Below are 55,677 nucleotides of genomic sequence, written 5' to 3' on the forward strand. Positions count from 1 at the left end.
ACCAGACACGCCCCAACAGCACCAACCAGCAGCAAACTCACCATGGCTCCTCCCTGAATCCGTTCCCCCCCCCCCCCCCCGCCGGCCCCCCCCTCCCCTCCCCCCCCCCCCCCCCCCCCCCCGGCGCCGCGACAGTCATCGCGGTGGACGTGTCGGAGGCCAAGAAGGCGCTCGCGGAGGCTGCGGGAGCGACCGACTTCGTGGTCTCCTCGGACAATCTGTCCAAGGACATCCGGTCGCGCACGGATCGGCTGGGCGCGGACCACGCCTTCGAATGCGTGGGCCGGGCGGCGACCATCCGGGCGGCGTGGCGGGCGACCCGCCGCGGCGGCCAGGTGACGGTGGTGGGCATGGGCCGCGCGGACGACATGGTGGAGCTGAGCGCGCTGGACATCTTCTCCAGCGCCCGTACGCTGCGGGCCTCGGTCTACGGCTCGTCGGACCCGGACATCGAGGTGCCGGCGCTGGCGCAGGACGTGCTCTCGGGCGCGCTGAAGCTCGACCACCTGATCACCGACCGCATCCCGCTCACCGGCGTTCCGGCGGCCTTCGATCGGATGGCCCGTGGCGAGGGTGCCCGTTCGGTCGTCGTTTTCTAGGACAGCGAGTCGCGGATCCGACGGATGGTGCCGTCCTTCTCGGTCAGGCCCTCAACCGCCGACGGGCCCTGCTGATTGCCTCGATGGCGTGCTTGCCGGAGAGTCCCGAGGTGAGCAGGTCGTCCATGATTCTTCGGAAGATCTCGGTCCTGGCCTTGTCGGTGATCAGGAAGTCGTCTGCCGCGTTTCCGAGGAAAACTACGTCGTTGACCTCGCCGGCGAACTCCAGCAATTCGAACGGTCCGTCCAGACCGCCGTGGGCGCCGAGTTCGAGCGGCACCACGGTTATCTGCACTGACTTGCGCTCGGCCACAGCGAGCAGGTGGTCCAGCTGAGCCGCCATGGTTTCCGGACCGCCGACCGGGCGAAGCAGCGCTGTTTCGTCGATCGCTATGTTGAGCGTCGGGGGCAGGCTGCCGTCGAGCCGGTCGAACAGGGTCTCTTGGCGCTTGCGGCGTACCTCGGTCAGACTCATCCCGGTCGAGTCGGCTACCGTTCCGTCGGTCGCCGCCGAGCTGAGGGCCTTCGCGTACGCCGGGGTCTGCAGCAGGCTCGGAATGAACAGGGCGTAGTAGCCGTACAGGCCGGATGCCTCCCTTTCGAAGGCGACGAAGTCCTTGAACTCCTGCGAGAGGTTCTCCTCGCGCCACCACCGGCGTTCGCGTGAGATCACGGAAAGGGACATCAGCTGCTCGACCTCGGCGGGGTCCCGGACGTCGTAGAACTCCAGGAGCGCCTTGACTTCGATCGGCTGGATCGTCACCACGCCACTTTCGATGCGGTTCAGCTTGCTCTGCGACCACCGCATCTTCTTGGCCACGGCTGACGCCGTGTGGCCTTGCGCCTCCCGGCGCTCGCGCAGATAGGTGTGCAGGCGTAGGCGTGCGGTGGCCGGGCCGATCGGCTCCGTCATGGTCAACTCCGAGGAAGTGTCAACTCCGAGGAATGGTCAACTCCGAGGAATGGTCAACTCCGAGGAGGTCGACGATCGTGTATGTCACTGAGCTAGTGCGAACGACCGGCGGATCGTTTCCGGCATGGCCCGCTGCCTTGGGCGCATGTAGCAGAGCCGGAAGGTGGCCCTCTGGGATGACGAACGGCCCCGGCCCGGTGATGGGCGGGACCGCGTGCCGGGGGCGGCGGGTGGTCATTTGGCGTTGCTGTTCTCGTTTCTGCGCAGGGACTCGTTCACCCGGAGCGCTTCTTCGAGCTGGTCCTGCAGGATGATGATCCGGCACGCCGCCTCCAGGGCCGTGCCTTCGTCCACCATCTCCTTGGCGCGGGCCGCCAGCCTCAGCTGGTAGCGGGAGTAGCGCCGGTGTCCGCCGGGGGAGCGGAACGGGTCGATCAGCTTCGCGTCGCCGAGCCTCCGCAGGAAGTCCTGGGATACGCCGACGATTTCCGCGGCTCGGCCCATCGTGTAGGCGGGGTAGTCCTCGTCACCGAACATGTCGTCGGGTTGGGCCATGTCACCTCCGTGTCGAGGGCCCCGGCGCTGATCGCGCCGGGGCCCAGGGTTATCGGGTTTTAGAACACCATCTGCCGACAGTCGCGTCGGTTTGTCTAATCCGCACCAGCCGTGTGTAACGGTTTCGGGTGCGAGGATCGCGTAAGCGTGACCGGAGACCACCTCTCGTTCGATGGAAACTGCGGTGTCCACTCGACCCGGTAGAGCGGTCGGAGCGGGCGATCCAACGGTGCGTCAACCCTCCCTTTCCTCTGCGTTCCACTTGCTCTGACGTGATGCGTACTGCGCACTTCCCCGCCGGTGGTGGAGCCCCACGCAAACTTCTTGGCCCTGCCACGTGCGACGGATCCGCAGACCCCGCCGCTTAGGCGTGGGTACTGCTTACTTCCTGGTGCTGCGCCCGTCGTGACCTCACGGCCGGGCGGGTACGTCCGCGTCTTGACGTTCTCGTTTCGACAACCAATACGTTAGCCGCCATCGCCCAAGAAATCTAGTTCTCCACGGATAGATTTTCTCGCGTGTCGCCGGGGCCTCTGGTGGCGCGAGGCTGCGGTATCCCGGGGGGACGGGGAATGGGGCGTCGGGTGAGTAGGTGTGGGGAGGTCACAGGAGGTGCGCGGAGGGCTGCGCGGGAGGCTGCGCGGAGGACCGCGCGGGAGGTCGCGGAAGGCGGCGCGGGAGGCGTGGGGAGATCGCAGGGGGTGCGCGGAGGGCCGCGCGGGAGGTGCGCGAAGGCTGCGCGGAGGGCCGCGCGGGAGGTGCGCGAAGGCTGCGCGGAGGGCCGCGCGGGAGGTGCGCGAAGGCTGCGCGGAGGACCGCGCGGGAGGTCGCGGAAGGCGGCGCGGGAGGCGTGGGGAGACCGCAGGGGGTGCGCGGAAGGGTGCGCGGAGGACCGCGCGGGAGGCCGCGGAAGGCGGCGCGGGAGGCCGTGGGGAGACCGCAGGGGGTGCGCGGAAGGGTGCGCGGAGGACCGCGCGGGAGGTCGCGGAAGGCGGCGCGGGAGGTGCGCGGAAGGCTGCGCGGAGGACCGCGCGGGAGGCTGCGGAAGGCGGCGCGGGAGGCGTGGGGGAGACCGCAGGGAGTGCGCGGAGGACCGCGCGGAAGGCTGCGCGGGAGGCGCCTGGGGGATGCGAAAGGCGACGCGGGAGGCGTGGGGAGACCGCAGGGGGTGCGCGGAAGGCTGCGCGGAGGACCGCGCGGGAGGTGCGCGGAAGGCGGCGCGGGAGGCGCGCGGAAGGCGGCGCGGGAGGCGCCTGGGGGATGCGCGGGGTGCCTGGGGGATGCGAAAGGCAGCGCGGGAGGCGCGGGGAGACCGCAGAAGGTGCGCGGAGGGCCGCGGGGAAGCCGGCGCGCAAGGCTGCGGGGGAGACGCGCGGAAGCCGGCGCCGAAGGCAGGGCAGGCCGCGCGAGGCGCGCAGAAGGCGTCGCGGTAGATGCGGGAGGCCCGGGGACGCCACGGGACGGCCGGTGGGACGCCACGGGAAGGCCCGTTGGGAGTCAAGGAAGGAGCCGGAGAACATGGGGAGCGAAGACCGGGACGCTCAGGCGGCAGGGGGAGCCCCGGGTAGGGCGGCAGGAGGTCAGCGGGAAAGCCGGAGAGCGGTCAGGGTCCGGCGATCAAAGGGGAGGGCGCTCACGGAAGGCAGTCAGGGGGCGGTCGACCAAGGGCGGTCATGAGGGCGTCAGGGGACCGACGGTCGGGGTGGCGGGTCGATAGACCGCAGTCAGGGGGCAGCGGTCAGCAGCGCCGTCACTGCGCGGGTCAGGACGAGCCTTGCCGCGTCAGGTTCGAGGCCCAGTGCATCCCGCAGTGTGCCCCAAGTCGGCCACATGCTTGTTGCCGTCAGAGCCGCCAGCAGCGTCTCGTCGCCGTCGATTTCCCGGGCGAACAGGATCTTCAGCTCGGTCCGGACCCGTTCCGTGTGGCTGCGCCGGTAGCTCTGCAGCGCCGGGGAGAACGGCTCTTTCAGCGCCGATGCCTTCGCTGCCGGGGCGATGTGTTCCAGGAGCCGGGCCCGCTGCTGGCAGTACGCCTCGATGCGCGCCGCCAGCGGCAGGTCAGTCGGCACCGCCTGGTGCGCCTCGTCGCGCTGCTCCAGAATCCGCTCGCCGCTGGCTGCGAACAGAGCCTCCATGTCCGCGAAGTGGCTCCACAGCGCCCGCAGGGACACCCCCGCTTGCTTGGCGATGCGGTCCGCGGTCGGGCGCAGATCTCCCCCGAGGATCAGCGCCACGTGAGCCTCCACGATGGCGTTGCGGGTGCGTTCCGAGCGGGCCGTACGGCCGTCGATGCGCTGGGGTGGGCGGGGTGAGGCGGCCGGCATCAGGCGCTCCGATAGCGGTTGAGTTCGCGGCGGGCCAGCGAGCGCTTGTGCACCTCGTCGGGGCCGTCCGCGAGTCGCAGGGTGCGGGACTGCGCCCACAGGCGGGCGAGGGGGGTGTCCTGGCCGACGCCCGCGGCGCCGTGGGCCTGGATGGCCTTGTCGATGATCCATTCGGTGGTGCCGGGCACGATGATTTTGATGGCCTGGATCTCGGTGTGCGCGCCCTTGTTGCCGACCGTGTCCATCAGCCACGCCGCCTTCAGGACCAGCAGCCGGGCCTGCTCGATGCGGACCCGGGATTCCGCGATCCATTCCTGTACGACGCCCTGCTCGGCCAGGGGCTTGCCGAACGGGGTCCGGGTCAGCGCCCGGCGGCACATCAGCTCCAGGGCGCGTTCGGCCATTCCGATCAGGCGCATGCAGTGGTGGATCCGGCCGGGGCCCAGCCGGGCCTGGGAGATGGCGAAGCCCGAGCCTTCTTCGCCGATCAGGTTTTCCGCCGGCACCCGGACGTTGTCGAAGACCATCTCGGCGTGGCCGCCGTGGTCGCCGTCGTCGTAGCCGAAGACCGTCATGCCGCGCTGCACGGTCAGGCCCGGCGTGTCCCGGGGGACCAGGATCATGCTCTGCTGCACGTGCCGGGCGGCCTCGGGGTCGGTCTTGCCCATCACGATGAAGATCTGGCAGTTCGGGTTCATCGCGCCGGAGATGTAGAACTTGCGGCCGTTGATCACGTAGTCGTCGCCGTCGCGGGTGATCCGGGTGCCGATGTTGGTCGCGTCCGAGGAGGCCACCTGCGGCTCGGTCATCGCGAAGGCCGACCGGATGGTGCCGTCCAGCAGCGGGCGCAGCCAGCGTTCCTGCTGGGCCGGGCGGCCGAACTGGGCCAGGACCTCCATGTTGCCGGTGTCCGGGGCGGCGCAGTTGAGCGCGGGCGGGGCGATCGCCGGGCTGCGGCCGGTGAGCTCGGCCAGCGGCGCGTACTGCAGGTTGGTCAGGCCGGCGCCGTGCTCGCCGGGCAGGAAGAGGTTCCACAGGCCGGCCTCGCGGGCCTTGGCCTGCAACCGGGCGATGACCGGCGGCGGGGACCAGTCGCCGGCGTATTCCTCGTCGAAGGTGGCCTCGGCGGGATAGACGTACTCGTCGAGGAAGGCGAGCAGGCGCTTGCGGTAGTCCTCGGTACGGGCATCGAACGCGAAGTCCATCAGTTCCCCTCCAGCGTTCCGTCGAGCGACTCATGACCTTGCGCGACCAGCGGCGCCACGAGCGCGCCGACCGTGTCGAAACCCTCGCCCACCGTCTGGCCCTGAACGTAGCGGTAGTGCACGCCTTCGAGGATGACGGCGAGCTTGAACGCGGCAAAGCCCACATACCAGTGCAGGTCGGAAACGTCCCGGCCGGAGCGTTTGGCATAGTGGTCGGCCATCTCGGCCAGGCTCGGATGCCCCGGTACGGAGATCGACGAGCGGCCACCGAGCAGCAGTGGACGGCCCGCGTAGACCAGCATCAGAGCCACGTCGCTGAGTGGATCACCGAGCGTTGACATCTCCCAGTCGAGCACCGCGTTGATCTCCATCCGCGGGCCGATCAGCACGTTGTCCAGCCGGTAGTCGCCGTGCACCACCGCGCCGGCGCCGTCCGGGATGTCCGCGGCCAGCCGGGCGTGCAGCTCCTCGATGCCCGGCACCTCGCGGCTGCGGGACGCGTCGAGCTGCTTCTTCCACCGGCGGACCTGGCGCTCGTTGAAGCCCTCCGGGCGGCCGAAGTCGGCCAGCCCGATCTCGGCCGGATCCAGGGCGTGCAGGTCGGCGAGCGTGTCCACCAGCGAGAGCACCAGCGTGTGCATCGCCGCCGGGCCCATCGCCTCGAGCGCGTCGACATCGCGGTAGATGGTGCCGTCGACGTGCTGCATCAGGTAGAACGGCGCGCCGATGACGTCCAGGTCTTCGCAGAGCAGCAGGGGGCGGGGTGCCGGGAAGCCGGCCGCCGACAACGCCTGCAGCACGCGGTGCTCCCGGACCATGTCGTGCGCGGTCGGCAGTACGTGGCCCAGCGGCGGACGGCGCAGCACCCAGCGTTCGGTGCCGTCGGTGACCGCGTAGGTGAGGTTGGACCGCCCGCCGGCGAACATCGTGGCGGTCAGCGGGCCGGAGCCGAGGTGGGCTCGGAGCCGGTCCAGGTCGAGTCCGCGGGGGCCGGTCATGCGGTGGCCGCCGTGTCGAAGCCGCGCTGGATCTTGTTCATCCCGGCCAGCCAGCGGTCGGTGTCGGTGGCGCGGCGCCGGTAGTACTCGGCGACCTCGGGGTGGGGCAGCACCAGGAAGCTGTCGCCTTCGAGGGCCTTGGCCACCACGGCAGCGACCTCGGCCGGATCCATGGCGGTCGCCGCGAGCTGGGCCCGGCTGGCACTGTCCGAGCCGCTGCCGAGCATGTCGGTGCGTACGCCCTGCGGGCAGAGTGCCTGGACGGTGATGCCGCGGTGGGCGTACGTGGCGCGCAGCCACTCGGCGAAGCCCAGCGCGGCGTGCTTGGTGACCGAGTACGGCGCACTGCCGAGCAAGGTCAGCAGCCCCGCCGCGGAGACGGTGAACAGCAGCCGCCCGCCACCGTTCTCCAGCCAGCGGGGAAGCACTGCGCGGGCCACGTACACGTGCGACATGACGTTGATCTGCCAGGCTTTCTGCCAGGCGTCGTCGGGCGCCTCGGCCGATCCGGCGGTCAGGATGCCGGCGTTGGCGCAGAACAGGTCCACGCCACCGAGCTCGGCCCACGCCGTGTCGACGAGCCGGCGCACGTCGTCCTCGCTGCCCGCGTCGCCCGGGACGGCCACACCACCGATCTCGGCCGCCACGGCCTCGGCGGCGGCCGGGTCCAGGTCGTTCACGATCACCCGGGCGCCGTCGGCCGCGAACCGGCGGGCCAGGGCCGCGCCGATGCCGCTGCCGGCGCCGGTGACCACCACGCGTCGCAGGCTCACTGCACCGCGCCCGTCAGCGTGACGCCGCCGTCGATGACCACGGTCTGGCCGGTGATCCAGGCGGCGTCGGCCGAGCAGAGGAACGCGACCGTGCCGGCCACGTCCTCGGGCACGCCGAGTCGGCCCAGCGGGTACGTGGCAGCGACCTGTTCCTCGCGCCCCTCGTACAGGGCGGTGGCGAAGCGCGTCTTGATCACGGCCGGGGCGACCGCGTTGACCCGGATCTTCGGGGCCAGCTCCACGGCCAGCTCCTCGGTGAGGTGGATCAGCGCGGCCTTGGTCACCCCGTAGAAGGCGATGCCGGGGGCCGGGCGTACGCCGGAGACCGACGAGATGTTGACGATCGAGCCGCCCTGCTCGGCGAGCCCGCCCCGCAGCGCCTCCTGCACCCAGCCGAGCGTGCCGAGCACGTTGACGTCGATCATCTTGCGGGCCGCCCCCAGGTCGAGGGAGCCCAGCGGCCCGTACGCCGGGTTGATGCCGATGTTGTTGACCAGCACGGTGACCGGCCCGAACGCGCCCAGCACGGTGTCGATGACAGCGGCCCGATGATCGGCGTCGTCGCCCTTGCCGGCGACGCCGATCGCGACGTCCGGCCCGCCGAGGTCCTTCGCCGCGTTCTCCAGGGCGCCGGCGTCGCGGCCGGTGATGCACACCTTGGCGCCCTCGGCGACGAAGCGCTGGGCGATGGCGAACCCGATTCCACGGCTGGCCCCGGTCACGACGGCCACGGCGCCGTTGAGCTTCGTCATCCGGTCAGAACCTCCTACTTATGAGTAACCTTCTCGCCGCCCACCCTGCATGGGTCGGCGGCGAGTCGCAACCGGTCCGGTACAGGCAGGCTAGGAGGCCGCCGGGATCCCGTTCGCGGGCGGGGCGGCCGGGGGTGTCGTGTACGGAGCCACCGGCCCGTCCCCCTCGTCAGTCTCCAACGGCTCGCCGAAGTAGGTCTGCTTGCCGCCTTCGACCTTGGAGAGCCGCATGCCGCCGTACCCGGAATGGTCGTCGGCCGAGAAGCGCAGCGGCGCGAGGCCCGGTCCCTGGAAGCCGTTCTTCTCGATCGCCGAGATCAGCCCCTCGCGCGTCAGGTCCTTGCCCGCGGCCTGCAGGCTCTGCACGAAGAGGTAGCCGACGGACATGCCGTAGACGACGTTGTTGTCGAACTCGGCGTTGCCGTTGTGGGCCGCGTTGACCTTCTTGTAGAGCTGGATCCACGGGTTGGCTTCGTCGTTGCTCAGCGGCAGGTAGTTGTCCGAGATCAGGCCCTCGGTCAGCGGCGCCGCCGCGCCCAGCTGCTTGCTCAGGGTGCCGAGATCGGCGCCGACCTGGGAGACCACGAACTGCGGCTTGAAGGCGATCTTGGCCGCGGTGCCGAGGCTGAGGGCGGTGAAGCCGGGCACGGTGGCCAGCATCACGACCTGGCAGCCGGCCTGCTTGAGCGCGCCCATCTGCGGGCCGACGTTCGGGTTGCTGGTCACGTACGACTGCTTGGCGGCCACCGGGCCGAGGATCTTCTCGATGCCGGCCAGCGCGTCCCGGCCGAAGTCGTCGTCCTGGCCCAGGAAGCAGACCTTCTTGCCGGCCTGGGTCGCCTTGACGTGGGTGGCCAGGATCTTGCCCTCGACGGTGTAGTCGACGTTGAAGCCGAAGGTGCCCGGATACTTGTCGGGCTGGTCCCAGCTGCGGCTGCCGGAGGCCACGAACAGGTCGGGGACCCGGTTGGTCTTGAGGAAGTCCAGCACGCCGGTGTGCGTGGGGGTGCCCAGCCCGTTCAGGATCGCGAAGACCTTGTCCTGCAGCACCAGCTCGCGGACCACCTGCTGGGTCGTCGCCGGGTTGTAGGTGTCGTCCATGATCTTGTACGTGATCTTGCGGCCGTGCACGCCGCCGCTCGCGTTCACGTAGTCGAAGTAGGCCTTGGTGGCCGGGGCGATCTTGGAATAGCCGGCCGCGGCCGGGCCGGTCAGCGGCATGTGCGTGCCGACCAGGATCTCGGTGGCGGTGACGCCGGGAACGCTGCCGCCCCCGCTGCTGCCTCCGCCCCCGTCGTCACCGCTGCAACCGGCGGCGGCGGCGACCAGGGCCGTCACGGCGAGCGCGGACCATATACGTCTCATGCCTTTCTCCTTCTGAATCGTAGTGAGGCGATACCGCCGGGTGCGGCGAGCATGACGACGATCAACGTGACGCCGAACAGCGCCAGCGGCAGGTTTCCCTCCAGCCGCTGGGCGACCGCGGGCGACACGTCGATCAGTTCGGTGAGTGAGTGGGTGAGGGCGGGCAGGGCCACCAGCAGGACCGCGCCCCAGACCGCGCCGGCCAGGCTGCCCAGGCCGCCGATCACGATCGCCATCACCAGGAACAGCGACAGCGAGATCGGGAAGGCGCCGGGGGAGACGCTCTGGGCGAGCACGGCGAACAGCCCGCCGCCGAGGCCGGCGCAGGCCGCGCTGACCACAAAAGCCAGGACCTGGGTACGGGCGACGTTCACTCCGGCGATGCGGGCGGCGGCCTCGTCATCGCGTACGGCGCGCAGCGCCCGGCCGAACCGCCCCCGGACCAGTGTCGCCAGCAGGAACACGGTGAGCAGCGCGCCGGCCCACGCCAGCCACGCCTGCCAGCGCTCGTACGGGAACGTCGCGCCCAGCGCCAGCGGCGGCGGATCGACGTACACGGACAGGCCCTGGTCGCTGTTGAAGGTCTTGTCGAAGGTGCTGGCGATCGCCGGCACCACCACAGCGACCGCGAGCGTGAGCCCGGCCAGATAGGGTCCGCGCAACCGGGCCGCGGCCAGCCCGACGATGCCGCCGGCCACCGTGGCCACGGCGATCCCGGCGAGTACGGCGATCAGCAGCGTCCACTGACCTTGGCCGGCCAGCTTCTCCTGGACCATCGCCACCGTGTAGGCGCCGGTGGCCATCAGCGCGCCGTGCCCGAGCGAGAGCTGCCCGTTGAGCCCGGTGAGAACGGTCAGCCCGGCCGTGACGCACAGGTATGCCCCGACCGTCGCGAGCTGATAGTTGCGGAACGGCGGCAGCACATAGGTCAGCGCCAGGATCAGCACGGCCGCGGCCACCGTCCACAACAGATGGCGATGCTTGCGGGGCACGGTGCGGACGCGGGTGGTCGCGTCCACCTTCGGAGCCAGCGTGACGCTCATACGGCTCTCGCCGCCGATCGGGAGAACAGTCCGCCGGGCCGGCCCAGCAGCACCACGACCAGCAGGACCAGCACGGCGATCGGGGCCACGGTGGCGCCCAGGTAGCCGCTGACGTAGGAGAGCAGCAACCCGACGATCAGCCCGCCGGCCACCGCGCCGATCGTGCTGTCCAGGCCGCCGACCACCGCCGCGGTGAAGGACGACACGAAGACGATGTCCATCGCGTTCGGGTGCAGGCCCAGCTCGGTCGGCAGCACCAGCATGCCGGCCAGCGATCCGACCGCCGCGGCCAGCGCCCAGCCCAGCGTCAGCATGCCGCCGACGTTCACCCCGAGCAGCCGGGACACGTCGGGTGCGAACGCCGAGGCGCGCATCCGCAGGCCCACGGACGTACGGGTGAACAGCAGCGCCAGCAGGGCCACCACGACCAGGACGGCGCCGAAGACGAACAGGTCGAAGCGCGACAGCAGCGCGATCCCGCCCACGGTGAAGGCCTCGCGGCTGAACGGCGCCTCGGCCGGCCGGAACTCGTTGCCGTAGATCATGCCGAGCACGCCCTGGATGACCAGCACCAGGCCGAGCGCCACGACCACCCCGTTGAGGTGCGACGAGTGGTCGACGAAGCGCATCACCACCCGCTCGGTCGCGGCACCCAGCAGCAGCCCGCCCAGCACCGCCACGACGAACCCGAGCCAGTACGAGCCGGTCGCCGCCGACACCGAATAGCCCACGTACGCCGTCGCGACCGCCATCGCGCCCTGGGCGAAGTTGACGATCCGGGTGGCTCGCCAGATCAGGACCAGGGCCAGGGCGAACGCGGCGTACACCGCACCCCGGCTCAGGCCGTCGAACGTGAGGAACACGAACCGGTCCATCGCCCTCCTGTCTTGATCAGAAACCGAGGTATGCGTGCCGCATGTCCTCGTCGTCGCGCAGGGTGGCGGCGTCCGCGTTGGCGACGACCCGGCCCAGCGACATCACGATTCCCGTGTCGGCGACCGACAGGGCACTGCGCACGTTCTGCTCGACGAGCAGCACGGTCAGCCCGGTGCGCTCCCGCAGGGTGCGCAGCAGGCCCATGATCTGGGCGGTCACCTTGGGCGCCAGCCCCAGCGACGGCTCGTCCAGCAGCAGCAGGCGCGGCCGGCCGACCAGGGCCCGGCCGAGCGCGAGCATCTGCCGCTCCCCGCCGGAGAGCTGGTGGCCGGGGAAGCGGCGGCGGCGGGCCAGCGGCTCGAACAGTTCGTACACCTCGTCCAGGGCGCGCTTGGCGTCCACCCGGTCGCGGCGCCACAGACCGCCGAGCCGCAGATTTTCGTCCACGGTCAGCTCGGTCACCACGCCGCGGCCCTCGGGCACATGGGCCACGCCCCGGCGCACCATCTGCTCGACCTTCACCCCGCGCAGGTCCTGCCCGTCGAGCACGATCCGGCCGGTGGCCGGCCGGAGCAGACCCGACAGCGTACGCAGCAGCGTCGTCTTGCCGGCGCCGTTGGCCCCGAGGACGGCGGTGATGGAACCCGCGGCCACCGTCAGGTCCACATTGTGCAGAACCGGCGCGGCGCCGTACCCGACGGTGAGCTGCTCGGCCTCCAGCAGCGCGGTCATGCCGTGCCTCCTTTGGCATGCCCTCGTGGCCCTTGCTTCGCCGCGGTGCAGTCGGTCATGCCGCAGCCCCGAGGTAGGCGTCCACGACCGCCTCGTCGGTGCGGATCTCGGCCGGCGTCCCGTGCGCGACCGGTTTGCCGAAGTCCAGCACCAGGATCTCGTCGCAGACCGCCATGACCAGGTCCATGTGGTGCTCGACCAGCAGCACCGCGCAGGACAGGCCGGTGATCAGCTCCGCCAGCTCGGCGATCTCGTCGGCGCCGAGTCCGCCGGCCGGCTCGTCCAGCAGCAGCAGGCGCGGCTGGGCGACGAGGGCGCGGGCCAGAGCGACACGCTTGCGGACCGCGTACGGCAGGCCGCCGGGGAGTGCGTGCGCCTGCGGGGCGACACCGCAGCGCTCGAGCGCTTCCCACGCGCTTTCGGGTCTCTGGCCCGCGTGTTCGGCGCCGACCATGACGTTCTCGAGGACCGTCAGGCCGGCGAAGAGGCCGACACCCTGCAGCGTGCGCGCGATGCCGAGCCGCGCCAGCCGGTGCGGGCGGGGCCGCAGCGGACGGCCGTCGAGCGAGATGGTGCCGGAGGTCGGGGCGACAAAACCGCAGACCACGTTGAAGAGAGTGGTCTTGCCCGCGCCGTTGGGCCCGATGACGCCGACCGTGCGGCCGGGTGGCACCCGCAGGGAGACGTCGTCGAGAGCGACCAGGCCGCCGAACCGGACGCCGATCTGGTGCAGGGAGAGGCCTTGGGAATCGGGGTCGGTGGCGGGCGCGGGTCGGGTCATCGTCACCTCGGCACTGAGGTTCGCCGCACCGTCCTCGATGGAGGATCATGCGGTCGGAGGTTATTACACTTGGAGTGTAAGTTCTTGAGACGCCATGTCAATGCCCTGGAAACATTACCGAAAGTCGATGTGCCGGCGACGATCCGTGGCCGGTCTGTGACTAAGCCACGTTGATCGGGCGGAACTGGACGCTGACCCGGGGACCCACCGGCTTCGCAGTCTTCGGGATCGCGTGCTCCCAGGTGCGCTGGCAGGAGCCGCCCATCACGATCAGGTCACCGTGGCCCAGCGGGAAACGCAGCGACTCCGCGCCGCCCGCACGGGGGCGCAGCATCAGGTTGCGCGGCGAGCCGAACGACACGATCGCCACCATCGTGTCCTCCCGCGAGGAGCGGCCCAGGGTGTCGCCGTGCCAGGCGACGCTGTCGCGGCCGTCGCGGTAGAGGCACATGCCCGCTGTCACGAAACCCTCGCCCAGCTCGGGCTCGTAGTGCGCGGAGAGCTGGTCGCGGGCCTGCGTCAGGAGCGGGTGCGGGAGCGTTTCGCCGCGGCCGTACCAGCGCAGGAGGCGGGGGACGTCGACCACGCCGTCGTACATCGGGCGGCGCTCGGCGCGCCAGTCGACCTCGGTCAGCAGGGTCTCGAAGACCGCGTCGGAGGCCTGCACCCAGCCGGGGAACACGTCGACCCAGGCGCCGGCGGTCAGCTTGTGCCGGACCAGCCGGCCGGGCAGGGCCCCGAGGGACGCGGACGGGCCGGCCATGAGGTCGAGCATCGACGGCTGGTAAGCGCTCACGCCGCCACTCTACCGCGAGTTCGTACGTGCGTACTAAATCGCTTCCGGGAGGTGGACAGCGCTGCCAGGCTGCGCGCCATGCCCACCTTCTCGGCGCCGGACGGCACCAGGCTCGCGTACCGCACGGCCGGGGAAGGTGACCCGCTCGTCTGCCTGCCCGGTCCGATGGCGGACGCCGCGTACCTGGGTGATCTCGGCGGCCTGGACCGGCACCGCCGGCTGGTGCTGCTCGATCCGCGCGGCACCGGGGAGTCCGCGACCCCGGCGGACGCCGGGTCGTACCGCTGCGACCGTCAGGTCGGCGACGTCGAGGCCCTGCGCGACCACCTCGGCCTGAGCGCGATGGACCTGCTCGGCCACTCCGCCGGCACCAACGTGGCAGTGCAGTACGCGACCCGCCACCCGGCCGCGGTCAGCAAGCTGGTCCTGATCACCCCCAGCCTCATCGGCGTCGGCATCCCGGTTCCCGCCGAGATGCGCCGCGCGACCGCCCAGCTCCGCAAGGACGAGCCGTGGTACCCGGCCGCCGCCGCGGCCCTGGCCGCGATCGGGGCGGGCCGGGCCACGGACGCCGACTGGGAAGCCCTCACCCCGCTGCGGTACGGCCGCTGGGACGCGGCGGCGCGGCAGCATCACGCGGAGTTGAGCAAGCGGACGAACCTGACCATCGCCGAGGCTTTCGCGGCGGACGGCGCGTTCACGCCGGAGGCGACCCGGGCGGCCCTGGCGACCTTCGCGGCACCGGTGCTGCTGCTGGCCGGCGAGGTCGACCTGAACAGCCCGCCGCCCGCGGTGGCCGAATATGCCGCGCTCTTCCCGGACGCCACCCTGGTCGTGCAGCCCGGAGCGGGCCACCAGCCGTGGCTGGACGACCCCGAGCGGTTCGCGGGGCTCGTCACGGCGTTTCTGGGGCCGCCCTCATGAGGAGATCGGCCCAAGCGGCTGCTCCCCGGTCAACGGCTGCCCATCGCCCGGCGCCGGCTCCTTGAGCGCGGACGCCCCGCAAGATCCGGTTGCCCGGCTCGACCTGACCATGGCCGGGTTCGCGCGCATCGTCCTCGAATGGGAGCCGCAACTCCGTGCGGCGCTGCGGCTGTCGCTGACCGCCCCGGCTGAGGGCGACGGGCCCGCGCTCCGGCAGGGCCGGGCCATCGGCTGGATCAAGGACGCGCTGGTCCCGCTGCGCGACACCTACCCGGGCCTGGACGTTTCCCGGCTGGCCGTCGCCATCAGGGCGGCTACCGGGATCGAGTCGCTCGTCTGGCTCACCGACGTCGCCGGGGTGCCCCGATCGGAGATTCCCGGACGGATGAGCTGGACCGCGCGGGCGTTGTTGTCGGCCGCCCTCGCCGACGCGGCGGACGAGGGTGGACAAGCAGAACGGCCCGCCGGGGAGGCGGGCCGTTCGTGACGCTGCTCAGCTCTTGCCCTGCTCCGGATGCCGGTAGGTGATGCCGTCCTCGCGCAGCGGGAACTCCTGGTCGTCGCCGAACGGCGACGGTCCGCCGGCCTGGTGCGACAACAGCTCGGCCACGTCCAGCCGGCCGTCGGCGTTCACCGCCGGTCCCTCCGGCAGGCGCGCGGCGGAGGGGCCGAGCCCGGACGCCACCCCGGTGACACCCTCGGTGTTGCTCGGTGCCATCGAGTCGCCACCAGAACTGCCCGAGCCGCCGGCACCGCGGCCGCCGCCGGCGTGGGCCGGGGTGTTCTCGAGCTGGTCCCGGCGGAAGATCTTGCGGCCCAGCCAGACGAGCGGGTCGTAGCGGTTGTCCACGACCCGTTCCTTCATCGGGATGATCGCGTTGTCCGTGATCTTGATGTGCTCCGGGCAGACCTCGGTGCAGCACTTGGTGATGTTGCAGTAGCCCAGGCCCTGGTGCTCCTGGGAGTAGTTCTTCCGGTCCGTCCGGTCGTCGAGCGGGTGCATGTCCAGCTCGGCGGCGCGGATGAAGTAGCGCGGACCCGAGAACGCCGGCTTGTTCTCCTCGTGGTCGCGGACCACGTGGCAGGTGTTCTGGCACAGGAAGCACTCGATGCACTTGCGGAACTCCTGCGAGCGTTCCACGTCGATCTGCTTCATCCGGTAGTCGCCCGGCTTGACCCCGGGCGGCGGCGCGAACGCCGGCGTCTCGCGGGCCTTCTCGTAGTTGAACGAGACGTCGGTGACCAGGTCCCGAATGATCGGGAACGTGCGCAGCGGCGTGATCGTGACGGTCTCGTCCTCCTCGAAGGTGGACATCCGTGTCATGCAGCCCAGCCGGGGCTTGCCGTTGATCTCCATCGAGCAGGACCCGCACTTGCCGGCCTTGCAGTTCCAGCGGCAGGCCAGGTCCGGCGTCTCGGTGGCCTGGAGCCGGTGGATGACGTCGAGGACGACCTCGCCCTCGTTCACCTCGACGTCGAACTCCTGGAGGTCACCGCCCGACGCGTCGCCCCGCCACACCCGAAAGTGACGCTTCATCACTCCACCTCCGTGAGCTCTTCGTCGGTCATGTACTTGCTCAGCTCGCTGCGCTCGAAGAGCTGGATCAGCTCCGTGCGCATCGCCGGCACCGGCTTGCGTTCCAGGTGCACGTCGCCTCCCTCGTCGAGGGAGCAGACCAGGTTGATGAGCCGCCACTGCGGGCTCATCTTCGGGAAGTCCTCCCGGGTGTGCCCGCCACGCGACTCCTCACGCTCCAGCGCCGCCTTCGCGGTGCACTCGGAGACGATGAGCATGTTGCGCAGGTCCAGCGCGAGGTGCCAGCCCGGGTTGTACTTGCGACCGCCGGCCGCGCTGACGTTGGCCACCCGCAGCTTCAGCTCCTGGAGCCGCTTGAGCGCGTCGGTCAGCTCACCCTCGCGGCGGATGATGCCGACCAGGTCGCCCATCACGGCCTGCAGGTCCTGCTGCAACGTGTACGGGTTCTCGCCGTTCTCCCGGCTCAGCGGGGCCAGCGCGGCGTCCACGGCCTTCTCCACGTCACCGGTGGTGACCTTGGGCCGCTTGGCCAGCGCGTCGGCGTACGCGGCCGCGTGCTCACCGGCGCGCTTGCCGAACACCAGCAGGTCGGAGAGCGAGTTGCCGCCGAGCCGGTTGGAGCCGTGCATGCCGCCGGAGACCTCACCCGCCGCGAACAGGCCCTCGACCCGGCCGAACGCCGCCGCCGAGTCGGGGTCGACCTCGACGCCACCCATCACGTAGTGACAGGTCGGTCCGACCTCCATCGGCTCCTTGGTGATGTCGACGTCCGCCAGCTCCTTGAACTGGTGGTACATCGACGGCAGCCGCCGCTGGACCTCCTCGGCGGGGAGCCGGCTGGCGATGTCGAGCAGGACGCCGCCGGCCTTCGTACCCCGGCCGGCCTTGACCTCGCTGTTGATCGCCCGGGCGACCTCGTCGCGGGGCAGCAGCTCGGGCGGGCGCCGGTTGTTGTCCGGGTCCTTGTACCAGCGGTCCGCCTCCTCCTCGGTCTCCGCGTACTGCTTGCGGAAGACGTCGGGGACGTAGTTGAACATGAACCGCTTGCCGTCGGTGTTCTTGAGCACGCCGCCGTCACCGCGGACCGACTCGGTGACCAGGATGCCCTTGACGCTGGGCGGCCACACCATGCCGGTCGGGTGGAACTGCAGGAACTCCATGTTGATCAGCGTGGCGCCGGACCGCAGGGCCAGCGCGTGCCCGTCCCCGGTGTACTCCCACGAGTTCGAGGTCACCTTGTACGAGCGGCCGACGCCGCCGGTGGCCAGCACGACCGCGGGCGCCTCGAGCAGGATGAACTCGCCGGACTCGCGGTAGTAGCCGAACGCCCCGGCGATCCGGTCGCCCTCGAGCAGCAGCTCGGTGATCGTGGTCTCGGAGAAGACCCGGATCTTGGCATCGTAGTTGCCGGTCTCCGCGAAGTCCTCCTGCTGCAGCGAGACGATCTTCTGCTGCAGGGTGCGGATCAGCTCCAGGCCGGTCCGGTCGCCGACGTGCGCGAGCCGCGGGTACTCGTGGCCGCCGAAGTTGCGCTGGGAGATCTTGCCGTCCTTGGTGCGGTCGAACAGCGCACCGTAGGTCTCCAGCTCCCAGATCCGCTCCGGCGCTTCCTTGGCGTGCAGCTCGGCCATCCGGAAGTTGTTCAGGAACTTGCCGCCGCGCATGGTGTCGCGGAAGTGCACCATCCAGTTGTCGCGGCTGTTCACGTTGCCCATGGCCGCGGCCGCGCCACCCTCGGCCATGACCGTGTGCGCCTTGCCGAACAGCGACTTGCTGATGATCGCGGTGCGCTTGCCGGCGAGCCGGGCCTCGATGGCCGCCCGCAGCCCGGCGCCGCCGGCGCCGATCACGACGACGTCGTAGTGGTGTCGTTCGATTCGGGTTGTCATGGGGGGCCCTCTAGTTGATGAAGCGCAGGTCGGGCCACCAGCCGGCCGCGAGCGCCATGATGTAGAAGTCGGTCAGGGCGAGGGTGCCCAGCGTGATCCACGCGAGCATCATGTGCCGGGCGTTGAGCTTCGACACGAAGGTCCAGAAGCGGTACCGCACCGGGTGCTTGGAGAAGTGCTTCAACCGGCCGCCGGCGATGTGCCGGCAGGAGTGACAGGACAACGTGTACGCCCACAGCATCACCACGTTGCCGACCAGGATCACGTTGCCCAGCCCGAAGCCGAACTCGTCACCGGACCGGAAGGCGATGACCGCGTCCCAGGTGTTGATGACGGAGATGATGGCGGCGGCGTAGAACGCGTACCGGTGCAGGTTCTGGAAGACCAGCGGGAACCGCGTCTCACCGGTGTACTTCTCGTGCGCGTCCGGGACGGCACAGGCCGGCGGCGACAACCAGAAGGCCCGGTAGTAGGCCTTGCGGTAGTAGTAGCAGGTGAGGCGGAAGAGCAGCAGGAACGGCAGAGTGAGCGCCGCTTCCGGCAGGAGCCAGAAGCTGGGCAGCGGGGTGCCGAACAAGGCCGACCCCTCGACGCACCGATCGGTCAGACACGGTGAGTAGAACGGGGTGAGGTAGTGGTGCTCCTCGATGAAGTACCACTTGTGCATGAACACGCGGACGGTGGCGTAGATCACCCACGCCGACAACCCCACGAAGGTGATCAGCGGTGGGAACCACCACCGGTCCGTACGCAACGTCTTCGCCGCGATCGCAGCGCGTGAGCGCCCCGGATCCGACCTCGTTGCCGTCGTCGTCATTGACGTCTCCCTGACGGTGCTGACAGTGGCCTGCATCTGCCGGCGGGCGCGCCTGTTTGGGGTGTGCGTCCGCAATGTGTGGCACACGTTACAACGAAGGTCAGCTTCCTGCCGTGTAAGGGAAGGCTTACCACGGGCTACAGGTCGGGCGCGGCAAGCCGGCGGATCGGCCCGGCGCAGGCGGCGGGCGACCACCGCGCCAGCTGATCGGTCAGCGAGACCCCGTCGCGGGGCGCGGGAGCGACAAAAAACGCGGGGGTACGGGACTTGACCTGCGCATCAAGCGCCTCGGCGAAGGCGGTACGCGCATCGAGCAGCTCCCGCCAGCTGTCCTCGACCCGCTGATCGTCCAACCGCCCGACGTAGATCCGGGTGGCGGCGTTCTCATCCCGGACCGCGACGGCCCGCGTCTGCGGGGTGGTGGTGGCGCCGGGCGGAACGAGCCGGTTGAGCCGGCCTTCGAGCTCTAGGCAGGCGCCGTCGCGGAGCCGCCGATCCTCCCGGGCATCAGCGGCATCGTCCCGGAAGCCGGAAACGGCCCGCAGCACGGCAAGGCCGCCGGCGCAGAGCACGATGACGATGACGGCGGCGGCCACGGCGATCCCGGCCACGAACAGCCGGCGCCGGCGCCGCTTCTTGGTCTCGGCCTCAGCCTTGGCCTCAGCCTCGGTCGGCTGCCCGGCGCTGAGGCGGCTGCCCGACGTCCTCGCCCGGGGCCTGGTCCCGGCGGTGGGCCGGCTGTCCCGTCCAGCCGACGCAACGCCTGGGCCGGCGTCCGCACCGGAATCGGATGGCTCGGCCCCGCTCGTCCCAGTCCCGCTCCCGGTGCCGCTTGCGCTCCCGGTGTCGCTCCTGCTCCCAGCTCCGCTCCCGGTCCCAGCTCCGCTGGCGCTGCCAGCGCGGCCCCCGGTCCCAGCTCCGCTGGCGCTGCCAGCGCGGCCCCCGGTCCCAGCTCCGCTGGCGCTGCCAGCGCCGCTCCCGGTCCCAGCTCCGCCGGCGCTGCCAGTGCCGCTCCCGGTCCCAGCTCCGCTCCCGGTCCCAGCTCCGCTCCCGGTCCCAGCGCTGCTCCCGGTCCCGGCTCCGCCGGCGCTCCCGGCTCGGGGCACGGCCTGGGTCTCCGACGTCGTGTCGGCGTCGAAGGCGGACGCGGACACAGCACCGGCGGGCGGGCCGGTGGTCGGCTCGTCGGCCGTGCGGTAGCCGTCGGACTCCTGGTCACGCGGCCCGTCACTCATCGATCCAGCGCTCACCGGCCCAGTGAAACACGCCGGTCAATGCCCCGCCCAGCAGCGCGACGTGGACCCTCGGCTCAGGGCGGGCCCGGATGGCCCGCCGACGCTCCATCCTCGAACGGCGCGGCCACCACGGCCGGGCAGCCCGGCAGGTCTTCGGCGGCGCCGAGCCGGTGGAGCTTCCGGGCGCGGGTCCATCCGCGAGCGAGACGGCGGGACTTCGCGGTGCGGCGTCCCGCCGCGGGTTCCAGCGGCGTCGGGAACCGCGCCGGAGCCCGTCGGCCGGAGCCCGTCGGCCGGAGCCCGTCGGCCGGAGCCCGTCAGCCGGAGCCCGTCGGCCGGAGCCGGTCAGCCGGAGGCGTTGCCGGTCAGGTTCCAGGACTGCAGGTGCAGGGCCGGTGCCGTGTAACGAACCCCGGACCACCGATCGGGCAGCGCCACCCCCTCGGCCCCCACTCCCAGCACCGCTCCCGGCCCCAGCGCCTGCGGATAGGACTGGGTGAACCGCATGTTCCCCACCGCCGCCGTCACCTCGCCGTCTTGCACCAGCCAGACGCCGTTGCGGGTCAGGCCGGTGATGACCAGGCTCTTCTGGTCCAGCACCCGGGTGTACCAGAAGTCGGTGATCAGCAGACCCCGCCGCATGCCGCTGACCAGGGCGCGAGCCGAAGCCGCCGTCGGGCCTTCGCCGGTCTCCGGGGAGGAGGCGGCACCGCCCGGCCCGGAGGCCAGGCGCAGGTTGGAGGCGATCGGGCCCCAGGAGCGGGATGCCGCACCGGCGTGACCGGTGGAGGTCGAACCGGCCTCGGCCGCTGACGTGCGGTCGTGGCTGACCGCCGTGGTGGTGCCCTCGTCGACCAGGATCAGGGTGTCGCGCGGCGTGCCTTCCTGGTCGAACGGCAGGGTCGCGCCCAGTGGCTCGTCGAGGATGGTCACCGCCTGGTCGAACTGCTGGGCGCCCAGCTCCGCGAAGGACTGGTGCTGCGCGAACGACTTGCCGTTGAAGCCGAAGGTGGCCAGGTTGTCGAGGATGTCGGCCACCGCGGTCGGCTCCAGGACGACCTCGTAGCGGCCCGGGGGCAGCTCGATCGGGCGGCCGCCCGCGCGGGCCTTCGCCGCTGCACGGGTGCCCAGCGCGGTGCCGTCCAGGTCGGTCAGGCGGCTGCTCGCGCGGCGGGCCACGCCGTCCGCTCCGGCGAGGCGAGCGATGCCGTCCATCGCCGCCTCGGCGGCCCGGCCCTCGACAGCTTGGCCGGCGGTGTTGGCGAAACCACCCGAGGCATACGTCGTGCGGCAGAAGCCGGCCGTCTCCAGCCCGTCAGCGGCCCGGACGAAGTCGCGGACGCGGGCGGCGCGCTCGTGCGGGCCCGCGGCGGCGGTGGCCTCGTCGAAGGCGGGAGACTCCCGCAGCGGCGTGGGCGGGGTGAGACCGGTCCAGGCCTGGTCGGGCGGGGACAGACGGGAAGCGGCGATCGTGCGTTCGACCAGCGACTGCAGGCCCTCGGCGTCGGTCACCGTCGTGGAGCCGCCGGCTGTGCGGCCGTCGAGGTGCAGGCGCAGGCGCACGGTTGTGGTGGCGTCGGCGACGTTCTGGTGGATCGCCGAGTTCGCGAAGCGGGTCAGGGCCTCGGCGGAGTGGGCCGCGACCACCTCGGCCTCGGCGCCGGGGCCGGCCAGCCGCCGGGTCAGCTCGACGACCCGGGCCGCGAGATCAAGCTCGGCACTCATCCCCGCACCCCCACGCGCACGCCGGTGAAGCGGGCCGGGGCGGCCGGGTGGCCGGTGTGCCCGATCTGACCGGGCTGGCCCTTGCCGCAGTTCGGCGTGCCCCAGGCGACCGACTCGGAGGACAGCATGTCCATCGACTGCCAGAACTTCGGGCCGATCCCCGTGTACGTCGGGTTGCGCAGCATCCGCCCGCGCTTGCCGTTCTTCACCTCGTACCCGATCTCGCAGCCGAACTGGAAGTTGAGCCGGCGGTCGTCGATCGACCAGGACCGGTTGATGTCCATCAGCACGCCGTCGTCGGTCGCCGCGATGATCTCGTCGAGGGTGTGCGGGCCCGGCTCCAGGCCGACGTTGGTCATCCGCACCATCGGCAGCCGCGCCCAGCCGTCGGAGCGGACGCTGCCGGCGTAGTCCAGCCCGGCCATCGCGGCGGAGTCGCGTCCGGCCAGCACGCCCACCCAGCGGCCGTTGCGGACGGCGTCGCGCTTGACCGCGGGTGAGCCCTCGTCGTCGTAGCCGAAGCTGCCCAGCGCGCCCGGGATCGTCGGGTCGATGGTGATGTTCATCAGGTCGGAGCCGTACCGCAGGGTGCCGAGCTGGTCCAGGTCGAGCCAGGAGGTGCCGGCGAAAGCCGCCTCCCAGCCGAGGATGCGGTCGAGCTCGATGGCGTGCCCCACCGACTCGTGGATCTGCAGGGCGAGCTGCTCGCCGCCGAGGATCAGGGTGGTCTCGCCGGACGGGCAGAGCGGGGCGGTCAGCAGCGCCCGCGCCTCATCGGCCATCCGGGCGGCGTTGTCGGTCAGGGCCAGCTCGTCGACCAGCTCCCAGCCGCGGGTGCCGTACTGCCCGCGGTGCGAGGGCCAGGACCGGCGCTGGATCTCGCCGTCGCCGTACGCGCTCGCGGTGATGCCCGCGCCGCACTCGCGGATGTGCTGGTCGATGCGGTGACCGTCGCTGGAGGCGAACCACTTGCGGGTGTCCCAGATCTGGTAGATGCCCTCAGCCAGGTCGGCGCCCGCGTCACGGGCCGCCGCGGTGGCCGCGACGAGCAGGTCACCCTTGACCGACAGCGGCACCGAGAGCGGGTCGATCTCGCACTGGCTGGCCCAGCTGGCCGTGCCGGCGCCGGTCGGGACCAGGTCGATCGCCGGGCCGGGCACCAGAGCACTGGCGGCGGCGATCTCGGCGGCCCGGCGGCCGGCCGCGCGGGCGGCGGCGTCGGACAGGTCGGGTACGGCGTAGAAGCCCCAGCTCGACCCGACCAGCGCCCGCACGCCGATGCCCGCGCTCTCGTCGGAGCTGAGGTCCTCGACGTCGCCGTCACGGGCGCTCATGGTCTCGGTGCGCCGCAGCATCACCCGTGCGTCCGCGTATCGGGCGCCGGCGTCGAGAGCGGCCTGGACCGCCGTGCCGGCCTCGTCGAAGTGATCCACGCTCATGCCCGAGACCCTAGGCGAACCCTCCGACATTCTCTGCCCGGCCCGGCGCGGACCCCTCACATCGGGGGCGGATCGGCCGACCATAGGGCCATGGGGAACGGGGAACGACGATGAACCGCCTGCCGGTGCTGGTCTCGCCGTACGGTCCCTTCGCCGGCCTCGCCCTGCACGTGCACGACCTGACCATCCGGGGCCACCACACGGAGACTTTGCTGGCCGCCGACGAGGCGGAAGCGGTCACGCTGCTGCTCGGCGACCGCCGCACCTACCGGGTCAGCCGGCTGGGCCGGATGTACGCCCTGAGCGCCCTCGGCCGCCTCGACGAGGCCCTGGCCATCGCCGAGGAGCTGGTCAGCGATCCGGCCGAGCTGAGTGGCCCGCGGGCCACCGACGCCAAGATCATGGCCGACACCGCCGAGGTGCTGATCCACGCCCGGGGCGCGGAGCTCTTCGAGCTGGCGGACCACGCCATGCGCCTGTGCGTGGAGTCGTTCGAGTCGCCGGACGACCTGTACCGGTCCGCCGCCGAGCTGACCCACGCCGAGACATGGCTGGAGTGGGCGCTGCGGCTGGAGCAGGTGGGCCGGACCGAGGAGTCGGCCGCGCTGGTCGACAAGAGCGGGGCCGTGCTGCAGTACTGGGTCGGCCAGGGCATCGACTCGCCGGTCGGGGCGGCCTTGCTCGCGGTCTGTCACGCCAAGAGCGGCCGGATCGCGGAAGCGTTCGCGCTGGTCGACGAGCTGCTGCTGGAGATGCGGGAGGCCGGGCAGCAGCACGAGGCCCGCCTGCTGCACCTCGCGCACGGGCTGGCTCTGCGGGCCACCGGTCAGTGGCGGGCCGCCCGCCGCGAGTTCCGGGCAGCCCTGGAACTGTCCGTCCTGCGATCGCAGCGATTGCTGTTCCAGTACGAGCTGGCCATCACTGCCGTGCAGGAGTTCCCCGGCGACGCGACGCAGGCGGCGCTCGAGTCGTTGCGCAGCCACGTCGAGGCGCTGTGGCAGCTGCGGCTGGACCGGCGCACGATGCTGCGGCAGGCGTACCGCCGGGTGGAGCTGGAGGCGGCGCGCACGACCGCCGACCTGGCCGCCACCTCCGATGCGCTGACCGGGCTGGGCAACCGCCGGATGTTCGACCGCCGGATCGACACGGCCGCGGACGGCGGCTCCCTGCTGCTGATCGACGTGGACCGCTTCAAGGACATCAACGACCGGTTCTCGCACGGCGTCGGTGACCGGGTGCTGGGCGAGATCGCGGCGGTGCTGCGCGCCCACTGCCGGCACGACGAGGTGGCCATCCGCTTCGGCGGGGACGAGTTCGCCATGTTCCTGACCACCGGTGAGGACGAGGCCCGGCAGATCGCCGAACGCATCCGCCGGGTGATCCTGGCCCGGGACTGGAGCACGATCGCGCCCGGCCTGACGGTGACGCTGAGCATGGGCCTGGCCGCCTGCCACAGCGGCGAACGCGGCCGCGACCTCTACGACCGCGCGGACGCCCACCTCTACACGGCCAAACGGGCCGGCCGGAACCAGCTCGCCGCCGCCTGAGCCGCCCCGGCGCCGCGGTGCCGGGTGCAGAATCGGTCCGTGCGTGCTGCCCGGCTGATCAACCTCGTGCTGCTGCTGCAGTCGCGCGGCATGCTGACCGCGGCCGAGTTGGCCGCCGAGCTGGAGGTCTCGGAGCGGACCGTGTACCGCGACGTGCTGGCGTTGTCGGCGGCCGGCGTGCCGGTCTACGCCGAGCAGGGCCGCACCGGCGGATACCGCCTGGTCGGCGGCTACCGCACCCGGCTGACCGGGCTGAGCCCGGCCGAGGCCGAGGCATTGTTCCTGGCCGGGCTTCCCGGTCCGGCGCGGGACATGGGCCTGGCCGAGCCGGTCCGGACGGTACGGCGCAAAGTGCTCGCCGCCCTGCCGCCGGTGCTGCGGGACGCCTCGCAGAGCGCCGGCCAGCGGTTCCACCTGGACGCACCGGGCTGGTTCGGCGACACCGATCCGCCGCCGCTGCTGGCCGACCTGGCCCGGGCGGTCTGGCACGACCAGGTCCTGACCCTGCGGTACCGCAGCCGTGACGAGGTGACCCGTACCGTCGCGCCGTACGGTCTGGTCCTTAAGAACGGCGTCTGGTACCTCGTCGGAAAGGTCGGCGCCGACCTGCGGGTCTACCGCGCCGACCGGGTCGTCGCGGCGGAGCCGGCCGGGGACACCTTCGAGCGGGATCCGGACTTCGACCTGCCGTCGTTCTGGGCGGACCGGGCCGCGGACTTCGTCCGGCAGATGCTGCGCGAGACCATCACGGTCCGGCTCAGCCCGCACGGCCGGCGGCTGCTGCGGTACGTGGTCGAGCCCATCGCCCGCCAGGAGGCCGAGCAGGCAGCCGGCGAGCCGGACCCGGACGGCTGGGTCAGGACCCGGTTGCCGGTCGAGTCGCCGGACGTGGCTTACACGTACGTTTTGAGCCTCGGCCCGGAGGTGGAAGTGATCGACCCGCCGGAGCTGCGCTCCCGGGTAGCCGCGGCCGCGGAGCGGACGCGCTCGCTCTACCGGTAGCCGGTCACGTCGGCGGGCTTGCCGGGATCCTGCACCTCGACCAGGTAACGCCACGCGTCCGGCCGGCTGCCGTCGAGGTCGGTGAAGCCGTACACCTGGGCCAGCTCGCCGCTGGACACCGAACGGCCGTTCCACCGGGCCCGGTCCTCGTCGGCGGCCAGCGCCACAACCGCGCGCCCGACAAAGGCCGGGGTTTCCGAGATGGCGAAGTGCGGCTCACGCTGGGTGGCCTCGTGCCAGTTCTCCTCGGTGACGCCGTAGATGTCGAGCATCATCTCCGACCGCAGCCAGCCCGGGGTCAGCGCCACCGCGGTCGCGCCGTGCTCGGCCAGCTCCTGCGACCAGGCGAAAGCGAGCCGGTTCACCGACCACTTGGCCAGGTCGTAGAAGACCGACAACCGGTAGTTCACCGTGTTGTAGGCGGTGGTGCCGTCACCCATCTCCACGACCAGGCCGCCCGGCGTACGGATCAGCAGTGGTAGCGCGAAGTGGCTGGTGATGATGTGCGTGTCGACCGCCAGCCGGAGCAGCCGCAGCCCCGGGTCCAGCGGCTGCTCCCAGACCGGCTTGTGCCAGGTGGCCAGCGGATCGCCGCCCCACACGTCGTTGACCAGCACATCCAGCCGGCCCTGCTCGGTGTCGATGCGTTGTACGAGGGCCTCGACCTGCTCCGGGACCAGATGGTCGACGGGCACCGCGATACCGGTGCCGCCGGCGGCCGTGACAAGCTCGGCGGTCTCCTCGATGGTCTCGGGCCGGTTCATCTCGGACCGCTGGGTGCGCGTACTGCGGCCGGTGGCGTAGACCGTGGCGCCGGCGGCGCCGAGCTGAACGGCGATCTGCCGCCCGGCACCCCGGGTGGCGCCGGCCACGAGAGCGACCTTTCCGGTCAGTGATTGCTTCGTCATACCGCCGAGGCTGTCGGCAAAACCTGACAACCCTTGTCCGGCTTTAAGAACGGCGGCGTGGCAGCAGATCTTCAGGCGCGATGGTCGCCACGACCGGGTCGGTCAGGTGCAGGACATCGCCGGGCTTGGTCACGGAATGTTCCCGATAGTTGCCGCCGGCCAGCTCGTAGAGGTGAAGAGCCTGCGTCTCCTGCTCGACGAGCAGGTACCAGGGAATTCCCGCAGCCGCGTAGTAGTGCATCTTCAGCACCTTGTCGGCCGAGGCGTTGGACGGCGAAACGATCTCGCAGACCAGCAGAACGTCCTCAGCGTCGACGATCAACACATCCAAGTCGACCTCGGCCGTGACGACAACGTCGGGAATTGGGATTCGACCTGGTTGCAGCCGCACATTGACCGCTTCCATCACGGTCAAGTTCGCGTCCAGGGCTCCTTGATCCAGCAGATTGGCCAGCCTGCGGGAGATCACCTGGTGCCGGGGAGTCGGGGCGGGGGTCACGAACAAGCTCCCGTCGAAGAGTTCAATGCGCTTGGATGTCTCACCGAGCGCGAAGAACTCCTCCTCTGTCACCGGCGTTCCCTGGCCCATGATGGCGGACGTCATGGCCTGAGTTTCCCACATCGGGCCCATGATCAGACCGGTCAGAGATCGAGGCCGGTGACGCGGACAAGCTGCATCACCGACTGTTCCACGTAGCCCTGGGCCGACAGCATGTTGCTGTGCAGCAGCCCGCGTTCCGGCTCGGCCACCAGGTAGCACGGGATCCGGGCCTGGGCGTACGCGTGCATCTTGAGCGTCCAGTCCACCGTCGCGCTCGCCGGGGAGGTGATCTCGCAGACCAGGCGGACCGACTGGGCCTCCACCAGCGGCTGGTCCAGGTCGATCGTGCCCGCGATGATCAGGTCCGGGACCGCGATCCGGCCCGGGCCCAGGCGCACCGGTACGCCGGAGATCACGTTCAGGTCCGTGCGGTTCGCCCGCAACGCGTTGGCCAGGGCGTTCAGGATCAGCTGGTGTCGCGGCGTGTCTCTGGGACACGTCAGCACGCCGCCGTCCCACAGCTCCGTGCGCGCCGACGTCTCGCCGAGCTGGAGGTAGTCGGACTCGGTCGTCGCCAGGGCTTCCATGGGCAGGCTGCGGCCGATCAGGGCTGACGTCATGCACACTCCCGGGTCACGAATGCGAGTTCTGCGGACAGGTCCCCGTCGGGGGAGATCAGGAGCGTCGCCGGCGGGGTGACGCTGTGGTGGTCGTAGACATCGGAGTTGTCGGTGCGGCTGCCCAGGTAGCGCTCGGCGTACGCGGGCGGCAGTGCGGTCCAGTCGGTGACCGGGTCGCGGGCGACGCCGCAGCGGAACAGGTCGGGCCGGCGGGTCAGGGCCAGCGCCGCGAGCCAGCCGCCGAGGCCGGTGCCGCGGACCGCTACCCGGGTCAGGTCGAGGTCGGGGTGTTTGCCGGTGAGGGCGTGCAGCGCGTCGATCTGGTCGGTGAGGGCCACGTCGGCGAGCCGCCGGTAGACCACCTTCTCGAAGCTGGGCGCCACTCCGGGCGTACCCCGGGAGTCGACGCTGACCACGACGAAGCCGGCGTCGGCCCACCACTGCCGGTCCTGCCAGGCGGCCGCGTCGGCCACGACGTGCTGGTGGCCCGGTCCCGCGCCCAGGTCGAGCAGGACCGGCAGGCGGGTTCCGGTGACGTGGCCGGTGGGATACAGCACCGCGGCCGGCAGCCGGCGGTCGGTCACCCGCTGCAGGAGCGGCTCCGGGTGGTACGGCAGCGGTTCGGCCAGCGACGGCAGTGTCGCCACGTCCGCGGCGCCGCGGACGACCGTCAGGTCCAGGACCAGCACGTCGCCGCCGACCGCGGCGGTGTGCCAGCCGGGGGTGGTGCTGAGCCGGCGGGCGCTCGCGCTGCCGCCGCCCAGCGCGGTGCGGACCGCGAAGACGTGCTGCTCGGAGGGCTCGCCGTCGGTGCCCTCGATGATCAGCTCGGGGCCGCCGGCGGGGCGCGGCAGCACCCCGGCGACCCGCCGGACGTAGAGGCCGGGCGGGGTGATCAGGCTGCCGTCGGCGAACAGGCAGCGGGCGTCGAAGCCGTCGTGCGCCAGCTCACCGCCGACCAGGACCCGGCCGTCGGGCAGCTGCCGGGGAGTTCCGGGTACGGGCTCCACCCACCGCGCGTCCGCCAGCTCGGCGTGCACCTGGGTCTCCCCGGTGCGCGGATCGACGGACAGCACCAGGCCGTGCTGCTGGGTTCGGCGCAGCACGGTGATCAGCGCGTTGCCGGGGCCGTGCCAGTGCACGTCGACCAGGTACGGGTACGTCTCGCGGTCCCAGTGCACGTCGACCCAGCCGCCGTACAGGTCGAGCAGGTGCAGGCTGTTCGACGGGCCGGCGCCGCGTACGGCCAGGATCCGGGTCCCGTCCGGGGCCCACCACCAGCCACGGTCGCGCCCGAACTCCTTGGCCACCGGCCCGGCCACGCCCCAGGTCACGCCGCTGCCGGGCTCCCCGGCCAGCAGTTCGTCGTTGCCGTCCGTGACCACGCGCAGGCTGCCGTCCGTCGTCACGTACCCGATGTGCTGCCCGGTCGGGTCCGGCCGCGGGTCGTGCACCGCGGCGGCGGTGGCGATCGGGCCCGCGGTGCTGGAGGACAGCTGCCCGTCGTGGGCCCAGGCCAGCATGTCGAGCGATGCCGACCCGGCGTACGAGTCGACCGGCCCCGGCGTCACCTCGGTGAGGGCGGCGGTGGCCACGTTGAGCACCCACAACGCCGGCGCGGGGTCGTACGGGCCGGCGGAGCGCAGGAAGGCCACCCGCGCGCCGTCGTCACCGACCGTCAAGGCGTGCGGGGCGCCGAAGCGGAACCGGCCGGTGCGGTCCGCGAGTTCGGGATACTCCACGCTGACCAGCATCGCTGATCACCCGCCCCTCGCGCCCGGCAAACCGCACACGCGAGGCCGCCGGGCGCTCGCGCGTAGAGTGGCGCGCGTGACGAACGCGCTGCCCGCACGCCGCCTGATGCTCGTGCATGCCCATCCCGACGACGAGGTCACCGGCACCGGCGCCACCATGGCCCGGTATGCCGCCGAGGGCGCCCAGGTGACCCTGGTGACCTGCACGCTGGGTGAGGAGGGCGAGATCCACGTGCCCGCGCTGGCGCAGCTGGAGGCGCGCCAGGCCGACCAGCTCGGTGGCTGGCGCATCGTCGAGCTGGAACGGGCCTGTGCCGCCCTCGGCGTCACCGACCACCGCTTCCTCGGCGGCGCGGGCCGCTACCGCGACTCCGGGATGATGGGGCTGGAGACCAACAACCATCCCCGGGCGTTCTGGCAGGCCGACCTGGAGGAGGCGGCCCGGCAGTGCCTGGAGGTCATGCGGGAGGTACGCCCGCAGGTGCTGATCACCTACGACGAGAACGGCTTCTACGGCCACCCGGACCACATCCAGGCCCACCGGGTCGCGATGCGGGCCGCCGAGCTGGCCGAGGCCGAAGGTTTCGCCCCGGAGAAGATCTACTGGACCGCCATGCCCCGCAGCGTGCTCGAGGGCGGCATGGAGGCGTTCAAGGGGATGGACGACAACCCGTTCGCCGACGTGGAGAACGTCGAGGACTTCCCGTTCGGCCATCCGGACGACGAGATCGCCGCCCGGATCGACGGCACCGACTTCTACGAGCAGAAGGTGGCCGCGATGCGCGCGCACGCCACCCAGATCCCGGACAACTCCTGGCTGTACGGCATCGCCGGCGACTTCGGCGGCGAGTTCATGGGCGTGGAGTACTTCACCCTGGTCAAGGGCGAGCGTGGCGAGGTGAGTGGCCCGCACAAGTGGGAGGACGACCTTTTCAGCAACGTGGTGGGGCGATGACGCTCGAAGCGCCCTCGGTCTCCCCGACAGCCGACCCGCCGCCGCCCGCTCCGCCCGGTAGGGCGCTGGAGCTGACCTTCCGGATCGCCGGAGTGCTCCTCGCTGTGCTGGCCACCGTGCTGACCGCGGCGCTGGAGATCTTCCTGTCGCCGTTGCGGCTCGGTGGGGTGCCGATCGGTGTCGCCGTCCCGGCGGCCGTGCTGGCCAATCTGGCGCTCTGCTGGTTCGCCGTGACCACGGTGGGCCGGCGCTGGGCGCTGGCGGTGCCGTGGGCGGTCTGGACACTGATCATGTTCTTCGCGGCGGGCATGCGGACCACCGAGGGCGACTATCTGATCAGTGGCGAGGACTGGGTCGCGCTGGTGATGATCCTGGTCGGCAGCCTGACCTTCGCGGTCTACACGTACCGTTTGATCTTGAAGAGGCCGCCTGTCACAAAGCAGTGACGACCACTCGTGTTGGTTGTCGGTGCCGGCCCGCGGCCTGCACACTTGCGCCGTGTTCGCCTCTGAGACCCCCACCGGTCAGGCCTCCGCGACGGTGTCCCCGCCGGCCGCGCCACCGGCGGACGGCCCGGTCAACCGCAAGCGGATCGTCGCGGTCGGCACCGTGGCCGCCGTGCTCATCGCCGCGGCCGGCGCGGCCGCCTGGGTGTACGGCGGTGACGTCCCCCGGGGCACCGAGATCCTCGGTGTCGAGCTCGGCGGCAAGTCCCGCACCGAGGCCGAACGGGCGCTGACTGACGCGGTGGCCCCGCGCATCGGTGCCCCCGTCGCGATCGACCTGGCCGGGGAGCGGTTCTCGCTGGCGGCCGCCGACCTCGCGCTGCGGCTGAACGTCGACCTGAGCGTCGGCAAGGCGATCAAGGGCAGTCCCCGGCTGACCGGCACCCGCAGCGTGCCGCCGGTGATCGAGCTGGACGAGGCGAAGCTGGAGAAGGCGCTGCGCGAGCGCCTCGACCCGAAGAAGATCACCGGAAAGAAACCCGGCATCACGTACGCGGGACTGGTCCCGAAGCCCACCTACCCGGCTGCCGGGCAGGGCCTGGACGTGGCGGCCGCCGCGGCCGCGGTCCGGCAGTCCTGGCTGGTCGGCGGCATCGCCACGATCACGCTCGTGCCCCGGCCGCCGGCGACCACCCGGGAGCAGGTCGACGCGCTGGTCGCGGACCTGGCCGTCCCGGCCGTCGCCGCGCCGGTCACCGTGACGGTGGGGGACAAGTCGCTGACGCTGAGCCCGAAGGCGATCGCCAAGGGCCTGGTCTTCCGGGCCGACGACGACGGCCGGCTGACCCCGGCGATCGACGGCCCCAAGCTGCACGCCGCGGCGGCGAAGGCGTTCGCGGCGGTCGAGCGGGAGCCGGAGCAGGCGACGATCACCGTCGCCGGCGGCAAGCCGAAGATCGTCGCTGGTACGCCCGGCGACCTGGTCGACCTGGCCAAGCTCGGGCCGGCCGTGCTCGCTGTGCTGCCCGACCCGGCGCCCCGCACTGTCGAGGCTGAGCTGTCCCGGCAGGAGGGCGCCACCACCGAGAGCGACCTGGCCCAGCTCGGCGTCAAGGAGAAGGTCTCGACCTTCACCACCTACTTCACCGGTGGCCGCAAGTCCCCGCGCAGCCAGAACATCATGACGATCGCCCGGGCCGTCGACGGCGCCGTGGTCCAGCCGGGCGAGACCTTCTCACTGAACAAGCACACCGGCGAGCGGACGTACGCGGCCGGCTACAAGGACGCACCGGTCATCGTGGGCGGCAAGCTGGAGCCCGGGGTCGGCGGCGGGGCCTCGCAGTTCACCACCACGTTGTTCAACGCCGCCTACTACGCGGGGCTCGAGGACGTCGAGCACAAGCCGCACTCGTTCTACTTCTCCCGCTATCCCGCGGTGATCGAGTCGACGATCTTCTATCCGACCCTCGATCTGAAGTTCAAGAACACCACGCCGTACGGGATCCTGATCGACACCTCGTACACCAGCAAGTCGGTGACGGTGTCGATGTGGAGCACCAAGGTCTACGACAGCGTCAAGACCGTACGCAGCCCGCGCCGCAACATCACCTCGCCGCCCACCGTCTACCGCGAGCCGGGCCCGAAGTGCATCGCTTCCAGCGGACTCCCAGGTTTCACCCAGGACGCATGGCGCGTCATCCGCAAGGATGGCCGAGAGGTCGAGCGCGAGAAGTTCACCTGGCGCTACGATCCCGAGCCTAGATTCATCTGCGGCGCGAAGCCGTAGCACGTCCGGGGAGGACGCAATGAGGCAGCGTTGGGTGCAGATCGCTTCGTTGGCCGCGGCTCTGTTCGCGATCAACGTGATCGCGCGAGTGGTGATCCGCATCGGGTTCAACGAGGACGACACGGCTCAGAACAGGGTCTCCATCGTCATGTTCGCCGTGATCGGGCTGGTGCTGGCGACCGTCACCTTCTTCCGGTCGCAGCGGGTGCCACCGAGCAGCTGGCTGCCCGAGCTGGCGGCCGCGGCGATCGGCGGCATGCTGCTGACCATCCTGGTCGGCCCGTTCGTCAGCGGCGACAGCCCGTTCTCCGGGGGCGCCGGGAACTTCTTCTCGCAGGTCTGGCTCTACAGCGGCTTCGCCATCGTGGGCACCCTGCTCGGCTACTGGCTCGCCACGATGCTGGGCCGCGACTACCGCTCGAAGTCGCTGGCGGCCTTCGCCAAGGCCAAGCTGACCAAGCCGCGCCGGGTGGTCCGCCGCTAGGAGGCACCCCCTATAGCGGAGCCTCGCGGGTCAGGTAGGTGTGGTGGGTGCTGAAGCCCAGCCCCTGATAGAGCGCCACCGCCGCCGTGTTGCGCTCCTCCACCTGGAGGTAGGCGCGCACGGCGCCGCGCTGGGTCGCCCACTGCGCCACCGCGCGCATCACGTGCCGGCCCAGGCCGCGCCGGCGGGCCGCGGGTGCCGTCTGCACCAGCGAGACGCCGAGCCAGCGGCCCGGGCCGGGACCGGTCACCGCGCCGCGCGCGACCCCGAGCAGGGTGCCGTCCTCGTCCTGCACGGAGGCGAAGACGACTTCCTCCACGGCGGTGAGAATGTGCCGGGCCGCAGCGGGTAGGCGGCCCTTGTGCGCCGAGACCATCGCCAGCCAGGCGTCCGTGGGGGAGTCGGCCAGCTCGACCGGAGGCAGGTCCCGCCGGGCCTCGACATCGCTGATCAGCGACTGCACCGCGCTCGTCTGCACCAGCACCAGCGGGCGGGAGGTCCAGCCGCGGGCGTCCAGGGCGGCGTTGACCGGGGCGGCCAGCGGCATCGGTGTGTTGATCATGGGCTGCTGGCCCTTGGCCGCGTACCACTGCTCCACCGCGTCGATGGCGGCCTCCAGCGTGCGGTCCGGGTCGCCGATCGGCAGGGCCGCGTTGGCCCGGCCGGTCCAGTTGTCCGCCGCGCGCAGGATCCAGCTGCCCAGCCGGGCCTGGGTCGGCGCCGGCCAGGCGTCGTTGGCCGCCAGCTCGAGGGCGATCACGTCGGCGGCGGGCGGCCGGCGGGCGGCGGGCACCCGCTTGGCGCGGTGCACCTCCCGCAGCGGTACGCGCAGAGTGCCCTGGGCGGTGGCCAGAGTGAGTTCCGTCTCGGTCAATTCGACCAGCTCGCCGAGCGCGTCCGTGAAAAGTGGGCGATCCTGGGAAACGCCTACAATTCGGCGGACCACCACCCGGTGTCCCACATCCTGCCGTCGGAGCACGTGCCACCTCCTCCCGGCGAGATACTAGGCTCTGCCCGTAACGCCGCGGTGTCCCGCGGCGTGGCTCTGGAAGGGAAAGATCCGTGACCTACATCATCGCTGAGCCCTGCGTCGATGTGCTCGACAAGGCATGCATCGAAGAGTGCCCGGTCGACTGCATCTACGAGGGCAATCGGATGCTCTACATCCACCCCGATGAGTGTGTCGACTGCGGAGCCTGCGAGCCGGTCTGCCCGGTGGAGGCCATCTTCTACGAGGATGACGTGCCGGAGCAGTGGAAGGACTACACGAACGCGAACTACGAGTTCTTCGAGGATCTCGGCTCGCCGGGTGGCGCCTCCAAGGTTGGCAAGATCGACAAGGACACCCCGTTCGTGACGGCGCAGCCGCCGCGCGGGGACGCGCACTGACCGTGCTGTCGGCCTCGCTGCCCGATTTCCCCTGGGACCTGCTGCAGCCCGCCAAGCAGGTTGCGGCGGGCCACCCGGACGGCATCGTGGACCTGTCGATCGGCACCCCGGTCGACCCGGTCCCGCCGCTGATCCGGGCGGCGCTGACCGAGGCCGCCGACGCGCCGGGCTACCCGCTCACGGCCGGCACCCCGGCGCTGCGCACGGCCATGGCCGACTGGCTGGCCCGCACCTGCGGCGCCACCGGCCGGCTCGGCGTGCTGCCCACGATCGGCTCCAAGGAGCTGGTGGCGTGGCTGCCGACGCTGCTCGGGATCGGCCGCGGCGACGTCGTGGTGATCCCCCAGGTCTGCTACCCGACGTACGAGGTCGGGGTGCGCCTGGCCGGCGCCGAGGTGGTCCGCTCCGACTCCACGCTCGCCCTGGGGCCCGACCCCCGGGTGAAGATGGTCTGGATCAACTCGCCGTCGAACCCGACCGGCCGCGTGCTCCCGGCCGACCACCTGCGCAAGGTGGTCGACTGGGCGCGCGAGCGCGGTGCTGTCGTGGTGAGCGACGAGTGCTACCTGACGCTGGGCTGGGACGAGCAGCCCGTGTCGGTGCTCTCGGACGAGGTCTGCGGCGGCGACTACACCGGCGTCATCTCCGTGCACTCACTGTCCAAACGGTCGAACCTGGCCGGCTACCGGGCCGGCTTCCTCGGCGGCGACCCGGCGCTGATCGCCGAGCTGCTGGCGGTCCGCAAGCACGCCGGCATGATCGTGCCCGCCCCGGTGCAGGCGGCGATGGTGGCCGCCCTCGGCGACGAGTCGCACGTGACGGCCCAGCGGGCGCTCTACGCCGCCCGCCGGGAGTCGCTACGGGAGGCGCTGCTCAAGGCGGGCTTCGAGATCGAGCACTCGGCCGCCGGGCTCTACCTCTGGTCGACCCGCGGCGAGGACTGCTGGGCGACAGTGGACTGGCTCGCCCAACGCGGCATCCTGGCGGCACCCGGCGCGTTCTACGGCCCGGCCGCGGCCCGGCACGTGCGGATCGCCCTGACCGCCACCGACGAACGTGTCGCCGCGGCCGTCACCCGCCTCACCGCCGGCTGACCCCGCGCGGGGGTTCGGGGTACCCGCGCATCGCTCGCGGTCGCTACTCTCATGGCGTTGTGACGACGGGGCTACGGGGAGGCGTCGTGGGCGATCCTGGCATCAATGTGGAGACGGGCGGGCTCACCAAGTTCGCCACCGACGTACGGGCGGACGTCGACAACATCACCGAGCCGGCGGTGGGCCGGGCGACCCTTCCGCTCGACGGCGTGCCGTTCGGCGCGCAGAACGCCAGCGGCGGCGTCCACGCCGCCAAGCAGCGGTACGCCCGCAGCCTGAGCGCGTCCACCGAAAATCTCAGCAACTTCCTGGCCGCAGCCCGCCTGCTCGCCGCCGCGGCGGAGAAGGTGGCCGCCGAGTTCGACGCCACCGACGCCCGCTCGGCCGAGGGCACCAAGCGCGTCGAGCAGGCCCTGTTCAGCGCCGCCGAGGAGGCCCGCCGCGCCCGCATCGCCGCCGAGCAGGCCGCCCATCCGCGCTACCCGAACGGCAAGGCGGTGGCGCTGTGACCGAGCCGGTGCTGAACAGCAGCTGGTGCACGGCCTGGGGGTCGTACAACACGCCCCGGCTGTGGGCGATGGTCAAGGACGAGGACGACCCGGAGGCCTGGCGCCAGGTGTCCGCCTGGGGCGAGATCTCGGGTGCCATGAAGGACCAGCGGGCTCTGCTGCTCAAGGCCCGCGAGGCACTGGTGAGCGCCTGGCCGCCGGAGCAGAACAACTCGGCGGCGGCGTTCGTGGCCGAGGTCGACAAGCTGATCGGCCGGATGGACGCGGCCAAGACCGAGGCCGACGACACGGCCACCGGGCTGGCGAACATCCTGGAGGCCCTGCGCCAGGCGAAGAAGAACATCGAGCCGCTCTGGGAGCAGTACAAGCAGAAGAGCGACGACCTGGTCCCGGCGTGGTGGGACAACGCCGAGGAGGAGCTGGACAAGCAGGCCCAGGCTCACATGATCACGGCCGAGCAGGTCGTGCAGGACAACGTGGCCCGGTTGCGCGTTCCGGACCCGTACGTGCTGGACCCGGTCGATCCCCGCTATGAGGGGGAGACGCTCCCGGACGACGATCGCTCGGGCAGCGGCTCGCCGGGCGCCGTTGGCGCGACCGGATCGTCCGGAGGACGGGGTGGTGGCGGCACGGTGAGCGTGCCGGTGCCGCATGATCCGGTGCCGCCGCTGCCCGGTCGCGATCCGATCGTCCCGGAGGGACCGGCCGGCGGCGGTAGCGGTCCTGGGCTTGCGGAGGTCATCAACCCGCCGGTGGTCAATCCGGGTCCGGTGAATCCGCCTGGAGTGCTTCCGCCCGGCGGCAGCGGCCCGGGCCTCGTGCCGCCGGTGGGTCCGATCGTCGGCCCAGGGGTCGGCGGCGTGGGGCCGCTGGGCACGGGCGGAACGCCGGGCCGTGGACCGGCCGGCGTGCGCGGTACGGGTGTGGGCGGCATCGAACCCGGCGTGCGTGCCACAGGCACCGGCACCGGCGGAGGCGCGGGCGGACTGGGCACCGGTGGATCGGGCGCCGGCGGCCTCGGCCCGGGCGGAATCGGCCGGGGAGCTCGACCGGGTGCCCGTCCGGGAGCTGCCGGGCGTCAGGCGCTGCCCTCGGGTGCGGTCATCGGCGAGACGGTGGCCGGCGAGGGCCGGGGCGCCGGCGGCGGGGCCGGGCGAGGCGGCGCGGGTCTGGGCGGCGCGGGCCTGGGCGGGACCGGGCGAGGCGGTGCGGGCCTGGGCGGGGTCGGTGGACCTGGCGGTGCTGCCCGAGGCGCGGCCGGACGTGCTCCCGGCCAGCGGCGTGGGGCCGAGCCGGTGCGGCCGCCCCGACCGTCCTGGCTGCCGGACGAGCCCGTGGGCACGGCCCGTACGACCGGGACGAGCGGCCTGCCGGGAATGCCGGGCGGCGCCCGTGGCGGTCGTCGGGCGGGCGACGGTGAGCAGCCGCCGTTCGACCCGGACAACCCGTGGGGCGTGGCCGAGGGCGTGGACCCGGTGATCGCACCCGGCTCGGACACCGCGCGGCACGACCCGGGCCCGAACGTCATCGGACGGCACGGGTGACGCTGGCCGGTGGCCGTACCGTGCAGGGCATCCTGGCCGGTCTCGCGGCTCTTGCGGTCGTGTCCGGCTCGGCGGTCCCGGCCTCGGCCGACCCGGCCCGGGCCAAGCAGTGGTTCTTCGCGCCGCTCAAGGTCGCGCAGGCCCAGCAGATCAGCAAGGGCGACGGCGTCGTCGTCGCGGTGCTCGACAGCGGGGTGGACGGCACCCATCAGGACCTCGGCGGTGCCGTACTGCCCGGCCGGCAGGTCGTGCAGAACAAGCCGGTGGGCGACCTGGACACCAACGGGCACGGCACCGGGATGGCCGGCATCATCGCCGGACGCGGGCACGGCGACGACGAGGGCGTGCTGGGCATCGCGCCGCGGGCGAAGATCATGCCGATCTCCCCGGCCAACGACACGTTCTTCGTCGGGCAGGGCATCCGCTGGGCCGCCGACCACGGCGCCAAGGTGATCGTCATGGCCTTCGACATCGCCGACGGGGAAAGCCTGCGGGCGGCGGTGAGTGAGGCCGCGGCGGCGGACGTGGTGCTGGTCGGTACGTCCGGCAACACCGGCGACAAGGGCAACGAGATGGAGTTCCCGGGCGCGTACCCGGAGGTGCTGACGGTCGGCGCGGTGGACCGGGCGAACAAGGTGGCGAAGTTCTCCAACCACGGGCCCCAGGTCGATCTGGTGGCTCCCGGCGTTGACATCCCGGCGCCTGCCCCCGACGACAAGTACGTGACCGGCACGGGCACCAGCGGCGCGGCTGCGATCGTCGCCGGTGCGGCGGCGCTGATCCGTTCGAAGTATCCCGACCTGTCGGCTGCGGACGTCGTGCAGCGCCTCACGGCAACGGCGATCGACCGGGGGGACAAGGGCCGGGACGATTACTACGGCGCTGGGCAGCTGGATCTGCTGGCTGCGTTGACGGCCTCGCAGCCTGGCGCCGCGGCCAGCACGCCGCCGGTGGCCGGGGCTCCTGTGGCGGTCTCGGATGCCGGACCGACCGATGAGGACGGTGGTATCCCGCCGTTCGTGTTCGTGGCCGCGGGGGTGGTGCTGCTTCTGGCTGCGGTGGGAGCGGGGGTCGTGTTCGCCCGATCCCGCCGGACTGCTGGGTAGGCACCGGCTGGCGGCCGATCAGGTCGGGCTCGCATCCGGCCGGGTTTGTCGGACCCGGCGGGTAGCGTCGGGGCATGGCCGAGCAACCGATGATCGTCGTCCGTGGTGAAGCGACCCGGGAGGTCCCGCCCGAGCTGGCGATCTTCTCCGTGACCGTCTCCGCGCGGGACAAGGACCGGCAGACCGCGCTGACCCGGCTCACCGAGCGGGCCGCCGAGCTGCGCACCCACCTCGACGATTTTCCCGAGGCGATCGAGCGCCGCGAGACCTCCGGCGTGCAGGTCCACCCCGAGCTCAAGCGGGGCGGCGAGCGCATCTCGGCGTACACCGGCAGCGTCACCACGACCGTGACGGTGACTGACTTCGCTGTGCTGGGTGAGCTGCTGCTGCGCCTGGCCGACCGGGATCAGACCTCGTTGTCCGGGCCCTGGTGGCAGCTGCGGCCGGGCAGCCGGGCCGGGGCGGAGGTGCGCCGGGCCGCCATCGCCGACGCGATCGGCCGCGCCCGGGAGTATGCCGAGGCGGTCGGCGCGCAGGTGGACCGGCTGGTCGAGATCGCCGATGAGAACGCCGGCGGGGGCGGGCAGCCGATGATGCGGATGGCCGCGTTCGGTGGGGCCCCGGAGGCCGACCTGGCGCTCGAGGTCGACCCGCAGGTGCAGACCGTGCACGCGTCGGTGCTGGTCCGCGTGACCATCACCGAGCCCACCGCCCTGAAGTAGCCGCCGGGGCATGACGATCCACACCGCGGCGTCGCCGCGGCTCAGCCGGGCGGTCACCGTGGTGCTGGCGGCCGCCTGTGGGCTGACCGTCGCCAACCTGTACTACTCGCAGCCGCTGCTCGACCTGATCGCGACGTCGTTCGGGGTCAGCCGCAGCGCGGCGGCGGTCGTCGTCACGCTGACCCAGGCCGGTTACGCGCTCGGCCTGCTGTTCGTGCTGCCCCTGGGCGATCTGCTGGAAAACCGGACGCTGGCCAGCCGCACCTTGCTCGGCACTGCGGCGGCCCTGCTGCTCGCCGCGTTCTCGCCGGTCTTCGCCGTGTTCCTGGTCGTGTCGGTGTTGGTCGGCGTCACCTCGGTGGTCGCTCAGGTGCTGGTGCCGCTGGCCACCCACCTCGCTCCGCCCGAGGACCGGGGCAAGGTGGTCGGCCAGGTGATGAGCGGCCTGCTGCTCGGCATCCTGCTCGCCCGCACGGTGTCCAGCCTGGTCGCCGAGCTGTGGGGCTGGCGCGCCATCTACGTCATCTCGGCAGTCCTGATGCTCGGGCTAGCCCTCGTGTTGCGCCGGGTGCTGCCGCTGCGCCGCCCTGATCATCCGGCCGGCTACCGGTCGCTGCTGGCCAGCCTCGGTGAGCTGGTCCGACACGAGCCCGTGCTGCGGCGACGGGCACTCTGCCAGGCGACGATGTTCGGGGCGTTCAGCGCCTTCTGGACCGCGATCGCCTACCAGCTCATCGCCGAGCACGGCTTCGGTCAGGGGCAGATCGCGGTCTTCGCGCTGGTCGGCGCGGGCGGCGCGGCGGCGGCCCCGATCGCGGGCCGGCTCGCCGACCGGGGGTACGGCCGCAGCGCGAGCGGCGCCGCCCTGCTGCTCGCCGCCCTGTCCTTCGGGCTGGCCCTGGCCGGGCAGCGGGGTGTTGTGCTGCTCGCGACCGCCGCCGTGCTGCTGGACTTCGCCGTGCAGTGTCACCAGGTGCTGAGCCAGCACGAGGTCTACGCGTTGCGCGCAGACGCCCGTGCCCGGCTCAACACCGTCTTCGTCAGCACGATCTTCGTCGGGGGCGCGATCTCGTCGGCGGTCACCGGCGTGCTCTACGGCGCGTACGGGTGGACCGGCGTCTGCGCTCTCGGCGTACTCCTGCCGCTTGTGGGTCTGGGCATCTGGGCCCACGGCCTGGGCCGGACCCGCCCGGCCCAGGTCCGGTCCTAGCTTTCCGGCACCCAGTTCATGGTGTCGGGGTTGGCGCCGGTGCGGCCGCGCTCGCCGCGGTCGAGCGCCGTGATGGTGCCCATCGCGCCGCCGTCGAGCTCGAAGTCGAAGATCTCGAAGTTCTCCCGGACCCGCTCGGCGGTGTTCGACTTCGGGAAGATGATGTCCCCGCGCTGGATGTGCCAGCGCAGCACCACCTGCGCCGGGGTCTTGCCGGCCTCGTTGGCGATGGTCACGATCGCCGGGTCGTCGAGCACCGCGCCCTGGGCGATCGGCGAGTACGCCTCGTTCGCGATCTCGTGGTCGGTGTTGAAGGCGCGCAGCGCGTCGTTGGTCAGGTACGGGTGGATCTCGATCTGGTTCACCGCCGGCCGCACCGTGGTCTCGGCGAACAGCCGGCCCAGGTGGTGCTGGGTGAAGTTGGAGACGCCGATCGAGCGGGCCCGCCCGTCGCGGTAGAACTCCTCCAGCGTGCGCCAGGTCTGGCTGAAGTCGCCGTCGTAGCGGCCCGGCAGCGGCCAGTGGATCAGGAAGAGGTCGACGTAGTCGGTGCCCAGCGCCTTGAGCGAGGCGTCGAACTCGCGCCGGGCGTCGTCCGGCAGGTGCGCGCCGTTGTTGAGCTTGGTGGTCACGAAGAACTCGTCGCGGCTCAGCCCGGACGCGGCGAGGGCCGCGCCGACGCCGTGCTCGTTGCCGTACATCTGGGCGGTGTCGATGTGCCGGTAGCCGATCTCGATGGCCGTCTCGACGGCCGCCTGGGTCTCGGCCTGCGGCACCTGGAAGACGCCGAAGCCCAGCTGGGGAATGGTACGGCCGTCGTTGAGAGTGATGTCTGGCACTGCGGAAGCCATGCTGCTCCTCGGGAGGGTCGGCCGTTGCGTACTACCAGGTTTACCCCCGGCCCGCCGCGATCCACCCGTTTCGGCCCGCGCGCCACTGTGATCGGCGAGACTCGGCTCTATGCGTCGTCGCTTGCTGCTCCGGATCGCCAACGTGAACCCGGACAGCGTGACGACCCATTCCGACCGGGTGCTGTACAGCTCGATCGGCGTCTTCATCGTGCTCTACTTCGTGTACGCGACCGTGGGCGGTGCCGCCTTCGTCGACGCCAGCGCGAACTACACCCATCCCTGGTGGCAGTGGCTGGTCGGGCCGCTGGTGGCGACCGGGGTGGTGGCGTACGACCGGGCGGTGGTCGGCCGGGTGGCGATCAACTATGAGCGCCTGGACTCGCCCGACCCCAAGGACCTGCTCCGCCGCCCGACCTTCGGCCTGTACGCGGGCCGGATCACGCTGGCACTGCTGTTCGCCGTGATCATCACCGAGCCGTTGATGCTGGCGCGCTATCAGGGCGAGATCGACAACCGGCTCAACGACGTGCACAACCAGCAGATCAGCGTGATCGAGGTCGGTGGGGCGATCGCCGCGTACGACGCCCGGCTGCAGGAGCTGAAGAAGCAGACGGTGGCCGAGGACCGGGCCGTGCAGGCGCTGAACACCCGGGCCGCGGAGAAGCGCCGCGATGCCCGCAAGCTCTACCAGCAGGCCATCGCCGACTCCGAGGGCGACGGCGTCTCCCGCAAGGCGGGCTGCCCGGTGGGCGGCTACTGCGACACGCTGGTCAAGCGTTCGCGCGGGCTGGACGACCAGGCCGCCCGGCTGGACGCGCAGGCCGCCCGGCTGCAGGACACCCAGAAGGCCGCCCGGACCGCGCGCGCCGCGGAACAGGCCGATCTCACGGCCAAGATCGCCGAGCAGCGTACGGTCAACGCGGAGGCGATCCGGGCCGACGCCGGCTTCGGTGCCCGCACCAAGGCGATGTGGTACCTGGTGACCAGCGACTTCTGGGGCATCGGCGTGTTCTACCTGGGCATCGCGCTGCTGCTGGTGGCCCTGGACTGCGCGGCGGTGGGGCTCAAGTTCGTCTCGCACGGCAACGCGTACGAGCGCGAGGAGGCCCGCCAGGCCCGCGGCCACGAGCACGAGGCGGCGATCGGCTACGAGCAGGGCCTCAAGGACATGCGCCGGTACGCGGAGGCCACCTCACGGGTGATGGCCGAGGGCATCGGCAAGGCCTCCCGCGACGAGCAGCTCACCGACGTGGCGATCGAACGCGCCCGCGCGCACCTCTACGACTCGGTCACCGGTAGCGCCCTGCCGCCGCTGCCCCCGGTCCCGCTGATCGAGCGGCACCCGGCGGCCCCGCGCACGCTGCGCAACGTGGACCGGCTACGGGCGTAGTGCAAGTTGCAGATCGGCGCTATTATTTCACTCCGGCGTACCGCCTGCCCACGCTCTGTTACCGGCGGCGCGCCGACCGGGCCTCGGCCCGGGTGTCATCAGGTGCGGCGGAGGCGGCGGGTTGATCGCCGCCGCCGCCGTGACACCGTGGCTTGATGCACACGGTCGAGCTCACCCTGGATCCCGCCCTCGACGGCCAGGTCCGTTCGGTCTGGCAGCGCCTGCACGCAGCGGGTCTGCCCAGCCTGGCCACCCACCGGCACCCCACCAACCGGCCGCACCTGACGCTGGCCGCGGCCGACCGGCTGACGCCCGAGGTCACCACCGCGCTCGCCGGGCTGCCGGTCGAGGCGGTGCTCGACGGCCTGATCTTCTTCGAACGCGCGGTGGTCTGGCGAGTGGCGGCGACGGACGCGCTACGTGACCTCCAGGCCGAGGTGTGGCGGGCGCTGACGGGCACGGATCGTCATCCGCAACATGCGCCGGGCGCCTGGACGCCGCACATCAGCCTGGTCCTGCGGGCCAAGGACCATTCCCGCTACGCGGCCGAGCTGCGGGACCTGCCGGTCGCCCGGGGACGCTTCGTGCAGGCCCGGGCCTACGACAGTGCGACGCGTACGGTCACCGCGCTCAGCTGACGCCAGCAACCCCGCTGACCAGCACCGGAACGGTGAAGACGGCACCTTCGCAGGCCGGGTTGGAGGTCGCGGCCATCGCCAGCCCGTCCGGCACGATGAACGCGCCGACATGGTTGCGCTCGACGTCCCAGCGCACTGCGACGGCATCCTGCGCGACCGTGACCCCGTGGTCCACGCAGCCGTTCTCCCGGTGCTCGTCGTCGGCCATGATCGTGCCGGGTGCGGGCGCGACCGAGGTGATCCGGATCGGGAAGTCGTTGTCGTTGGTCAGCGTCACCGTCAGGTTGCCGGTGCTGCCCGGGGTGAGCGGCTTGTTCAGATCGGACCGGCCCCGCAGGTTCAGCTCGACAACCGCGCCGGCGTTCGCCCGGCCCGTCTCCGACCCGGTGATCTGCCAGTAGGCCCAGACCGCGCCGGCGTTGACCAGCACGGCGGCAACCGCGGCGGCGGAGAGGATCGACCGGGTACGCGCGTCGAGCCGGCTCAGGAACCCCGGCGGCCGGGCGGCGGCGACCACGTCACCGGCGGGCTCGTCATCGAAGGCCCGCATTGCCTCGACGGCCCGCATTTCCTCGACGGTGGAGCTTTCCACCGGCACCACGTCCGGCGGCCGGACCTCGTCCTCGCGCCGGTGCAGAACCTCGCGCCTGGTCAGCCCATCACGGATCACAGCGCCACCTCGCCGGCGCCGAACCTGCGAACAGCGGCGATCGGAGCGGCGGCGAACCGTCTGCTGAGCTTGCGCATACGGAGCATCCTCCTGCGATGGTGCGAGAGCCTCAATTGCAGTTACCACGTTCCCGCAAATACCGGTGCGCTGTGATCGGTGATCCGTCCGCCGTTCCCGGCGCATAAATCGGGCAGGAGAGTCTGTCCGGCTTAACCCGCAGGGGGTACGCCGGAACGCGAAACCGCCCGCCCTCCCGATTCATGTAACGATCGGTAAACGCGCAGGTCAGGCACTATGCCCCACTAGCACCGGAAGCGCGCCACAGCAAACCGCCGACCGTCACTGTTTCCGCCGGATGCCGGAAAGCCGTTCATATCTGCCCGTCCACCATGCCGCAGAAGGCGGGCGTCGGGGAATGGGACAACTGTCCACCGCCGCAGGGGAATGGGCCTAACCCGTCCGTGTCGGGACCGGAAAACGCACGTAGCCCCCGACGCCATGGAGGACGCCGAGGGCCACGGGAACTCATGAACTACTTCCTGTCGTCCGTCGGAGTGACCGACGGGGCCGGATCGACCGGACTGCTCTCCTCCGCGGCCGGCGGCGGAGCGTCGGGTTCCTCAGGCTCAGGGTCGATGACTGCGGGTGGCTTGGCAGCGGTGGTCGTTGATGCCGGTGGCGACGTCACCGCTTTGGCGTCATCGCCGGCGGCGGTCCCGGCGGTGGGTGCACCGGGGGTCGCGGCGGGTGCGGCCGACGAGGTGGAGCTGACCAGCTCAGCGGCAGTGGGTGGCGGCCCACTAAAGGTGAGCGTGACGCTGTCAGCGCTGTGGTCACCGATCCAGGTCTCGAATACCGGCTGCACCCGCCAGGTCCAGGTGCCGCCCGGAACAAGTTTGTCTTTGCAGGAAGTGGCGGTTACTCGATCACACACCACGACCGGATTACCGGCGCCGAACCGCGTGACGACGTAGCTTTGCACCTCGACACCCGGAGCGATCTTGTTGCCAACCCACTCGATGTCCGCTCGTTTTCCGCTTTTCGCCACACTCGGCGCATGTCCCGCGGGCATCGCGACCGTTTTGACCGTGATCACACTAGGGGTGATGGCGACCGCCCAGTCCGCGAAGGCGTAGACCGACCCGCCGAACACGATTGCGGCTGCGCCGACAGCGACCAGCGTGGACTTCGCGATGGACCTCATCGGCTCACCTTCGTCGCTGTGCCGTTCAGCTGGATCGTGAAGGACGTCCTCTGGCAAGCCTGTGGTGCATCCGCGGGCATTGCGATCGGGATGGCGCCCACTTCCCTCTTGGAGCGGGCAGGGATTACCACCGGCAACTTCGCGGTGTAGGGCCGCGTCACGACGGTCCCCGGCCCTGGACGGCAGCGAGAGCGGGAGGATGAGGCGATGACGGCACGTAATTTGTTGACCTTGAGATCGAACGGATAAGGGTTGGCGAGCAGCAGCGTCATGTTCTTGGTGACGCCGGGGTAGAGTCCGCGCACTTTGCCGCCCTTGACCGAGATAGCGAAGGGCTTGTCCCCGTGACCTGCCGCGCTGCCCCGACTGGAAGTGACCACCATCTCGCCGTCGCTCGAGGTGGCGGGTCCGGCTGAGGCCGCGGCGATAGAGATGCCAGCCGCCGCTATGCCGGCCGCGACTAGGTTGCCGATCCGACGCAAAATTCTCCCCTCACGGGACGGCAGGCGGCATGTCAAGAGCCGCCTACCGTCTTTGCCGATCGCCAGGCCTCGCTCAGCCCTTTTCGACCGTGCTCGTGCCGGAGAAGGTGAAGTACATCTTGAAGGTCGTGCTCGCACACTCCAGCGGCAGCTTCTCGGAGACCGTCACCTCGATGTCGTCAAGCACGGTGTCCTGGGTGTTCGCCTTGACCGGCAGTTTGCTCACGCCCGGCTTGACGGCGAAGGGCGCCTCGCCGATCGTGCCGAGCTTGGTCAGGCATGCCGTGTTGCTGACTCCGTTCTTCGTCGCCTCGATCTTCGGCTTGCCGTTCTCGACGGTCATGGCGACCTTGTCGATGATCACTGGGAACTCGTTGTTGTTGTCGACGTAGGCCTTGGCGGTCGTCTTGAGGCCCGGGTAGGCCTTCCCGTTGAGGAAGGCATCGGCAAACATCTCCTTGACCTCGGAGGTCTCTGCCTGGGCGGTGCCCTTACCCTCCACCAGCCAGCCGCTCGCCATCGCGACGCCGCCGAGTGCTCCCACCCCCACGATCGAGGCGGTGATGATGGCAGCGGAACGCTTGGTGATCTTGCGCATGGGGAGTTCCTCCTGGAACGGCTGGTCGTGCGACTTCCGCAACGTCGCGGAAAGTCGACGTCCGGTGCACTTGTCGATTGTTTGTGGCGCCGCGGGGGCGTTCCGGCGCTGCGACAAAGATGGCCGATTCTGGGCAGCGCGGCGATAGTGCTTCCGTTTGTCCTATCCGAGACGGCGATACCGCTGGTTCGCGCCGTCCGGGCTAATCCCGACGGCTGACCGCAATGTGAAAGATCAAGCCGCTTCATGACTGCCTTCACCTGCGGCTGGGCGGCTTACCTGGGAACCTGCTGTGGCTATCAGGCGTTGCCGTTGATCACAACTCGGCCGGACGGCCGGGCCGCCGCCAAGGGGCTGTATCGGTAATTTTTCCCGGACTACTCAGGCGCCTTGGCGCAGCATTCTCGCGTGCTTTTTCACCAACGGATTAGCCTGATTGACCGGGTCGTCACCTGAAAGAGGTGTCACGTGGACGCTTCTGTTGGTGAGAGGGGCCGGGACGGTACACCGGCGGGGAGACCTGGCTCAACGATAGCGGCCGGTCCGGCGGAGCGGCCGTCCGGCGCCGGCCGCGCGCATGGTGAAAGATGTCGGCGCTGCTACGGCTCCGGCTGTCAACCGGTACCAGATCTTGACGCACGCCCAGCTCAGGGCCTGTTTACCGGCCTGATTCCGCCATGTTAAGGGCCGAAACACTCATTGCGCTCTGGTAAAACTCTCGCGTCGGCATTGACCACTGTGGGCCGACCCCTCAATCCTATGGCGGCGGTTCGGCGGTTGTGCCGTATCTCAGCCGTCGATACAGGTGGATCCGTGATCCACTGCGAGCGAGCGGCAGGAGCAGGGCACTGGAGACCTCGGCACCACAGGATTTCGACGTGGTCGTTGTCGGCGGCGGTACGGCCGGCGCGGTCGTCGCGTCGCGGCTGTCGGCCGACCCGGGGATGCGGGTGTGCCTGGTCGAGGGTGGCCCGTCGGACGTCGGTGACGACCGGGTGCTGCAGCTCAAGAACTGGCTGAGCCTGCTGGAGTCGGAGTACGACTACGACTATCCGACGGTCGAGCAGCCCCGCGGCAACTCCTACATCCGGCACTCGCGGGCCAAAGTGCTCGGCGGATGTTCCTCGCACAACACGATGATCAGTTTCCTGCCGCCACCCGAGGACTTCCGCGACTGGGTCGACGCCGGGGCGCAGGGGTGGTCGTACGAGGAGATGTTGCCGCTGTGGAAGCGGCTGCTCATCCAGGTCCAGCCGGTCGCGCCCAAGGACCGGAACGCGTTGACCGAGGCTTTTGTCGCCTCCTGTCACACCGCGCTGGGCGTGCCGGTCCACGACGATTTCAACGCCGAGCCGTTCGCCGACGGCACCGGCTTCTTTCCGGTGGCTTATTACCCCGAGACGGGGGTGCGGTCGTCCTCGTCGGTGGCTTACCTGCACCCGTACCTGGATCGCCCGAATTTGACTGTCCTCACCGACACCTGGGCCTATCACCTCGACACCGACGGCGGCCGGGTCACCGGCGTGCGGGTCCGCGACAAGGACGGCGTCGAGAGCACCCTGACGGCTGCCCACGAGTACGTGCTGTCGGCGGGCGCGATCGACACCCCGCGGCTGCTGCTGCTCTCCGGGATCGGGCCGGCCGAGCAGCTCAGCTCGCTCGGCATCGACGTCGCGCTGGACCTGCCGGGAGTGGGTGAGCACCTGCTGGACCATCCCGAGTCGCTGATCCTGTGGGAGGCCGCCCGGCCGGTGCCGCTGGAGACCGCCATGGACTCCGATGCCGGTCTCTTCGTCCGCCGCGACGAGAGCGATCCGCGGCCCGATCTGATGTTCCACCTCTACCAGATCCCGTTCACCACCAACACCGAGCGGCTCGGCTACGACGTGCCCGCGCACGGCTTCGGGATGACGCCCAACATCCCGCGCCCGCGCAGTCACGGCCGGCTGTGGCTGACCAGCGCCGATCCCCAGGTCAAGCCGGCGCTGGACTTCGGCTACTTCACCGACCCGGACGGCTACGACGAGCAGACCATCATTGCTGGATTGCGGATCGCCCGGCAGGTCGCGGCCACCGAGCCGTTCAAGTCGTGGATCGCCCGGGAGATCGCGCCGGGCCCCGAGCTGCAGACCGACGCGGAGCTCTCGGCGTACGGGCGGGCCGCGCACCACACCGTCTACCATCCGGCCGGCACGTGCCGGATGGGCGCCGCCGACGATCCGGCCGCCGTCGTGGACCCGCAGCTGCGGGTGCGCGGCCTGGCCAACGTACGGATCGCCGACGCGTCCGTCTTCCCGGCCATGACCTCGGTGAACCCGGTCGTGACCGTGCTGATGATCGGCGAACGCGCCGCCGACCTCATCGCCGAATCCTCTAGTTGAACAGCGAGGCCCGCCATGCCGCCCACCATTGCTGTCGACCACTTGTGGAAAGTCTTCGGCCCCAAGGCCGACAAGGTCGTCGGCACGCCACTGGCGGAGCTGTCCCGGGCCGAGCTGCGGGCGAAGACCGGCTGCCTGGCCGCCGTCCGGGACGTGAGCTTCGCGGTCGAGCCCGGCGAGGTCTTCGTCGTGATGGGACTGTCCGGCAGCGGCAAGTCCACGCTGGTGCGGTGCCTGACCCGGCTGATCGAGCCGACCGCCGGCGAGGTGCACATCGACGGTGAGGCGGTACGGGCGATGAGCCCCAAACGCCTGCGCGAGCTGCGCCGGCACGGGGTCGCGATGGTGTTCCAGCACTTCGGGCTGCTCCCGCACCGGCAGGTGGTCGACAACATCGCGTACGGGCTGGAGATCCAGGGTGTCGGCAAGGCGGAACGGCACCGCCGGGCCGCCGAGGTCCTGACCCTGGTGGGCCTCGACGGTCACGAGAATCAGTACCCCGACCAGCTGTCCGGCGGCATGCAGCAGCGGGTCGGCCTGGCCCGGGCGCTGGCCACGGACCCGGCGGTGCTGCTGTTCGACGAGCCGTTCAGCGCGCTGGACCCGTTGATCCGCCGGGACATGCAGGCCGAGGTGCGGCGCCTGCACGCCGAGGTCGGCAAGACGCTGGTCTTCATCACCCACGACCTGGCCGAGGCGCTGAGTCTCGGCGACCGCATCGCGGTCATGCGCGACGGCGCACTCGTGCAGGTCGGCACTCCGGAGGAGCTGGTCGGTGCGCCCGCCGACGACTACGTGGCCGACTTCGTCCGCGAGGTGCCCCGCGCCGACGTGCTGACCCTGCGCTGGATCACCCGGGCCGCCGCACCGGACGAGGTGCTCGAGGACGAGCCGTTGCCGGCCGGCACGGTCATCCGCGACACCATCGAGCGGGTGCTGCGGGCCCCCCATCCGATCCCGGTCGTCGACGGCGAGGAGCGGATCGGGGTGGTCGACGCCGAGCAGCTGCTGCCCGCGTTGATCGGGCACCGTCCGCCGGTGCCGGCATGAGCGAGCTTGCGAGCGAATCATCAACGCAGCGCCCGACGGATGTCATCACCGGAGCGCCAGCGGAGGTGATGGCATGAGCACCGTTGTCACGGACGTTCCCGTTCCGGCTGAGGCGGCCGACCCGGCACCGGACGACGCCGCCCGCGGGCCGCGACGGAAGTTGCCCGGCCGCCGGATGCTGGTTCTGCTGCTGGCCCTGGCCACCGCGGCCGTGTATCTGTTCGTGCGGACCTCGGCCCCGGCCGACGACGACAACGCCTGGGCATTCCGGTTCTTCGGCGAGCTGCGCGACTGGGTCGACGCCAACCGGGACACCAGCCCGCTGTTCCTGTACGGCTTCAACTACCTCCGCCTCGGCGTCTCCCTGCTGGTCGACACCGTGCACGCCGCGCTGTACGGGCTCGGCTGGGCCGGACTCGTGGCGGCCGCCGGTGCGCTCGCCGCGGTGGTGGCCGGTTGGCGGATCGCGCTGCTGGCCGTCGCCGGGTTCCTCAGCTTCGGTGTGCTCGGGCTGTGGGAGGAGAGCGTCGACACGTTGGTGCTGACGCTGTCCGCCGTGCTGCTGGCGGTACTGATCGGCGTACCGCTCGGGGTGCTCGCCGCCCGGGTGCCGGCGATCGGCGCGGCGCTGCGGCCGGTGCTCGACGTCATGCAGATCATGCCGACGTTCGCCTACCTGGCCCCGATGACGCTGCTCTTCCTGATCGGCTCGCCCGCGGCCACCATCGCCACCTTGATCTACGCCATCCCGCCGGCGATCCGGATCACCGCGCTGGGCATCACCGAGGTGTCGAAGTCCACCGTGGAGGCGGCGACCGCGCTCGGCTCCACCCGCTGGCAGCTGCTGGGCAAGGTGCGCCTGCCGCTGGCCCGGCCGACCATCGTGCTGGCCGTCAACCAGGCGATCATGATGGCGCTGTCGATGGTGGTGATCACCGCGCTGATCGACGCGCCCGGCCTGGGGCAGACCATCGTGCAGGCGCTGGAACGGGTCAACGTGGGCGCGGCTTTCGACGCCGGCCTGGCCATCGTCGTGCTCGCCGTCGTGCTCGACCGGATCACCACCCACGCCGCGCAGCGGGCCGTACCGACCAACCACCGGTCCGCCCGGCTGCGGGCGGCCGGGCCGCTGGTGGCCGTCGTCGCGGTCGTGGCGGTGACGGTGCTGGGCCGGATGTCGTCGTGGGGCGCTGAGTTCCCGGCCGGCTGGCGGGCCTCGTTCGCCGTCCCGGTCAACGAGGCGACGCGGTGGGTCGAGTTCCACTGGTACGACGCGACCGAAGGCCTGAAGAACGTCGTCAGCGCCGTCCTGCTCGACCCGATCGAGACCGTGCTGACCACGACGCCGTGGTGGCTGTTCCTGGTGGCCGTACTGATCTTCGGCACGCTGAGTAGCGGCCCGCGGGCTGCCGCGATCGCCGCCGTGGCCGTGGCCGGGCTGGTGGGTCTGGGTCTGTGGCAGCACGCGATGCAGACGCTGGCCACCGTCCTGGTCGCCACCGTCGCCACGATGGCGTTCGGCGTCGTCTTCGGCGTGCTCGGTGCGCGGCACGACCGTTTCGCACTGGTCATGCGTCCCGTCCTGGACGCGGCGCAGACCATGCCGTCGTTTGTCTACCTGCTGCCCGCGGTGGCGCTGTTCGGGGCCAGCCGCTTCACGGCCATCGTGGCGGCGGTGATCTACGCGGTGCCGCCGGTGGTGCGCCTGGTCGAGCGCGGCGTGCGCGACGTGCCGGCCACGGTGGTCGAGGCAGCCGTGTCGTCGGGGTCGACCCCGCGCCAGCTGCTGTGGAAGGTGCAACTGCCGATGGCCCGGCGCGGCCTGCTGCTGGCCGCGAACCAGGGCATCGTGATGGTCCTGGCGATGGTGGTCGTCGGCGGCCTGGTCGGTGCCGGCGCCCTGGGCTACGACGTCGTCGCCGGGTTCGCCCAGCGCGAGGACTTCGGCAAGGGCCTGGCCGCCGGTTTCGCGATCGTGCTGCTCGGCATCCTGCTCGACCGGCTCACCCAGGGCGCGGGCCGCCGCGCCGACGACAACCGCCTGCGCCGGCCGGCGACCTGAGTTTCTGCTCTCCCCTCTGCCGCCGTCCGGCGGTAAGCACCATCCGGAAGGAAATCCTGATGAGACACCTGAAATTGATCCGGCTCACCGCGGTGGCCGCGGCATTGAGCATGGCCGTGGCCGGATGTGGCGGTGCCAAGTCCGACGCCGGTTCCTCGGACGCGCCGGCGGCCGGTTCGAAGGGCACGGTCAAGCTCGCCATCAACCCGTGGGTGGGTTACGAGGCGAATGCCGCGGTGCTCGGTCATCTGCTGGAGAAGAAGCTGGGTTACACCGTGGACAAGAAGAACCTCAAGGAGGAGATCTCCTGGCAGGGCTTCGAGACCGGTGAGGTCGACGCGATCGTGGAGAACTGGGGCCACGACGACTTGAAGAAGACCTACATCACCGACAAGAAGGTGGCCGTCGACCTCGGGCCGACCGGCAACAAAGGCGTGATCGGCTGGTACGTGCCGCAGTGGATGGTGGACAAGTATCCGGACATCACCGACGGCGCGAATCTGAACAAGTACGCGGATCTGTTCAAGACCTCCGAGTCGGGCGACAAGGGCCAGTTCCTCGCGGGCGACCCGTCGTTCGTCACCAATGACGTCGCCCTGGTGGCGAATCTGAAGCTGAACTACAAGGTCGTCTACTCCGGCAGCGAGGCCGCCATCATCAAGGCCGCCCAGCAGGCCACGGCCCAGAAGAAGCCGCTGCTGTTCTACTTCTACGAGCCGCAGTGGCTGTTCGCCAAGGAGAAGTACGCCCGGGTGAAGCTGCCCGCGTACACCCCCGGTTGTGACGCCGACCCGAAGAAGGTCGCCTGTGACTACCCGGACTACGTCCTGGACAAGATCGTGAGCAAGAAGTTCGCCGACACCAACAGCACGGCGTTCCAGCTCATCAAGAACTTCAAGTGGACCAATGAGGACCAGAACCTGGTCTCGGACTACATCACCAACCAGGGCATGACCGCCGAAGCCGCCGGCGAGAAATGGGTCAACGAGCACGAGGCCACCTGGAAGCCGTGGATTCCGGCGACCAGCTGACAGACGCACTGTCCGACGGGGGCCGCGAGTGCTGTGCTGTGCTCACTCGCGACCCCCGAGGGGCCCCGCCGGAGTGACGATGTGGCTTTGCTTCGTGATCGAAATCTGATTGCAACCTTCCGGCAGGACCCTGATGCCCTTCATCAATGATCCGATCTACCCACCGGTCCTCAAGCTGATCTTGCGCCGGTACGAATGCGGTAATCCCGCATTCCACGGCGGTACATAGTGGACTTACGACTCAGCTCATCGCTACGGTTCCCCCCATCGCGGCAGACAGATACCGCCGCCACCCGACGAAGGAGAAATCGCGTGTCCGCACGGAGTCGTCCGGTCGTAGACCTCACCGCCGGCCGCGTTGCTCCTGGAACGGATCGTCGATGAAGATCCCCCGCCCGCGCCAGGCCCACCACGACGCCGACACTGTCGCGCCGGTGACCGGGGGAGAGGCCGGCGCTCCGGCCCCCCGGCCGGCCCGCTCCGGCGGCACGATCCGCCGCCGCGTCGTCCGTACGCTGACCCTGCCCGTCGTCGCGGTCCTCGTGCTGCTGGGCGTCATCACCGTCACCGAGGTCGACAACTACCGAACGGCTGCTGCCTCCGCGCGCGCCGTCACCCTCGTCCTCGCGGTGCAGGACCTCGTGCAGGAGCTGCAGACCGAGCGCGGTCTCACCGCCGGTCTGCTCGGTGGCAACGTCGGCTTCCGCGCCGAGCTGGCCCCGGCCCGCAAGCGCGTCGACGACCAGCGCGCCAAGGTCGAGGATCTGATCTCCGAAGGTGGCGTCGCCCAGGACCGGGTCGCCACCGCAGTCCGTGAGCTGGACGGCCTCGCGGGCGTCCGGGCCGGCACCGACGCCGGAGCCGCCGACCGCGCCCCGACGTTCACCTTCTACACAGGTCGCATCGCCGAGCTGAGCAACGTCGACTACGGCCTGGACAGCTCCGCCGACCCCGCCCTGCGCCGCGGTGTCTCCGCGCTGGAGGCCCTCGGTGACGCCAAGGAGAGCACCGCCCAGGAGCGGGCCTTCCTCAACGGTGTGTTCTCGGCCAGCGGTTTCAACCGCGGTGAGTTCCTGCAGTTCGTCACCATGCGCTCGGCCAAGGACGCGGCGCTGGCCACGTTCACCCGCTACGCGGACGACACCCAGCGCAAGGCCAAGGACTACGTGCTCGGCACCGGCGCCGCGCAGACCGCCACCTACTTCGAGCAGGTGGCGCTGAACGCCGGCGACGGCCGCAACCTCCAGGTCAACCCGCAGTCCTGGTGGTCGTCGCAGACCACCGTGCTGGACGACATGCTCCAGCTGCAGCAGCACGTCGGCTCGGTCATCCGGGCCCGGGCCGCCACGCTGCAGGACGACGCCACGCAGCGGATGGGCCTGCTGCTCGGCGCCGTGATCATCTGCTTCATCGGCTCGGTGTACCTGGCCACCATCGCGTCGCGCTCGATCGCCGCGCCGCTGGCCACCCTGGCCGACGAGGCCAACCGGCTGGCCGGTGAGCGGCTGCCCGAGGCGGTCCGCAAGGCGACCTCCGGCGATGACGACGCGCCGCCGCTGACCGTCGCGGTGCCCGCGGGCGCCAGCGACGAGGTCCGGCTCGTCGCCGACGCGCTGGACCGGGTGCAGGCCACCGCGTACTCGCTGGCCACCGAGCAGGCGATGCTGCGGCGCAGCACCACCGAGTCGCTGGCCAACCTCGGCCGCCGCAACCAGAACCTGCTGCGCCGCCAGCTGGGCTTCATCACCAGCCTGGAACGCGAGGAGTCCGACCCGACCGGACTGGCCAACCTCTTCGAGCTCGACCACCTGGCCACCCGCATGCGCCGTAACGCGGAAAGCCTGCTGGTTCTCGTCGGCGCGGCCAGCCCCCGGCAGTGGTCCGAGCCGCTGCCCATCGCCGATGTCATCCGCGCCGCCGTCTCGGAGGTCGAGGAGTACCGCCGGGTCGCCCTGCGCCGCGTCGACGACGCGCTCGTGGCCGGCGCGGTCGTCAGCGGTGTCGCCCATATGCTCGCCGAGCTGGTCGAGAACGGGCTCGCCTTCTCCCCGCCGGACGCCGACGTGGAGATCCAGGGCCGCCGGATCGGCGACAGCTACCTGATCGCCATCACCGACCAGGGCATCGGCATGAGCCGCGCCGACCTGGACCTGGCCAACCAGCGACTGCGCGGCGAGGGCGACTTCATCACCGCGCCGACCCGCTTCCTCGGCCACTACGTGGTCGGCCGGCTCGCCACCGACATGGACATCGACGTGCAGCTGGCGCCGTCCCCGGTGACCGGCGTGACGGCGCGGATCGTGCTGCCGCCGTCCATCGTGGCCGGTGTCCAGGCCGTCAGCGCCCCGGCGCCCCAGCCCCGGCTGACCCCGGAGGAGCGCCGGCCGCTGGAGGCCCCGCGGGCGCTGGAAGCGTCGGACCCGGC

Annotated in this window: 51 protein-coding genes and 1 pseudogene (1 of these 52 only partly in view); 23 read left to right on the top strand and 29 right to left on the bottom strand. The window is 71.1% G+C overall.

Going from position 1 to position 55,677, the window contains the following annotated elements:
* Positions 1–122 precede the first annotated feature (122 nt).
* Positions 123–599 (top strand): annotated as a pseudogene (locus ACZ6S4_RS13665) (zinc-binding dehydrogenase); the annotation flags it as partial.
* Positions 600–642: 43 nt separating this feature from the next.
* Here ACZ6S4_RS13665 and ACZ6S4_RS13670 read toward each other — a convergent pair.
* The 13 genes from ACZ6S4_RS13670 to ACZ6S4_RS13730 all read right to left on the bottom strand — a co-directional run bounded on the left by ACZ6S4_RS13670 (position 643) and on the right by ACZ6S4_RS13730 (position 13,691).
* Positions 643–1,512: a helix-turn-helix domain-containing protein gene (locus ACZ6S4_RS13670; RefSeq protein ID WP_465475235.1), complete on the bottom strand. Its 870-nt coding sequence runs from the start codon at positions 1,510–1,512 to the stop codon at positions 643–645.
* A 234-nt stretch (positions 1,513–1,746) separates the two neighbouring features.
* Complete coding sequence (locus ACZ6S4_RS13675; RefSeq protein ID WP_465475236.1) at positions 1,747–2,067, bottom strand: MerR family transcriptional regulator; 321 nt, start codon at positions 2,065–2,067, stop codon at positions 1,747–1,749.
* 1,724 nt (positions 2,068–3,791) lie between these two features.
* Positions 3,792–4,391: a TetR/AcrR family transcriptional regulator gene (locus tag ACZ6S4_RS13680; protein WP_465475237.1), complete on the bottom strand. Its 600-nt coding sequence runs from the start codon at positions 4,389–4,391 to the stop codon at positions 3,792–3,794.
* On the bottom strand, positions 4,391–5,596 hold the full coding sequence (locus ACZ6S4_RS13685) for an acyl-CoA dehydrogenase family protein (protein ID WP_465475238.1): 1,206 nt from the start codon (positions 5,594–5,596) through the stop codon (positions 4,391–4,393). Before ACZ6S4_RS13685 ends, ACZ6S4_RS13680 begins: the two co-directional genes overlap by 1 nt.
* Positions 5,596–6,594: a phosphotransferase family protein gene (locus tag ACZ6S4_RS13690; RefSeq protein ID WP_465475239.1), complete on the bottom strand. Its 999-nt coding sequence runs from the start codon at positions 6,592–6,594 to the stop codon at positions 5,596–5,598. The genes ACZ6S4_RS13685 and ACZ6S4_RS13690 overlap by 1 nt, the downstream gene beginning before the upstream one ends.
* The gene (locus ACZ6S4_RS13695; RefSeq protein ID WP_465475400.1) at positions 6,591–7,361 is read right to left on the bottom strand and encodes an SDR family oxidoreductase; all 771 of its coding nucleotides are present in this window, start codon (positions 7,359–7,361) and stop codon (positions 6,591–6,593) included. Before ACZ6S4_RS13695 ends, ACZ6S4_RS13690 begins: the two co-directional genes overlap by 4 nt.
* Before the next feature lie 2 nt (positions 7,362–7,363).
* Positions 7,364–8,119 carry an SDR family oxidoreductase gene (locus ACZ6S4_RS13700; protein WP_360816707.1) on the bottom strand — a complete coding sequence of 252 codons (756 nt, stop codon included), beginning with the start codon at positions 8,117–8,119 and terminating at the stop codon, positions 7,364–7,366.
* A gap of 90 nt (positions 8,120–8,209) precedes the next feature.
* Entirely contained in the window at positions 8,210–9,484 is a 1,275-nt protein-coding gene (locus ACZ6S4_RS13705) for an ABC transporter substrate-binding protein (protein ID WP_465475240.1), read from the bottom strand.
* Positions 9,481–10,527: a branched-chain amino acid ABC transporter permease gene (locus ACZ6S4_RS13710; RefSeq protein ID WP_465475241.1), complete on the bottom strand. Its 1,047-nt coding sequence runs from the start codon at positions 10,525–10,527 to the stop codon at positions 9,481–9,483. Before ACZ6S4_RS13710 ends, ACZ6S4_RS13705 begins: the two co-directional genes overlap by 4 nt.
* On the bottom strand, positions 10,524–11,402 hold the full coding sequence (locus ACZ6S4_RS13715; RefSeq protein ID WP_465475242.1) for a branched-chain amino acid ABC transporter permease: 879 nt from the start codon (positions 11,400–11,402) through the stop codon (positions 10,524–10,526). The genes ACZ6S4_RS13710 and ACZ6S4_RS13715 overlap by 4 nt, the downstream gene beginning before the upstream one ends.
* A gap of 16 nt (positions 11,403–11,418) precedes the next feature.
* Positions 11,419–12,135: an ABC transporter ATP-binding protein gene (locus ACZ6S4_RS13720; RefSeq protein ID WP_465475243.1), complete on the bottom strand. Its 717-nt coding sequence runs from the start codon at positions 12,133–12,135 to the stop codon at positions 11,419–11,421.
* Between the two features lie 55 nt (positions 12,136–12,190).
* Positions 12,191–12,916: an ABC transporter ATP-binding protein gene (locus tag ACZ6S4_RS13725; protein WP_465475244.1), complete on the bottom strand. Its 726-nt coding sequence runs from the start codon at positions 12,914–12,916 to the stop codon at positions 12,191–12,193.
* A 160-nt stretch (positions 12,917–13,076) separates the two neighbouring features.
* Positions 13,077–13,691, bottom strand: coding sequence for an alpha-ketoglutarate-dependent dioxygenase AlkB (locus tag ACZ6S4_RS13730; RefSeq protein ID WP_465475401.1), 615 nt, complete (start codon positions 13,689–13,691; stop codon positions 13,077–13,079).
* 99 nt (positions 13,692–13,790) lie between these two features.
* Here ACZ6S4_RS13730 and ACZ6S4_RS13735 point away from each other — a divergent pair, with 99 nt between their 5' ends.
* Both ACZ6S4_RS13735 and ACZ6S4_RS13740 read left to right on the top strand, forming a co-directional pair.
* A complete protein-coding gene (locus ACZ6S4_RS13735; RefSeq protein WP_465475245.1) occupies positions 13,791–14,636 on the top strand; it encodes an alpha/beta fold hydrolase in 846 nt (281 codons plus the stop codon).
* A 61-nt stretch (positions 14,637–14,697) separates the two neighbouring features.
* Complete coding sequence (locus ACZ6S4_RS13740) at positions 14,698–15,123, top strand: hypothetical protein (protein WP_465475246.1); 426 nt, start codon at positions 14,698–14,700, stop codon at positions 15,121–15,123.
* A 6-nt stretch (positions 15,124–15,129) separates the two neighbouring features.
* Here the strand turns inward: ACZ6S4_RS13740 and ACZ6S4_RS13745 are convergent, their stop codons facing one another.
* The 6 genes from ACZ6S4_RS13745 to ACZ6S4_RS13770 form a co-directional block, all read right to left on the bottom strand.
* Complete coding sequence (locus tag ACZ6S4_RS13745) at positions 15,130–16,173, bottom strand: succinate dehydrogenase/fumarate reductase iron-sulfur subunit (protein ID WP_465475247.1); 1,044 nt, start codon at positions 16,171–16,173, stop codon at positions 15,130–15,132.
* A complete protein-coding gene (locus tag ACZ6S4_RS13750) occupies positions 16,173–18,062 on the bottom strand; it encodes a fumarate reductase/succinate dehydrogenase flavoprotein subunit (RefSeq protein WP_465475248.1) in 1,890 nt (629 codons plus the stop codon). Before ACZ6S4_RS13750 ends, ACZ6S4_RS13745 begins: the two co-directional genes overlap by 1 nt.
* 10 nt (positions 18,063–18,072) lie before the next feature.
* Positions 18,073–18,879 carry a hypothetical protein gene (locus tag ACZ6S4_RS13755; RefSeq protein WP_465475249.1) on the bottom strand — a complete coding sequence of 269 codons (807 nt, stop codon included), beginning with the start codon at positions 18,877–18,879 and terminating at the stop codon, positions 18,073–18,075.
* A gap of 137 nt (positions 18,880–19,016) precedes the next feature.
* Positions 19,017–19,490 carry a hypothetical protein gene (locus ACZ6S4_RS13760; RefSeq protein WP_465475250.1) on the bottom strand — a complete coding sequence of 158 codons (474 nt, stop codon included), beginning with the start codon at positions 19,488–19,490 and terminating at the stop codon, positions 19,017–19,019.
* A gap of 969 nt (positions 19,491–20,459) precedes the next feature.
* Positions 20,460–21,839: a TldD/PmbA family protein gene (locus ACZ6S4_RS13765; protein WP_465475251.1), complete on the bottom strand. Its 1,380-nt coding sequence runs from the start codon at positions 21,837–21,839 to the stop codon at positions 20,460–20,462.
* On the bottom strand, positions 21,836–23,272 hold the full coding sequence (locus tag ACZ6S4_RS13770; RefSeq protein ID WP_465475402.1) for a TldD/PmbA family protein: 1,437 nt from the start codon (positions 23,270–23,272) through the stop codon (positions 21,836–21,838). The genes ACZ6S4_RS13765 and ACZ6S4_RS13770 overlap by 4 nt, the downstream gene beginning before the upstream one ends.
* A 116-nt stretch (positions 23,273–23,388) precedes the next feature.
* Here ACZ6S4_RS13770 and ACZ6S4_RS13775 point away from each other — a divergent pair, with 116 nt between their 5' ends.
* On the top strand, positions 23,389–24,825 hold the full coding sequence (locus ACZ6S4_RS13775; RefSeq protein ID WP_465475252.1) for a GGDEF domain-containing protein: 1,437 nt from the start codon (positions 23,389–23,391) through the stop codon (positions 24,823–24,825).
* A 39-nt stretch (positions 24,826–24,864) separates the two neighbouring features.
* Positions 24,865–25,827 (top strand): helix-turn-helix transcriptional regulator, encoded by a 963-nt coding sequence (locus ACZ6S4_RS13780; RefSeq protein ID WP_465475253.1) that lies wholly within the window; start codon positions 24,865–24,867, stop codon positions 25,825–25,827.
* Here ACZ6S4_RS13780 and ACZ6S4_RS13785 read toward each other — a convergent pair.
* The 4 genes from ACZ6S4_RS13785 to ACZ6S4_RS13800 are packed head-to-tail and all read right to left on the bottom strand — an operon-like array spanning position 25,818 to position 29,650.
* Positions 25,818–26,735, bottom strand: coding sequence for an SDR family oxidoreductase (locus tag ACZ6S4_RS13785; RefSeq protein ID WP_465475254.1), 918 nt, complete (start codon positions 26,733–26,735; stop codon positions 25,818–25,820). The genes ACZ6S4_RS13780 and ACZ6S4_RS13785 overlap by 10 nt on opposite strands.
* A 43-nt stretch (positions 26,736–26,778) precedes the next feature.
* Positions 26,779–27,339 carry a Uma2 family endonuclease gene (locus ACZ6S4_RS13790; RefSeq protein WP_465475255.1) on the bottom strand — a complete coding sequence of 187 codons (561 nt, stop codon included), beginning with the start codon at positions 27,337–27,339 and terminating at the stop codon, positions 26,779–26,781.
* Positions 27,340–27,377: 38 nt separating this feature from the next.
* A complete protein-coding gene (locus tag ACZ6S4_RS13795) occupies positions 27,378–27,896 on the bottom strand; it encodes a Uma2 family endonuclease (protein ID WP_360545169.1) in 519 nt (172 codons plus the stop codon).
* On the bottom strand, positions 27,893–29,650 hold the full coding sequence (locus ACZ6S4_RS13800; protein ID WP_465475256.1) for a prolyl oligopeptidase family serine peptidase: 1,758 nt from the start codon (positions 29,648–29,650) through the stop codon (positions 27,893–27,895). The genes ACZ6S4_RS13795 and ACZ6S4_RS13800 overlap by 4 nt, the downstream gene beginning before the upstream one ends.
* 106 nt (positions 29,651–29,756) lie before the next feature.
* Here ACZ6S4_RS13800 and mshB point away from each other — a divergent pair, with 106 nt between their 5' ends.
* The 4 genes from mshB to ACZ6S4_RS13820 are packed head-to-tail and all read left to right on the top strand — an operon-like array spanning position 29,757 to position 33,321.
* A complete protein-coding gene (gene mshB, locus ACZ6S4_RS13805; protein ID WP_465475403.1) occupies positions 29,757–30,605 on the top strand; it encodes an N-acetyl-1-D-myo-inositol-2-amino-2-deoxy-alpha-D-glucopyranoside deacetylase in 849 nt (282 codons plus the stop codon).
* Complete coding sequence (locus ACZ6S4_RS13810; RefSeq protein WP_465475257.1) at positions 30,602–31,051, top strand: hypothetical protein; 450 nt, start codon at positions 30,602–30,604, stop codon at positions 31,049–31,051. Before mshB ends, ACZ6S4_RS13810 begins: the two co-directional genes overlap by 4 nt.
* 52 nt (positions 31,052–31,103) lie before the next feature.
* Positions 31,104–32,837, top strand: a complete 1,734-nt coding sequence (locus ACZ6S4_RS13815; RefSeq protein WP_465475258.1) for a VanW family protein — start codon at positions 31,104–31,106, stop codon at positions 32,835–32,837.
* A 19-nt stretch (positions 32,838–32,856) separates the two neighbouring features.
* The gene (locus tag ACZ6S4_RS13820; RefSeq protein ID WP_465475259.1) at positions 32,857–33,321 is read left to right on the top strand and encodes a hypothetical protein; all 465 of its coding nucleotides are present in this window, start codon (positions 32,857–32,859) and stop codon (positions 33,319–33,321) included.
* 10 nt (positions 33,322–33,331) lie between these two features.
* Here the strand turns inward: ACZ6S4_RS13820 and ACZ6S4_RS13825 are convergent, their stop codons facing one another.
* Entirely contained in the window at positions 33,332–34,300 is a 969-nt protein-coding gene (locus tag ACZ6S4_RS13825; RefSeq protein WP_465475260.1) for a GNAT family N-acetyltransferase, read from the bottom strand.
* Between the two features lie 83 nt (positions 34,301–34,383).
* On the opposite strand from ACZ6S4_RS13825, the gene fdxA reads away from it, so the two are divergent.
* From fdxA to ACZ6S4_RS13860, 7 genes are all read left to right on the top strand, one after another.
* Complete coding sequence (gene fdxA / locus ACZ6S4_RS13830) at positions 34,384–34,710, top strand: ferredoxin (RefSeq protein ID WP_125804627.1); 327 nt, start codon at positions 34,384–34,386, stop codon at positions 34,708–34,710.
* A 2-nt stretch (positions 34,711–34,712) separates the two neighbouring features.
* Positions 34,713–35,804, top strand: coding sequence for a succinyldiaminopimelate transaminase (gene dapC / locus ACZ6S4_RS13835; RefSeq protein ID WP_465475261.1), 1,092 nt, complete (start codon positions 34,713–34,715; stop codon positions 35,802–35,804).
* 86 nt (positions 35,805–35,890) lie between these two features.
* A complete protein-coding gene (locus ACZ6S4_RS13840; protein WP_465475262.1) occupies positions 35,891–36,313 on the top strand; it encodes a hypothetical protein in 423 nt (140 codons plus the stop codon).
* Positions 36,310–37,857 (top strand): hypothetical protein, encoded by a 1,548-nt coding sequence (locus tag ACZ6S4_RS13845; RefSeq protein WP_465475263.1) that lies wholly within the window; start codon positions 36,310–36,312, stop codon positions 37,855–37,857. Before ACZ6S4_RS13840 ends, ACZ6S4_RS13845 begins: the two co-directional genes overlap by 4 nt.
* A complete protein-coding gene (locus ACZ6S4_RS13850) occupies positions 37,854–38,963 on the top strand; it encodes a S8 family serine peptidase (RefSeq protein ID WP_465475264.1) in 1,110 nt (369 codons plus the stop codon). Before ACZ6S4_RS13845 ends, ACZ6S4_RS13850 begins: the two co-directional genes overlap by 4 nt.
* 74 nt (positions 38,964–39,037) lie before the next feature.
* Positions 39,038–39,685 carry an SIMPL domain-containing protein gene (locus ACZ6S4_RS13855; RefSeq protein ID WP_465475265.1) on the top strand — a complete coding sequence of 216 codons (648 nt, stop codon included), beginning with the start codon at positions 39,038–39,040 and terminating at the stop codon, positions 39,683–39,685.
* A gap of 10 nt (positions 39,686–39,695) precedes the next feature.
* The gene (locus ACZ6S4_RS13860) at positions 39,696–40,895 is read left to right on the top strand and encodes an MFS transporter (protein ID WP_465475266.1); all 1,200 of its coding nucleotides are present in this window, start codon (positions 39,696–39,698) and stop codon (positions 40,893–40,895) included.
* Here the strand turns inward: ACZ6S4_RS13860 and ACZ6S4_RS13865 are convergent.
* On the bottom strand, positions 40,892–41,746 hold the full coding sequence (locus ACZ6S4_RS13865) for an aldo/keto reductase (RefSeq protein ID WP_465475267.1): 855 nt from the start codon (positions 41,744–41,746) through the stop codon (positions 40,892–40,894). The two genes, ACZ6S4_RS13860 and ACZ6S4_RS13865, sit on opposite strands and share 4 nt — an antisense overlap.
* Positions 41,747–41,855: 109 nt before the next feature.
* Between ACZ6S4_RS13865 and ACZ6S4_RS13870 the strand changes: the two genes are divergently transcribed.
* Both ACZ6S4_RS13870 and ACZ6S4_RS13875 read left to right on the top strand, forming a co-directional pair.
* Positions 41,856–43,136, top strand: a complete 1,281-nt coding sequence (locus ACZ6S4_RS13870; RefSeq protein ID WP_465475268.1) for a DUF4407 domain-containing protein — start codon at positions 41,856–41,858, stop codon at positions 43,134–43,136.
* Between the two features lie 155 nt (positions 43,137–43,291).
* Complete coding sequence (locus ACZ6S4_RS13875; RefSeq protein WP_465475269.1) at positions 43,292–43,774, top strand: 2'-5' RNA ligase family protein; 483 nt, start codon at positions 43,292–43,294, stop codon at positions 43,772–43,774.
* On the opposite strand, the gene ACZ6S4_RS13880 is transcribed toward ACZ6S4_RS13875, so the two are convergent.
* The 4 genes from ACZ6S4_RS13880 to ACZ6S4_RS13895 form a co-directional block, all read right to left on the bottom strand.
* Complete coding sequence (locus ACZ6S4_RS13880) at positions 43,767–44,444, bottom strand: hypothetical protein (protein WP_465475270.1); 678 nt, start codon at positions 44,442–44,444, stop codon at positions 43,767–43,769. The two genes, ACZ6S4_RS13875 and ACZ6S4_RS13880, sit on opposite strands and share 8 nt — an antisense overlap.
* 532 nt (positions 44,445–44,976) lie before the next feature.
* The gene (locus ACZ6S4_RS13885) at positions 44,977–45,648 is read right to left on the bottom strand and encodes a hypothetical protein (RefSeq protein ID WP_465475271.1); all 672 of its coding nucleotides are present in this window, start codon (positions 45,646–45,648) and stop codon (positions 44,977–44,979) included.
* The gene (locus tag ACZ6S4_RS13890; RefSeq protein ID WP_465475272.1) at positions 45,645–46,031 is read right to left on the bottom strand and encodes a hypothetical protein; all 387 of its coding nucleotides are present in this window, start codon (positions 46,029–46,031) and stop codon (positions 45,645–45,647) included. The genes ACZ6S4_RS13885 and ACZ6S4_RS13890 overlap by 4 nt, the downstream gene beginning before the upstream one ends.
* 172 nt (positions 46,032–46,203) lie before the next feature.
* Positions 46,204–46,728: a hypothetical protein gene (locus ACZ6S4_RS13895; RefSeq protein WP_465475273.1), complete on the bottom strand. Its 525-nt coding sequence runs from the start codon at positions 46,726–46,728 to the stop codon at positions 46,204–46,206.
* An 878-nt stretch (positions 46,729–47,606) separates the two neighbouring features.
* Here ACZ6S4_RS13895 and ACZ6S4_RS13900 point away from each other — a divergent pair.
* From ACZ6S4_RS13900 to ACZ6S4_RS13920, 5 genes are all read left to right on the top strand, one after another.
* Entirely contained in the window at positions 47,607–49,109 is a 1,503-nt protein-coding gene (locus ACZ6S4_RS13900; protein WP_465475274.1) for a GMC family oxidoreductase, read from the top strand.
* Between the two features lie 15 nt (positions 49,110–49,124).
* Positions 49,125–50,159: a quaternary amine ABC transporter ATP-binding protein gene (locus ACZ6S4_RS13905; protein ID WP_465475275.1), complete on the top strand. Its 1,035-nt coding sequence runs from the start codon at positions 49,125–49,127 to the stop codon at positions 50,157–50,159.
* A 175-nt stretch (positions 50,160–50,334) separates the two neighbouring features.
* The gene (locus ACZ6S4_RS13910) at positions 50,335–52,221 is read left to right on the top strand and encodes an ABC transporter permease (RefSeq protein WP_465475404.1); all 1,887 of its coding nucleotides are present in this window, start codon (positions 50,335–50,337) and stop codon (positions 52,219–52,221) included.
* Between the two features lie 59 nt (positions 52,222–52,280).
* Complete coding sequence (locus tag ACZ6S4_RS13915; RefSeq protein WP_465475276.1) at positions 52,281–53,252, top strand: ABC transporter substrate-binding protein; 972 nt, start codon at positions 52,281–52,283, stop codon at positions 53,250–53,252.
* A 380-nt stretch (positions 53,253–53,632) separates the two neighbouring features.
* A protein-coding gene (locus ACZ6S4_RS13920; protein ID WP_465475277.1) for a sensor histidine kinase crosses the window boundary here: on the top strand, positions 53,633–55,677 show its 5' portion. 457 nt of this gene lie beyond the right edge of the window; only the first 2,045 of its 2,502 coding nucleotides appear in the window; the start codon lies at positions 53,633–53,635; its stop codon lies off the right edge, out of view.

The organism is Actinoplanes sp. NPDC051405 (assembly GCF_055586185.1).

Bases quoted from the DNA above. Each gene is read 5' to 3' on its own strand.
- ACZ6S4_RS13730 (WP_465475401.1), bottom strand. From the start codon at position 13,691: ATGCTCGACCTCATGGCCGGCCCGTCCGCGTCCCTCGGGGCCCTGCCC.
- ACZ6S4_RS13715 (WP_465475242.1), bottom strand. From the start codon at position 11,402: ATGGACCGGTTCGTGTTCCTCACGTTCGACGGCCTGAGCCGGGGTGCG.
- ACZ6S4_RS13895 (WP_465475273.1), bottom strand. From the start codon at position 46,728: ATGCGCAAGATCACCAAGCGTTCCGCTGCCATCATCACCGCCTCGATC.
- ACZ6S4_RS13700 (WP_360816707.1), bottom strand. From the start codon at position 8,119: ATGACGAAGCTCAACGGCGCCGTGGCCGTCGTGACCGGGGCCAGCCGT.
- ACZ6S4_RS13735 (WP_465475245.1), top strand. From the start codon at position 13,791: ATGCCCACCTTCTCGGCGCCGGACGGCACCAGGCTCGCGTACCGCACG.
- ACZ6S4_RS13680 (WP_465475237.1), bottom strand. From the start codon at position 4,391: ATGCCGGCCGCCTCACCCCGCCCACCCCAGCGCATCGACGGCCGTACG.
- ACZ6S4_RS13885 (WP_465475271.1), bottom strand. From the start codon at position 45,648: ATGAGGTCCATCGCGAAGTCCACGCTGGTCGCTGTCGGCGCAGCCGCA.
- ACZ6S4_RS13875 (WP_465475269.1), top strand. From the start codon at position 43,292: ATGCACACGGTCGAGCTCACCCTGGATCCCGCCCTCGACGGCCAGGTC.
- ACZ6S4_RS13675 (WP_465475236.1), bottom strand. From the start codon at position 2,067: ATGGCCCAACCCGACGACATGTTCGGTGACGAGGACTACCCCGCCTAC.
- ACZ6S4_RS13785 (WP_465475254.1), bottom strand. From the start codon at position 26,735: ATGACGAAGCAATCACTGACCGGAAAGGTCGCTCTCGTGGCCGGCGCC.
- ACZ6S4_RS13890 (WP_465475272.1), bottom strand. From the start codon at position 46,031: ATGGTGGTCACTTCCAGTCGGGGCAGCGCGGCAGGTCACGGGGACAAG.
- ACZ6S4_RS13905 (WP_465475275.1), top strand. From the start codon at position 49,125: ATGCCGCCCACCATTGCTGTCGACCACTTGTGGAAAGTCTTCGGCCCC.
- ACZ6S4_RS13860 (WP_465475266.1), top strand. From the start codon at position 39,696: ATGACGATCCACACCGCGGCGTCGCCGCGGCTCAGCCGGGCGGTCACC.
- ACZ6S4_RS13795 (WP_360545169.1), bottom strand. From the start codon at position 27,896: ATGACGTCAGCCCTGATCGGCCGCAGCCTGCCCATGGAAGCCCTGGCG.
- ACZ6S4_RS13745 (WP_465475247.1), bottom strand. From the start codon at position 16,173: ATGAAGCGTCACTTTCGGGTGTGGCGGGGCGACGCGTCGGGCGGTGAC.
- ACZ6S4_RS13800 (WP_465475256.1), bottom strand. From the start codon at position 29,650: ATGCTGGTCAGCGTGGAGTATCCCGAACTCGCGGACCGCACCGGCCGG.
- ACZ6S4_RS13710 (WP_465475241.1), bottom strand. From the start codon at position 10,527: ATGAGCGTCACGCTGGCTCCGAAGGTGGACGCGACCACCCGCGTCCGC.
- ACZ6S4_RS13690 (WP_465475239.1), bottom strand. From the start codon at position 6,594: ATGACCGGCCCCCGCGGACTCGACCTGGACCGGCTCCGAGCCCACCTC.
- ACZ6S4_RS13765 (WP_465475251.1), bottom strand. From the start codon at position 21,839: ATGAGTGCCGAGCTTGATCTCGCGGCCCGGGTCGTCGAGCTGACCCGG.
- ACZ6S4_RS13775 (WP_465475252.1), top strand. From the start codon at position 23,389: ATGAACCGCCTGCCGGTGCTGGTCTCGCCGTACGGTCCCTTCGCCGGC.
- ACZ6S4_RS13855 (WP_465475265.1), top strand. From the start codon at position 39,038: ATGGCCGAGCAACCGATGATCGTCGTCCGTGGTGAAGCGACCCGGGAG.
- ACZ6S4_RS13870 (WP_465475268.1), top strand. From the start codon at position 41,856: ATGCGTCGTCGCTTGCTGCTCCGGATCGCCAACGTGAACCCGGACAGC.
- ACZ6S4_RS13915 (WP_465475276.1), top strand. From the start codon at position 52,281: ATGAGACACCTGAAATTGATCCGGCTCACCGCGGTGGCCGCGGCATTG.
- ACZ6S4_RS13705 (WP_465475240.1), bottom strand. From the start codon at position 9,484: ATGAGACGTATATGGTCCGCGCTCGCCGTGACGGCCCTGGTCGCCGCC.
- ACZ6S4_RS13790 (WP_465475255.1), bottom strand. From the start codon at position 27,339: ATGACGTCCGCCATCATGGGCCAGGGAACGCCGGTGACAGAGGAGGAG.
- ACZ6S4_RS13810 (WP_465475257.1), top strand. From the start codon at position 30,602: ATGACGCTCGAAGCGCCCTCGGTCTCCCCGACAGCCGACCCGCCGCCG.
- ACZ6S4_RS13750 (WP_465475248.1), bottom strand. From the start codon at position 18,062: ATGACAACCCGAATCGAACGACACCACTACGACGTCGTCGTGATCGGC.
- mshB (WP_465475403.1), top strand. From the start codon at position 29,757: ATGCTCGTGCATGCCCATCCCGACGACGAGGTCACCGGCACCGGCGCC.
- ACZ6S4_RS13670 (WP_465475235.1), bottom strand. From the start codon at position 1,512: ATGACGGAGCCGATCGGCCCGGCCACCGCACGCCTACGCCTGCACACC.
- ACZ6S4_RS13820 (WP_465475259.1), top strand. From the start codon at position 32,857: ATGAGGCAGCGTTGGGTGCAGATCGCTTCGTTGGCCGCGGCTCTGTTC.
- ACZ6S4_RS13865 (WP_465475267.1), bottom strand. From the start codon at position 41,746: ATGGCTTCCGCAGTGCCAGACATCACTCTCAACGACGGCCGTACCATT.
- ACZ6S4_RS13725 (WP_465475244.1), bottom strand. From the start codon at position 12,916: ATGACCCGACCCGCGCCCGCCACCGACCCCGATTCCCAAGGCCTCTCC.
- ACZ6S4_RS13720 (WP_465475243.1), bottom strand. From the start codon at position 12,135: ATGACCGCGCTGCTGGAGGCCGAGCAGCTCACCGTCGGGTACGGCGCC.
- ACZ6S4_RS13685 (WP_465475238.1), bottom strand. From the start codon at position 5,596: ATGGACTTCGCGTTCGATGCCCGTACCGAGGACTACCGCAAGCGCCTG.
- ACZ6S4_RS13755 (WP_465475249.1), bottom strand. From the start codon at position 18,879: ATGACGACGACGGCAACGAGGTCGGATCCGGGGCGCTCACGCGCTGCG.
- ACZ6S4_RS13910 (WP_465475404.1), top strand. From the start codon at position 50,335: ATGCTGGTTCTGCTGCTGGCCCTGGCCACCGCGGCCGTGTATCTGTTC.